We start from the raw sequence: 57671 nt of genomic DNA, 5'->3' as shown, positions 1-57671 counted from the left end.
GATCAAACTCTCCGTTGAAGGTCCGGACTTCCGTCCGGCAACGTTTCAAGAATCGATCCGGGTTCCCCGGAGCTGTATGCTCCGTCCTGGCTTATATCTCTCACTCCACAGTATCCGGTTCTCAAGGTTCCCCCGGCCCCCGGGCTCCGCCCGGGTCGGGTTCGCGTCGCAGGCTCGCTGCTGGCGCGAGGAAGTATATTACCTCGCCGCCCGCCCGGTGTCAAGAACTTTTTTCAGGAATCTGAAGATTCGTTCTCGCCGGTGCCTTTCGCCGATCGCTTTGGGCCGGCTACTGGGCTGTTGCCCTTGCGACGAGTTCGGTATTATACGCACCTATGACGACCTATGCAACGACTTTCTTCGATTCGGAGTAAATTGTTTGATTTAATGCGTTCCCATCTACCCTTCAGCACTACACCATCGCAGGTCGACGCCATAAGTATCTAGATGGCTCTTTGCATCCCTGATTGTGAAGATGCCTCCACAATGCCCCTTCTCGTGCTTGAATCCAGCAACCATGCCATGAATGCTTTCATATGAGATGCGCTGCATCCCGAAGCAGGCCGAAGGGTCAACGGTGCGATACGCTTCGATGGTCTTAATCAGTCCTCGAGGGTCTATGTCTGTCTTCTTCCCTTCATGATGTAGGAACTTTTGCACCCAAGCTGAATTAGATCTGACTTAAGAAAAGAGGCGCCCACTCGGGACGCCTCTTCATGCGCATATATATGTATATATAAAGCTTGAACTGAATCGTTCGAATGGCGGCAGGCTCTACACCAGACGGACGAATTTCTTCTTGCCCACCTGAATCTTTGCCTCCTTGAGGAAATCAGGAGCAACGTTGTAGCGCTTAGCCTCAACAGCTTCGCCATTCACCTTGACGCCGCCGCCGTCAATCAGGCGACGAGCCTCGGAAACGCTCGGAGCAACGCCCGCGTCAACGAGCAGCTTGGCAAAATACACGGTGCCATCCTCGCCCGGAGTCAAATCGGCCGCGAACGTAGGGGCGTCCTCAGGGAAACCATGCTCCTTGAACTTGAGATCGAAATCGGCCTCGGCGGCCTCGGCGGCAGCCTCGTCGTAATACGCGGCTACGATGTTGCGCGCGAGGGCACGCTTCACCTTATTGGGGTGCAGCTCGTCGGCAGCAAGACCGCGCTCGATCTCGTCGATGGCAGCGACATCCTCAGTGGAGGCAAGGCGGTAGTATTTCACCATCAGCTCGTCGGGGATGCTCATCACCTTGCCGAACATATCATTGGGCGCATCGGTGAGCCCGATGTAGTTGCCATAGCTCTTAGACATCTTCTGCACGCCATCGGTGCCCTCGAGCAGAGGAAGAGTGAGAGCGACCTGGGGCTCCATCCCCATCTTTTCCATGAGCTCGCGTCCGGCGAGCAGGTTGAACAGCTGATCGGAACCACCAATCTCCACATCGGCCTTGATGACCACCGAGTCATATGCCTGCATCACAGGATAGAGGAACTCATGCAAAGCGATGGGCAGACCGCCCGTGTAGCGCTTGTGGAAATCATCGCGCTCGAGGATGCGCGCCACGGTGAAATTGCTGATGAGCTTAAGGAGGCTTTCCATATTAAGATCCAGAATCCACTCCGAGTTGTAGCGGAGCGTGGTTTTTTCCGGATCGAGAACCTTGAACGCCTGATCGACATACGTCTGGGCATTCGCAGCAATCTGCTCGCGCGTCAGCTGAGGACGCGTCGAGTTGCGACCCGAGGGGTCGCCAATCAGCGCCGTGCCGTCGCCGATGATGAGCGTGACGCGATGGCCGAGGTCTTGGAATTGGCGCAGCTTGCGCAGCGGCACCGCGTGGCCCAAGTGGATGTCAGGTGCGGTAGGGTCGACGCCGAGCTTGATGTTGAGCTCTCCACCGCGCTTGAGCTTCTCAAGCAGCAGGCTTTCGGGAACGACGGTATCGATGCCGGACTTGATGATATGAAGTTGCTCTTCGGGGGTTATCGGACTCATCTCCTTCTGTATCCAGGGACGCGCCAAAGCGCGCAGTGTGCCTATAGTATCAGAAACGCGCCGCGCGGTCAGGCACGTCGAGCGCCGGACACGCACGGGAAACATTATGCCTGCGACTTGCCCGCGATGGCGGGCCGGGGCTACGACACCCCTCGGAACAGGTGCCCCGTGGTGCACCCCTCCATCTTGGGAAGACGATTGTCCCCCTTGAGCGCGATATCCCTCGCATGCACGGCGCGCGACACCGCTTCGGTCGCCTGCTGAACGTTCATGAGCGTGGTGTCCACCATGAACGCAGAGACGCCTGCGGCGATGAGGTCGCAGGCAAGGTGGGTGGCATCCAGGCGTACGGCATTGTAGAGATGACTCCTGCCGCACGCATCGGTCACCACCTGGAACTGATAGCCTTTGCGATCTTCGAGGAAATGGGGGCTTTTGCGTCGTGCGCACATGCTGCAGCGCTGATCGCACGGCCCTTGGCTCATAAGCAGGCAGTGCTCGGTAACCATGAGCTCCTGGTATCCCGCCACGGTAAGCCCTAGGGGGATCGGAGAAGTGCCGCCAAGCTCCTCTATCTGCTTGAGCGAAAGCTCCGGCGAAAGCCAGACGCGCGATACGCCCGCCTCGGCAAGCGCCGCAAGCGTCAGCGCATTGGTAACGGGCACGTGCGGCCCCACCTCCACTTTGTCGCCTTCGCTGAGCGCTCGATGGAGCTGGCCAAGCGATTCGACCATAACCGGGCTTTTGGCATCAACGAAACGCCACGGGTCGAAATCGGCCTCGGCGTTCATGGACGGCTTGTCAACCACGGGCAGAACGACCAGACGATCCTTGGGATACGACGTTGCGTCGGTCGCAGCGTTTACCTGCCCCGCCGAGCACGCCTCGCCAGGCACGAGATTGAGCGCGGGCACATAAACCGCATCGGCCCCCGCACGTTTCGCGGCACGGGCGCAAGCGGGATTGGCGGCAATCGCCATCACGCGGCACGAACCGAAACGCGGCTGACGCGAAAGGCGCTTCTGCTCCGCCTTGGGCAGAGGCCTTGCGCGCGTGCCCTTCAGCAGCGCATCCTGCAGCATCGAAAGCGCCTGGGCGCGAGCCTTATGGAGCGCAGAAAACCCGAGGCCCACCCCCTCATCGAGCTCGATGCGGAGAGATTCGAACCTAAACGGCGTATTGCCCAGGCGGTCTGTATGTTCACGCACCTCATCAGGGGTTATCGCCTTTGTACGCGCAGCCTCCACCGCGGCGCCTTCGAAGCGCACGCATGCGTCACGCGCCTGCACCGTAATCGACAACGGCTCGCCGATATGCAGACGCACCGCTGCCTGCACGCCAACGCGGGGTTCAAGAGGATCGTCCTGAAACGCGAGCGATGCGTCGCGCACGCGGAACACGCGGTCGCCCTTGGCCACCCTGCGGCCAGGGTCCAGGCGATACTCCCGTCCCCTCTTTGCGACCGTCGCGTCCAGGGTTACGGCAAAATGCCCCTTATTCGTCCAGAATTCGAGCACATCGCCCTCGTGAAGCTCTACCGACGACTCGATACGGGCTTCGCGGCCGTCGACGCGCACCACGCGCCCCACGAACACGCCGCGGTTGTTGGGACGGCGGTAGCTCATGATGTCATTGCCGCGATGGCGCTTGAGATAGCCCTCGGTGAAGCCGCGGCTGAACGCCTCGGCGAGGGCGCGGCGCTCCTCCTCGGTAGCGCCCTCGCCCGACCTCTTCACCGCAAGCAGCGCATCCTCCCCTGCCGCACCCGATGCCGCAACCGCGTCATACGCCGCAGCAAGACGGTCGAGCACCGAGCGGTACACACCCACTACGGTGGACACGTATTCAGGCGACTTCATGCGCCCCTCGACCTTCACGCTGTCGACGCCCGCGAGCGCGAGATCGGCCAGCATATCGATCGTGCATAGGTCTTTAGGCGACAGCAGGTGGTCGCCCTCGGAGGAAAGGGCATTTTTGACCGCGGCGTTATGGAGCGTGTAAGGCAGGCGGCACGCCTGGGCGCACATCCCGCGATTGGCGGAACGCCCGCCAATGAGCGAGCTCATGAAGCACTGCCCCGAATAGCACACGCACAGAGCGCCGTGCCCGAACGTTTCAACGGAAAGGCCGAGCGCATGCGCCTCCCGTGCCGCCTCGGCCACCTCGGCAAGCGTGAGCTCGCGAGCGAGCGTGACCCGGCGCGCACCCAGCGCCGCGGCTGCGCGGACGCCATCGACGTTATGGGTGTTCATCTGAGTGGAGATGTGAACGCGCGCCTCGGGGAGCGTGCGCACGATTTCCGCCGCAACGCCGATATCTTGAACGATGAACGCATCTACGCCGCGGCGGTATGCTTGACGCGCAAGCTCGAGCGCGCTTTTCGCCTCATCGGGCATGACGGCGATATTGAGCGTAAGGTATACGCGCACGCCCCGCAGATGGGCATAGTCGCATGCCTCCTGCAGCGTATCGAGCGTGAAGTTGTCCGCACCGCGTCGGGCGTTGAAATCCTCGCAGCCCAGATAGACGGCGTTCGCGCCGGCGCACACGGCCGCATGCAGGCATGCCATCCTGCCCGCAGGCGCAAGCAGCTCGATCGAACGAAACGGGTTGACGCCCGCCGGCTCGGAAGCATCTGAAGCGTTCATATCATTATAGGTATGTGGGTTCGCCATGAAATAATCCTATCGTCACGTAACGAAGCTTTGCGAATAATAGCGCTTTCAGGTATCGTGCCATCCATGAAAACACGGAGAAAACAGCGCGAGACGCGCGCGCACGCAGGACAGTGGACAATACTCGTCGTATTGCTGGGCCTTGGCCTGGCCATATTCGGCGGCTATCAAGGCGCTATGGCGCTCGTTAACGAATGGTGCAAAGATCTGCCCAGCGTTAACGACACCAACGCGTTCACGGTGTCCGAACAATCTACCATCTATGCCGCCGACTACAACGAGGAGACGGGCGAAGGCACGGTGCTCGCCGAGCTCTATCTCGAGCAGCGCGAGCCGCTCACCAGCCTGGACCAAATAAGCTCCTATGTGGTCAACGGCACCATCGCCACCGAGGACGTGCGCTTCTATCAGCACAACGGTGCCGACCTGCAGGGCATCATCCGCGCGGTGTTCGTGAACCTCTCGGGCGGCCAGGAGGGCGCATCCACCATCACGCAGCAGCTGGTGCGCAACACCCTGCTTTCCGACGAGGCGACCGAAATCTCCTTCAAGCGCAAGGTGCGCGAGATCGAGCTTGCCGTCGAGATGGAGAAGCAGTACTCCAAGGAAGAAATCCTGCTGATGTACCTGAACACCATCAATTACGGCGACGGATGCTACGGCATTCAGGCCGCCGCGCAGAACTACTACGGCGTGGACGCAACCGACCTGACCATCGCACAAGCCGCCACGCTCATCGGCATTCCCAACTCCCCCACGATGTACGACCCCTATCTCAACCCTGAGGCCTGCAAGGAGCGCCGCAACGTGGTGCTTTCGCGCATGCTCACCAACGGCGTCATCACGCAAGAGGAGTACGATGCCGCTATCGCCGAGGACCTCAACGTGCGCGAGAAAACCGAAGAGGAAGAAACCAATAACGGCATCTATCGCTACAAGTACTTCACCACCTATGTGCGCGATCTGCTGCTGAAGTCTCAGGACGAAGGCGGTTGGGGCCTTTCCACCTCGGAGCTTTTCGAGGGCGGCCTGACCGTCGTGACCACCATCGACCCCACGATGCAGCAATACGCCGAAGAGGCGGTGGCGAGGCAATACGAGAGCGGCGGCGTGGGCGAGAACCAGGAATTCGCGCTGACGCTCGTTGACCCCAATACCGGGTTCATCAAGGCGATGATCGGCGGACGCAGCTTCGACGAGGACCAGCTCAACATCGCCACAAGCGAGAACGGCCGTCAGATAGGCTCCACCGCCAAGGCATTCACCCTGGCGGATTCGATCGAAAAGGGCATTAATCCCAATACCATGATGAACTGCAGCGGGCCGGTGAACATCCCCAACGGCGCCGGCACCATGGACATCAACAACTACGGCAACATCGACTACGGCACGATGAGCATCGCCGACATGACCGCGGTGTCCTCCAACACCGGCTACATTCGCCTGTCGGTCACCGATTCAGCCGAATCGGGCGTGTCTCCCACCTCCATCGTCGCCATGCAAGAGCGCCTGGGCCTGACCCAGAAAGACATCAACGGAACGCCCAAACTCCCCGCCGTCAACACCACCACCCTCGGCGTCGGGCAGGCCAATACCACCGAGATGGCAAGCGCCTACGGCACCTTCGCCACGGGCGGCACCTACCGCCAAGCTACGCCCATCATCAAGATTGTCGACAAGAACGGCAACACCGTAGGTACCGACTACAGCACCGGCGTGGAGGGCGAGCAGGTTCTTTCCGCCGAGACGTCGTACGCGGTCACCCAGGTGCTTGAGGGCGTCATCTACAAGTCCATCGGCACCGCCACCGCCGCAGCGCTGCCCTCGGGTCAGATTGCCGCCGGCAAGACCGGTACCACGAACGACTGGCACGACCTGTGGTTCGTGGGCTATACCCCGCAGCTCTCCTGTGCGGTATGGACGGGCGACCGCGACAACGAGGACACTTACTATACCGATACGTGGTGCCAGGATATTTGGCGCGACCTGGTGAGCAATTGCCTGGAGGGTCAGGCGCTCGAGGACTTCCAGACCGCACCCGACCCCGAATACAACAGCACGTACAAGGGCTCCCACGGCAGCAATAGCAAGGATGACGAGGAAGAGGACGAAAAGAGCACCGAGGAAGAAGAGTCGCAGGAGCAAGAGACCAATCAGCCCGACGAGCCTGCGACCAACCCCGACGAGCCGACCGACCAGCCCACCGATCCCGGCACCGATCCAGACCAGCCCACCGAGCCGGTTGACCCCGAGCCCGAACCCGAGCCTGAACCTGAACCCGATCCGCCTACCGAGCCCACCGATCCGGTTGACCCCGGCACCGGCTCGGGAGATCCTACCGGCTAGCCGCCACGACCCATCTACTGTGACTTGAAAGGCGCGCATCGTTGAGATGCGCGCCTTTTCTTTTGCTTACGCGGAAGTATTCGCCCCCGTGAGTGCTATCATCCTTAATCGACACTAACGGTTTCTTTCGCGTATACAGAAGGGGGATTCCATGAGCGAAACGAACGAAACGCAACCCACGCCGGATACGTGCTCGCACGAGTGCGGCAGCTGTTCCGCCACCTGCGGAGAACGAACGGCACCGAGCAAGCTCACGCCTAACGCGGTCTCGAAGATCGGCAAGGTTATCGGCATCGTAAGCGGCAAAGGCGGCGTAGGCAAGACGCTCGTCACCTGCCTCATCGCGTCCGAGCTTGCACGCGCCGGCAAAAAGGTGGGCATTATGGATGCCGACGTGACCGGCCCCTCCATTCCCAAGGCGTTCGGCGTGTCCGGCCCGCTCCACGCCGATCAGAACGGCATCTTCCCCGCCGAAAGCAAAGGCGGGGTGAAGGTGATCTCCACCAACCTCCTGCTCCCCCAAGGCGATATGCCTGTTGCATGGCGCGGCCCTGTCATTTCAGGCATGGTGAGCCAGTTCTTCAACGAAGTGAATTGGGGCGAGCTTGACTACCTGCTTATCGACATGCCCCCCGGCACGAGCGACGTGCTTTTGACCGTGTTCCAGCAGATTCCCGTAGACGGCATCGTGACCGTATCGGCCCCTCAGGAACTCGTGGCGATGATCGTGGGCAAAGCGGTCAACCTCGCGCACAATATGGACGTGGAGGTTTTGGGCCTCGTCGAAAACATGGCTTACTTCCAATGCGATGAATGCGGCAAGAAGCACTATATCTTCGGCGAACCCCAGGGCGCCGAGGTTGCTAAGAAGTACGATATACCTGCCTACGCCACCCTGCCCATCGACCCCGCATTCGCGGCATCGGTCGACGCGGGAGCCATCGAGACATACGACGCCAAGGGCGCGCTTGCCCCCATTATTGAGGTGCTGTAGCCCAAGAAAAAAATTTTTAAATTTCCTCTTGACCCGTGACGTGACTCCTGTATAATACTTTCTCGCACCTCGGGAGAGGGAAGCACCTACGGGGCTTTAGCTCAGCTGGGAGAGCGCATGGCTGGCAGCCATGAGGTCAGGGGTTCGATCCCCCTAAGCTCCACCATAATCAACAGCCTGCCGGAAACGGCAGGCTTTTTTGTTGCCTTAGCTCATAGAGGATCGAACCCTCGCGGGGGTTCGACAGCCCACTGGGCTGTCGAATGAGGAGGGCGAAGCCCGACGTATCAAGACGCGACCGCAGGGAGCGGATTGTCGATCCCCCTAAGCTCCACCATAATCAACAGCCTGTCGGAAACGGCAGGCTGTTTTGTTGCCTTAATTCCGGCATTCCATCAACTATGCAAGGTTTTACGAAACCAAAACGAGAGAACCGTCCAAAACGCCTCTCGCTTTCCACAAGTTTTTGCACGAACATCGAGCGAAAACCGGCAAGATTCCGGCAAGGTTTTGCGGTGCTCTCAGACCATAGAATGGCAAGGTTTCGAGGCTAGCATGGATTCCGATATTCGAACACCGCCCCGCCAGAAAAGGCGGCGCGGGCATGCGACGCGCTGGGTCGCATGCGGCACGAACGGAGGCATCCATGATGAGCTCGACCTTTCCCGTCCCTCACGCCAACATATCGCGTCGCGCGTTCATGGGAGTCGCCGGGGGATTCGCCGCCGGGTCCTTGGCAACTTTGCCCCATGCGGCCTTTGGAATCTCCCCCGCCTCTGCCGCGCCATCACGCACCACCGTCGAGCAATATCTAGGGGCCACCCGATCCGCACTCGAAGAGCTCGAATCCCACGAAGCGGATTCGTACTATCTGGGGACCCCTTACGGAACGATCGGACCTGGCGAGTTCTCTCCCCTGCTTGCCGATTGGGATTGCTGGCACCCCAACGGAAAGCCTGCGGCTAACGGCGAGTCGTATATGAACTGCACAGGGTTCGTCGTAGCCGTGCTCGAGGCCTGCGGTGCAGATTGCGACATCATAGGCTCCTACGTCGACGCGACCGGCTACGACTTCGGCAATAAATCGAACTTGTCACGCTGGCGCCACTTCTTCGACGAGCATGCTTCCATGCGCACGCGGTATGAATCGAAGGAGGCGCTCCTCGCAAGCGGCAAACTATCGAAAGGCGACCTCATCATGGCCGAACCCAACGATTGGGGCGTGAACGGCGCCGACAACCACATCATGTTCTTTTGGGGCGATTCCCCCAATGAAGACCGAGCATGGCATTCCTCTTCGAAAGGCAATGGGGTGATTGCGGGCAAGGCGCCCGGCAATATGATTTCGCGCATCACGCCTAAAACGGCGGATTGCTATTGGCTGCATGTTCCCCTGACCAACCTGATAGAGGTATTGCTCAGCAAGAAATCGGCGGATGCGTCGGTTTCTGGTGAAAGCGGAGCCAATCCGGCCTACGCGCTCTCGGGAGCCACATTCAGCATATACCGCTCGTTCGAAGGCGGCGAGCTTTCCGGCCTTATAACCACGTTCACCACCGACAAGAACGGACATGCATCAGTGGAGCTCAGCCCCGGCGATACGGTATGGATCAACGAAGACGAGCCGCCAAAAGGATTTACCGCATGGGATGAGCCCCTATCCCTCACAGTGGGCGACTCCGGCGGCGAAGTGATTCTGAAAGACGTTCCCTGCGTCGTCGATGTCGTGGTTGTGAAAGAGGATGCCGAAACGGGACCCCTTGCACAAGGCTGGGCGACGCTCGAAGGAGCCGTATACGAAATCGAAGACACCAATGGCACGCTGCATCGCGCAGAAACCGCCTGGGTTGAATCCCTTGATGGCTGGGCCGCAGTTTTCAAAGGCCTGCCGCTTGGGACGGCACGCATTCGAGAAGTCATGCCTCCCCGGGGTTATCTGCTTGACGCCTCGGAAGAGGATGGCTGGCATGACCTACATCTCAGTTCGGAAGCCCATGAACCCGTAATCTCAATCCGGCTCGACACGCATCTCGAAACGGTGATAAGAGGCGACATCGTGGGCGGAAAGTTCGAAGAAGAGCCAAGCGACGAGGACGAATCGGCGAAATCGCCCCTTGCGGGATGCGTGTTTGACATTTGGCTCCAAGACGACGGGGGGCTCGCATCGCGCGGCTACGAGGTTAAGCCCATCGTGGACGCCCAGGGCAATCCGGTTATGGACGAGGATGGAACTGCCCTATCGGGCGCCTACATGGGCTCGATCGAATCGCATGAAGATGGTCGTTTCGACACCCGCGACCTTCTGGGTGGATGGAATCCGAGCGAGCACAACGGCGTGGCCGCACCCGAGCATGCCCTGCCGTACGGGACGTACGTCCTTATCGAAGCTGCGTGCCCCGACCCCGCCTTGCGTCTCGTCGAACCGATCTGCGGCATCGAGATTCGAGCACAAAGCCAGGAGGTGTTCCTCATGCTCGAGGACAAGCGCATCACCTCTCCGGTATGCGTTCGCAAGATAGATAAGCGCTCAGGGCTGCCAATCCTTAAGCCCGGAACGACCGTGGAGCTCCTGCGCAAGGAAGAGGACGGCACATATCAGCGCATGGAATTCGACGTTCACTACCCCGACAATACGACGGTTTCATCGTTCGTGATCGATGAGGACGGATTTATCTGGTTCCCCGCACAGCTCGACTGGGGAACCTACGCCATCCGCGAAACGAAAGCGGTTCCGCCGTACCTTGTTGCGAACGAGGCGGTTGAGTTCGTAGTGGACGAGCATCACGACTGGGGCGAAGGGGGCATCGAGATAACCCTTGCCGACGAGGCTGCCACGGGGACGATCAAGGGTCTCAAGACCGACCGAGAGAACGGACAGGGCGTGATGGGGGCCACGTATGAAGTTCGTGCAGCCTACGATGTGGTCATGCCCGATGGCGAGGCCGTCCTGACAGCAGGAGACGTGGCGGGCACTGCGATAACGGACGAGAACGGGGCCTGGAGCATCGAGGGGCTTCCCCTCGGCGAAGGGTCGGTCGTATATGAGATACGAGAAATCGCAACTCCGAGCGGATACGTGCTGGATGGGACGACGCATACGGTCACGCTGGATTATGCCGATGGAACGACGCCCGTGGTGGAGACGCAGGTGGCGTACGAAGAGGCGCCTACGGAACTCATTGTGAAAAAGACCGACGCCGAGACAGGTGAAGGCATAGAAGGCGTCGAGTTTTCCGTTTTCCTCAAAGACGAATCTCCAGAAAGCGCCGAAGGTTCCAAGGAGCCGGACGATACCGAGGAAGGCGATGAGGACGAGGAATCGAGCAAGACGCCCATCGATGGAAACGAGAAGGCATCTAAGGCGAAAGCCGCCGAAAGCGAAACCCCGTCGATAGAACACGAGCCTGTTGCAGTAACGAGCACCGACGCAAGCGGCGAAGCGCGGTTTCTCTATCTGGCAAACGATGCCACCTATCTGATTCGTGAAACCTCCGCACGAAACGACCTGGGATATGTGCTCAACGATGCCGAAACAGAGCGCTACCTTTCACCAGACGGCACATGGCACACGAGCAGGAAGGCCTACGAGGCGGAAGGGCTGGACGGTCATCTGGAAACAGCCTCGGTCATAGAGGTGACGAACGATTTCACCAAAGTCGCGATTTACAAAGCCGATGCCGACGCATGGGAACAGATGACCGGATCGTCCGATTCCGCCAAGGAAAGCGAGCGTGTTGCAGCGGAGCAATCGGCCCTACTCAACGGTGGAGCGTTTCGCCTCATCGGCGGAGACGGGGAATCTATAGCCCTCCCGGCGAGCCACGACGCGGAGGACACGTGGGCAGCTGCAGGCAAGCAGCCTCAGCTTTTTACGCATCTACCCGTTGGCGCTCGGTTCGTCGTGCAGGAGGTCGCCGCCCCTGAAGGATTCAGCCCGGGAGAGGAAGTGGAGTTCACCGTCGAAGACACGACCGAAGTCCAAACCGTGGTGGTTTTCAATCGCAAAATCGAATCGCTCCCTCGTACGTTCGATGGAAAGTGGCGCGTCGCCGCAGGATTCGGCATAGCCGCCGCAGGGGGCGCCGCGATAGCGGCCTACTCGCGCCGTCGGGTTCAAGTCGAGCGCCTCTCCAACCTCCGCCTTTCTAAATAAGGGTGCGGCAGACGCATGCCTCGCCCGCTTCGCGAGAGCCTCCTGGCGCACGATTCGCATCGATTTAGCCCTTCGTTTGCCAAGCGAACATCAGCAACGAGAAAGGAACCAGAATGAACAGGCAATCGTCCATCCCTATCCCGCACTCACCATGCAGTACAGCTACGCACTGTCCCAGATCAGCCCTCATCGCCCTTTTGCTTACTTTTGCAAGCACCCTCGCCTTGGCGGCAGCGCTCCTCGCCGCACGCCCCGCTTGGGCGGACCCGGCAACGGGAAGCATCTCGATTGCCGGAGTGGAAGATTCCGTCGAAATCACCGCATACCACGCTATCGAAGTCAATTATGACGAGAACACCCTAGCGCCCGACGACCCCATGTTCACCTGGGTACCGCAAATCCAAACATGGGTGCGCCAGAGCTTCCCGTCGTATATCGACGACGATGGCAATGTGACAGAAGCGTTCGATATAGGCATTTCCGATTCCGGCGAACTCGTGGACAGAAGGCCCGCAAGCGAGGCGAGCTCGTTTTACGGAGCGCTCGCATCCGCCCTTTCCTCGGGCGACGCAACGCTCGATGCCGCCGGCCAGTGCACAGGAAACGGAGCAATCGACGGTCTTCCGCTCGGCGGTTACGTCGTGCTCATCGACAACGGCATGAGCGTCTACCGCCCCAGCGCCGTCAATATTGTTCCCGTCTGGAGCGAAGACGAAAACGCATGGACGGCACCTGAGCCCGCATCCATAACCGTCAAAGCATCCGAAGTCCCCATCGTCAAAACCGTGGAAAACGAGGAAGCCGGCGCAGCCGCTATCGGCGACACCCTGACCTTCGACATCACCGCCGCAGTTCCGGTGTACCCCGATAGCGCCCAAGCGACTACGTACGCAATATCCGACACGCTGCCCGCAGGCTTGACCCTCAAGCAAGAGACGCTCAAGGTTTTCGGCGTGAGCGGCCAGGAAGAGACCGCGCTTGAAGAGGGAACGCATTTCAGCCTGGACGGGGATGCACACCCCGGCGCAACATTCTGCATGAATTTCGACTATGAGAGCATCTCATCCTTCGAAAGCATCCACGTGACCTACGAAGCCGAACTGAACGGGGAGGCGACAGTCGGCCCCGATGCCAATGTGAACACGGCATACGTGGGATACGCGAACGACCCCTATGAAGAATCCTCCTACACTGAGAGCCCCGATGATGCAAAGGTTATCACCTACGGCATAGAGATATTGAAAGTCGGCGATGGAGAGACGCCCCTCGGCGGCGCGGAATTCAACATCTCCCGATCGGCTGACGGGTCGGACCCTCTCACATTCGTCAAGGAGACCTCCGGCGTCTACCACCTTGCGTCGCAAGGCGAAGACGGTAGCACCACCGTGGTCGTGGCAGAAGACGGATCGCTGAAACTGGAGGGGCTGGAAATCGGCGAATATTACCTCATAGAAACTAAGGCGCCCGACGGATACCTCCGACTTGCCGCGCCACTCAAGGCGACCATAGCCGACGAGGACGGCGACGGGGCGCCCGACGGGGCATCCAAGACGCCTGGGTATGTGTTTCTCCAAGTTCAGAATACCCATGGGTTCACGCTGCCCGTCACGGGCGGCATGGGCGCCGCTATCATCGTCGTTGCAGGACTCGCGCTCGCCGGAAGCGGGGCGGTGGCCTGGGTTGCCGCCCGACAGCGCAGCAAGAACGAGAACCGTTGATCGAATTCCATGCGCGCGCGAGAGGTAGGAGAAGATGGCTTAGCGCGGCATCGATGCTGCTTATGGCGGTTGGAGCGGGCCTTCTGGCGTATCCCCCGATGAGCAACGCCCTCGCGCAACTCGCCCAAGATGCGGCCATTGAAGCAAGCGCTCAGGCGGTTGCCGCGCTGACGGACGAGAAAGCAGAGCGCCTTTGGCTCGAGGCCCGCCGATATAACCAAGAGCTCACGGGAGACCCGGTGCACGACCCTTTTGTTCCGGGAAGCGGCTATATGCTGCCCGATGGCTACGAAGCCACACTCGACGCCTCGGGCAACGGGGTCATGGCCACCCTCTCTATACCAAAAATAGACCTTCGGATGCCGGTGTACCACGGCACCTCGGAGGAAGCGCTTCGCAAGGGCGCCGGCCATCTAGAGCAAACAGCTCTACCCATCGGAGGATCGGGGCTGCGCCCCGTGATAACGGGGCACCGCGGCCTTCCGCAAGCGGAGCTGTTCACCCGGCTCGACGAGCTTGATTATGGCGATACGTTTGTCCTGCACGTGCTCAATAAGAAGCTTGCCTACCGCATTATCGAAATCAAGGTCATAGCACCCGATGACATGCAGAGCATCGCCGCCGTTCCGGGCAAAGACCTTGTAACGCTTGCCACCTGTACGCCGTACGGCGTGAACACTCACCGGCTTCTGATTACCGGGGAGCGCTGCCCCCTCGAATCTGTCGAGACGCGCACGCCGCCCGATGCGCACGCAAAGCTGTTCGCCGCCGTCATGCTTGCGGGGGCCATGGCGCTGACGGTGCGAACGATGCAAAGAAGGAGGAGGACCATGAGCGTCTCAAAGGGAAGGAGCCAACGCCGCGGCATGGGTCCCGGGGCCATCGCCCTGGCAATCATCGCGTTTGGCGCACTCGCGCTTGCTCCCCTGTGCCACATCGCCGCATGGGCCTCAAGCAACCCTAGCACCGATGCGACCGGTCAGGAGTTTTCAAGCTTGGAGGCCTCCGTGCAAGAAGATTGTCAGACGGAGACCAACCCGTCACACCCCTCAGATGCTGACGAGGCCAGTGCCGAGCCCGACGACGGCCCCCGCGCATCCCGGACGAGCAAATCGCACGCTCCCTCATCGGCCATCCTCAGCCCCTCGACCGACGTGACCGTTCCCCCGCTTCCGGCCGCCGGGAACGAGCAGAGCGTATCTATCGCATGGCGCGACACGGGCGACGACATGATGACGATAGGAGACGACGGCAGCCTGAGCATCGACCTCACCGGCTACCGAAGCGCATACGCGAGCGACCTGGTCGTAGGCGCGACCGTCGAGTGGACCTCGAGCGGCTCGGCCGACTACGAGCCAGGCGAAGTCGAGGTGCGCATTCCCGACCATCTCTTCATGGCTCGCGACGGCGAACCCTATGAAGCCGTCTACGAGCTTGTCGGCTCCGCGTACGAACCCCGCCTGAAAGCAGGGCTTAAAGTCGAGCTCGGCGTGCCCGAGGCCCCCCAGCAATCCGCCGATGGATGGCAGTATCGCCATGATGAGGACGCCCATGAGCTCGTCATCGTCAACGCCGACAGAATCGGCGCGGGCACAAAGCTCGTCTGCGAGGTGAACTACATCTATAGCGCATCGTGGCACGAAGCGTTCGGCTGCGAACGCGACGGGCTGCCCCATCCCGTTTACACCGAGCTGACGAGCGACCCCGTGCGCCTCTACGCCGAAGCGCAAGGGGCCGGAAGATCACAGACCGGCCCAGCCACGATAGCCACGCACAATGCGCTCGAATCGATGGAAGTGGAGGTTGCGGGCATATACGACTCCTGGCAGCCCTCCTGGGGCGAAGCGCCCGATGCCGACGCTAACGCCCTCTACGTGGCATGGAAGGCAACCGCAACCTTCGACCACCTCTACCAGCCGTTCTCCCTCGAGCTCGCGCCAACCGGGCTTGATCGGGGTGAAATCGTCGGCATGACCGACGCGTGGATACTCGGCTCCCCCGATGACAGCCGCGGTGACTTCGACCCCGACACCTGTACGTTCGAGGCGCCCGCCGAGGCGGACCTCGGCATTGGACACCTCGACGTATATGCTGCAGCGCACCAAGACCTCAGCTTCAACGTCGAGGGGCTCACCGCGAGCTTCGCCGCGCTCGTGCGCTACGACAAGGCGGCGCTGGACTCTGCCGAAGGAGGCACCGAGCTCGCCTTTCCCGCTCGCGCCACCCTCGAATCGCTCGACTATCGCGACATCCAGACCGCCGAAGGCGCGCATTCGTTCACCTATCAGCCCCTGGGCTTCGACGCGCCTCCCGGCAACAGGTTCGACCTAAGGATGAACCGAGGCGCACCAAAGCTCGCCGATTCCAACGCGTATTACTACCCTCAGGGCCAAGTTGAGCGGCTCGAATCGGGGCTGCGCTCGGCAACCACCCTCGACACGAGCTCGGCATACGCATCCTGCTTCGGGGAAACGCTCGGAGAGGGGCTCGACCCCTCGAAGGCGGAAAGCTACGGTAAGCGCCCCTACACCGTTGAAATCATCGACGACTTCGCGTTCATCGACGGTCGGCTTGATGCGGGGGAGCATGAAATGACGCACGTGCTCGACATCAACGCCGCCGCCGTGACGCTGTATGAGGGCGTACCCGACTACAAGTCGGGCGGCTACACAATCGAGCCCATCGAGGGCACCATCGACCCCCTTGAGGTGACCATATCGGCAAGGACGGGCGATGACGGCGCATGGATGCCCGCCGCTCGGTGGACCCAAACGACAAGCGGGCGCCTCGACCCCACCGGAATCGAGCCCCTCGCAGAGGGCGTGGAGATTCGCGCGTTCGACCCTTCCGACACACTGGACAGCTGGTACGACAGAGACCTCCTCTCGGAGTACGACGGCGAACGGCGCTACGACCTCGCCCTGCCGCCGGGCACTACGGGAGTGAAGCTGAGCTTCGAGACGCATGCTTGGGCAGCGAGCGTGGGGGACCTGGACCCCGGCCACAGCGACCCCCAATTCGGGCTGACCATCGCATCGGAGGTTCTTCCGAGCGAGCGCATACGGGAGCTTGCCGCCCAATCGGACAGCCTTTACCTCTACCGAGCTAACACGCTCGCCGCATACGACGACGCGGGCACGCTGCTCGGCTTCGAGGGCGAGCCCAAGGGCGTGTCGAAAGACAGCCCGCAGGCCAAAGCCCTCGGAGAGCGCGACCGAGCCTTCTACGGCGCGCTCATGTACCACGACACCGCGAGGGCAGACTTCGTCAGAGCGGACCCGAGCGGCTGGATGTCGGCCTACGCTCTCGATCAGAAAAACGACACGGTGGGAAAGAAGGTCGACTTCGGCACGGTTCGAGCCGAGGTGTCGTTCACGACCAGGACCAGGGAGGACGATTCGAACGGGCTGCCCGCCTCCGTGCAGCCTCCTGAAACGTCGGGGACGTTCTACCTGCTTCTGCCGGCAGGCTTCACGGCAGACACCTCGACGCTCCGGGCCGCCGAGCGCCTTTCAGGAGGGCAGGTGTATTGCGACCCCTGGAAGCTGCCCATTGACGGAGGGGCGGTGGTGGACCGCAGGCCCGTGTCGTATGTCGACGAGGAAGGCGTCCGGCACAACTCGAACGAGTACTCCCCGCTTGCGGAGGTGACCTCTGTCGAATCGTTCCCCAACTGGCGCGACTCGGGACGCGAGCTTCTCAAGGTGAGCGTGGAAGCCTCGCCCGGGAGCAAAGGCTACAGTTCGCCACACGGTCCGGGCGGATTTGACACATACGTCTCCGGCTTCCTCCTGTCGTTCGGCGGATACTACAGCTGGGACTCCATGGCCGACTATGGCTCTTCGCCGCGGTTCTGCTTCGCCTATGAATCCGGCAATGAAGACATGGGCGCCTGGAACGGCAAACCGAACTCAACACCGGACGATATCGGGAGCGGATGGACGGACGAGGAGAGGCGGCTGCTCTCCGGCCTCGACGGCGACGCCTCGTCTCAGCACCGATGGCTCTACGCGCAGAGGACGCCCACGATCAGCTTCCCCACTTCCGCCGAATACGGGCTGCAGCTTTCCGCCAAAGCGGCAGAGGATACCGCCTGGGTGTCAGCGGGCGAAACCACCGAGGAAGTGCAGGTCTACGTTGGATCCCCCTACGCCTACCGCATTAGAACGGCGCTTGAAGAGGGGTCCACGGCGACCGACAACGTCATTTTCGATGCCATAGAATGCTACGCGCCCGAGGGCGACCAGGCAGGGTGGAAGGGTACGCTGGAATACATAGACACGAGTGCGCTCGTATCGAGAGGAATCGACCCCATTGTATACTACTCCACGACACGAGGGATCGATATGGAAGACAGTGCGAGCAGAGACCTAAGCAACACCGCGCTCTGGTCAACCGTTCAACCGGATTCCCTGGGTGACGTGACCGCCGTAGCAATCGATTGCTCGCAAGCCCGAGGGGGCGGCACCTACGAACTGCAAGGAGGAGAGTCGCTCGCTGCGATACTGGGCATGAGGGCGCCCGACGGCGATGGCCCTTCCGCTCCCCAAGGCGCAACCTACAACCAGGCGTGGCTCGCTTCCACGGTCACATCCGCAACGGGAGCGTCCTCTAAGAAGGTTCTCCATCACGAAGCAACCGTGGTGCGAATCGAATCGATGTCGCTCACGCTCCTCAAAGCCGATGCCGAGGGCATACATGAAGAAGCGACAACGGGCACGGCGACGACGGATGGCGCCCATCTGCTCAACGGTGCTCGGTTTGAGCTCTACCGCTACGATGGCGAAGGCATGCCCGATGATACGCCCGTGGGGCAAAACGAGATGGAGGGGTGGACGCGCATTGGCACTGCGACCTCGGATCCATATATCGAGTTCTCCGGGCTTGCTCCCGGCATATATCGACTCGTAGAAACGCAAGCGCCCCTAGGCTACAGGCTTCCCGACGGCCAATGGTCCATCACGCTCGACCCGCTCCTTCCCCATCAGGCATACGTCGAGGCCGTGCGTGGTTCGCAGGGAGGCGAACCGCCCGCGTTCGCCATAACGAAGGAGGATGAATGGATAGTACCGAATGTCGCGCAGCCTTCGCTGCCCATCACGGGCGCCGCGGGAATCGCAGGACTCATGGGGCTGGGAGCGACTGTCCTTCTGACGGGGGTTTTCATCCATGCGCTGCAGAAGGATAGAGGCGGCTTCGTGAAGCATGCAGGCGTGAGCCGATGGCAAAAACGGGCGCACTCATGACGTCCCCCGCGCGAACGAACGTGCCACGGGTGCGCAAAGCCAACCCATGAAGCCAATTCTCACATGTTAGGGATATGAAACGAGCATGGTGCTTTGCGGCATGCGTGCCATGACCGCAATATGCGAGTCGACCCAGCAATACGAAAACGGCCGCGCACGAAGCGCGGCCGTCTATCAAACGCATATGCCGAAAGGATGCTTACTTGAGGGCAGCCTTGGAGATCTCGGCGAGCTGAGCGAAAGCATCGGGATCGGTGATGGCCATGTCGGAGAGCACCTTGCGATCGAGCTCCACGCCGGCCTTCTTGAGGCCGTTCATGAACACGGAGTAAGACATACCGTTGATGCGAGCGGCGGCGTTGATACGGGTGATCCACAGACGGCGAATCTCGCGCTTCTTGTTGCGACGATCACGGTACTGGTACTGCAGCGAGTGCTGGACCTGCTCTTTAGCCGCACGATAGGTACGGGACTTTGCGCCGTAGTAGCCCTTCGCACGATTCAGGATGGTACGACGCTTCTTGTGGGCGTTGACTGCACGCTTAACACGAGGCATTCTCTATCACTACTCCTTGATTAACGAAGGCCCAGACCACGCGCGGCGACCTTGCGGTCGGCGGAAGAAATGGTGGTCTCCTGACGGAAATTACGGATGCGCTTGGGGCTCTTCTTGGTCTTGATGTGGCTCTTGAAGGCCTTGGCGCGCATGATCTTGCCGGAACCCGTAACGCGGAAGCGCTTCTTGCTGCCGCTGTGAGTCTTCATCTTAGGCATGACGTATGTCCTTTCTACTTCCCTGCGGTTTTACGCTCTAGGCGTTTTTCTCCGCCGCCTTCTTGGAGGCCGGCAGCGGGGCGATGAGCATGTGCATGTTGCGGCCCTCCATCTTGGGGGCGTTCTCGATCACGGCAACATCCTTAAGGTCGTCGGCGAGACGCTCGAGAATGGAAAGACCCTGCTCGGGGTGGGCCATCTCACGGCCGCGGAACATGATCGTGATCTTGACCTTGGCGCCGCCCTCGAGGAAGCGCAGCACGTGCTTCTTCTTGGTGGTGTAGTCGCCCACATCGATTTTGGGGCGGAACTTCATTTCCTTGATCTCGACCTTGGTCTGGTTCTTGCGGGCCTGTTTGGCCTTGATTGCCTGCTCGTACTTGAACTTTCCGTAGTCCATAATGCGGCAGACCGGCGGCTGCGCGTTGGGTGCGATCTCCACAAGATCCATCCCCTGACCTTCAGCGATTCTGAGGGCCTCACGCGCATTGAAGATACCCATCTGGGTACCGTCGTAGCCGATCAGACGGCATTCGCGCGTACGAATATCGTCGTTGAGCCTTGGCTCCTGAGCTGCTATTGCGCCCACCTCCTTCATATCCCGCATAAGCGGTGTGTTTCGCTGCAACAAAAAAGCCCTGCGGCGCAAAGCAGCAGGGCATGAGGTTACGCAGTGCGTTTATTCTCGAAACCCATCAGCTTTCGCCGAACCAGGTGGAAGGCCACAACGCCTTCGCTTGAAACAGCTTGCCAATAATAGCACGTTATCGCGCACATGCAAGCTTTTTTCATAATTCTTGTCTTCGAATTGAAAAACGACGCAGCCCGCCGAGCATATGGGCATTAATGCTCATGAACGCCCGTCTAGGCGTTGATGTAGAGCTGCACGAGCTTGATGGTGTCGGCGAGATTGCCCGACACGTTGGCCGCCGAGTAATCGTAGGACAAACGGCATGTCCAGTCATGCTCGGAACCATCCGTGGCCGTCGAAGTGCCCGAGAAGGTATATGCCTCCTGCACGATGGTCGTGCCGTCGTCGGCGTAGGTGCGATACTCCTCCACAGCAGGCATCTCGATCGAGCCGTCGTCGGTGGGCAAGCCTGCATCCGTAAGGAGATTCTCGATGATATGACCCTCCTGCACGATATCGGCAAAGCTCATATCGGCGTAGTTCAACGAGGACACCGAGGTGGAATACCCCACGCGCGTGATGGCTCCATCCTTGTCGCAATCGAGATACAGCGTGGGGGTATTGCCGCTGTTGTCGGTTGTTTCATCCGCCAGCGCCACGGTCACGCTCGTGCCCACAACCTCGGTCTTTTTATCGTCGCCTTCGCCGGTTTCCTCCGTGATGTCCTTCTCGGAGGTGATGGTTGCGCCGCGACCCACTTCCGCAACCGCATCGTCCGTCGTCTTGCCGAGCAGGCTCGCAAGTGCGGGCACGTCGCCATGATCCTGGCCGCTCGCATCCTGCGCATCGGACGCGAGCGCCGCGGGCGATTCGGTTTGCGCGTCGCTCCTCGATGCTGTCTGATAGGCCACGTCGCTCGCCTCATTGATCAGAGTGAAGGCAAAGTAAATCAGCGCGCCGATGAGTGCCACCAACACCACGGACACGATTATGAGCGCGATACGCATGCGACGCGACTTGCGCTTGTGCATATCCGCCGCCGGCGCGACGAAATCAGGCGACTGCCCCGTAGCTAGAGAAGGGCCGTCTATGACCTCGAAGGCGTCATCCGGCTCGCCGGGCTGCACATCGGTCGGCTCGACCTCGATGATGGACTCTTCGGTTTCGATATCGGATGCCTGCTTTGCATGCTTTGCGTGCTTAGCCATGTGCTTCCGCCTTTCGTTTCCATGGGGCCGAGGCATGACCTGGCCACCTTTAGCATGATAGAGGCGTCGTTGCGATACGGCGCACGACGCGGTTCTAGATGATGCCCACGGTGACGAGAACGATATAGACCACCGCGCACGCCACGCCGATTCCCGCAATGGCGAGGATGGCCTTTTGCATGGTGCTCATCGGAGGGATGTTCTGGAGGTCCTCCTCGGTTTGCTGACGGTAGCCGTCACGATCTTCGGCCATGCGTGTCCCTTCTCGAATTGTTGTAACCGCCCTATTATACGAGCAAAGCCCGCCGAAGCGGGCCATGCCGTAGAGTTTCCATAGGTGTTAATGGCGCGAAGGCGCAGCGCGAAACCGCTGCGTCGACCGACAAGCCGACCTAGCTGAGGAAGTCGTTGAGAATCTCCTGCTCGGCCTCCTCCTCGGACATGCCGAGGGTCATGAGCTTGACGATCTGGTCACCGGCGATCTTGCCGATGGCGGCCTCGTGGATGAGCTGGGCGTCCTCGCTTGCGGCCTCGATGCCGGGAATGGCCTTCACCTTGGCGTTACCCATGATGATGGCATCGCACTGCACATGGCCGTGGCACGCCGCCTCGCCAACGACGAGCGGATTGAACACCTGATAGGAATCATCCTGCGCGACGCTTCGGGAAATGACCTGGACGTTAGACCCTTCGCCTTTGAGACGAATGTCCATATTGGAGATGGCGGTTTGCTTGCCATGGGTGAGCAGCTTCTCGGTGAGGATGAGCTTGGCGCCCGCGGCAAGCTCGCAGTTGGTCTCGCGCTCGGTGGATGAGACGCCCTTGAGCTGGGTCATTTCCATCTCGCAGAACGAATCCTCATCCATATAGACGTTGGTGGTGGGATTGAGGATGCGCTCGCCTGTGCCCTCGCCTTCGCCGTAGTGCTTTTCCACATAGCGCACGCGCGAGCCCTTGCCCAGCCAGAAGCTATGGATGCCGTCGTGCTCGGTGGCCTCGTCGCCGGAGTTGTGGATGCCGCAGCCCGCAACGATGACCACATCGGCTCCGTCGCCGATATGGAAATCGTTGTACACCACATCGGTGATGCCCGCCTTGGTCATGATCACGGGAATGTGCACCGTCTCGCCCTTGGTGCCCGGGGCGACGGTTATCTTGATGCCCTGCTTGTCGGTGAACGCCTCGATGTCGATGTTCGCGCTGGAGCTGCGCTCCACAAGCTGGCCGTCTTTGCGAATGTTGAACGCGCCGCGCGGCATGCCATGGAGGTCGGCGATCTGCGCGAGCAGCTCTTCGTCAATTGCGGTGAGTTCTGCCATGATTGTCCTATCTCTAGCAGGTGGTGGGGATCTTGGTCAGGTGCAGTTCGGTGGGCGTGGTGAGCGTGCAGCCGAACTGCGCGCGGTCGGCCAAGCCGAGTTTGGGCATGATCTCGTCGCGAGGACCGGCGTCTTCGATGCGGCCGTCACGCAGGCACACGATGTCGTCAGCCAGCTGAATGATGCGCTCCTGATGCGAGATGATCACGATGGAGCGATCGTCGCGCGCCTCGTGAATATCGCGGAACGTTTCGGTAAGACGGTCAAAGCTCCACAGGTCGATTCCCGCTTCGGGCTCGTCATAGATGGCGAGCTTCGGGTCGCGCGCCAGCATAGTGGCAATTTCGATGCGCTTCACCTCGCCGCCGGAGAGGCTTTTGTCCACTTCGCGCGTGAGATAGGCGGCCGAGCACAGGCCCACCTTGGAGAGGTACTCGTTGCATTGCAGCGCAGGAAGACGCTTGCCCGCTGCCAGCTCCAGCAGCTTCTTCACCTTCATGCCCTTGAAGCGCGCAGGCTGCTGGAAGCCGTAGCCGATGCCCAGGTTGGCGCGCTCGGTGATGGAGGCGTGCGTGACGTCCTCCCCATTGAACAGGATGGTGCCCGACGTAGGCTGCTCTATGCCCATGATGAGCTTGGCAAGCGTGGATTTGCCGCCGCCGTTCGGGCCGGTGATGACGGTGAATTTGCCGTCTTCGATGGTGAGCGAGAGGTCGTCGATGATTCGCTTCGTCTTCGAGGAGTGCTCGTCGACGGGAACCTCGAACACGATGTTCTTCAGTTCAAGCATGATTCCGCCCTTCGTAAGCTTCGCTTCTAATTGTTACCGCGATGATAGCATTTAATGCAAAGGGACGCGAGGCATATCGAAAAGCCCCGCGCCCCTTCACGAAAATCCATAATTGCGCCTATGCGGCCTGCCCCGGAACAACAGCGTTCGAGCCGGCTTCGGAGCCGTCACCCTCATCACCGCTGGCGCTCTGATCGCCCGCGGCCGCATCGCCTTCGGCATCCGTCCCGGTACCCGACTCGGCATCGGCATCCCCATCCTGAGGCGCCTCGGAATCGTTCGGCTGCGTCGTCGCGCTCTCGACGACGGGCAGCGACGAGAGATCGAGCGCGGTGCCCAGCCACTTCGTGCTGATCACATCGGCGATTCCGCCCGAGGTGATAGCCGAAAGCGCATCGGTAACCGCCTGCTGAAGATCGGTGTTTTCGGACGATACGCCGATGCAGTAGCCGCCCGGCTGCTCAAAGAGAGCGATGGGGTGCATGTCTACGTTCTGATACAGCGCGGCGTACGTGCCGATGACCGCATCGGCCGCGACGTATTGCGCCTGGCCTTCCTCAACGGAGGAGAACGCCGACATCAAATCGCCGCTCGACACCAAGCAGCTGTCGCCATAAGCGGTGCTCACGGCCCAGGCGCTGGTGGAAGAGCCCTGCGCCGCAATCAGCGGAGCGCTCTCGCGGGTGGGCACGTCGGTTACATCAGACCCGGCGAACAGGGCGATTGCCGTAGGAACGTACGGGTCGGAGAGCCACAGCGACGAAGTGCTGTCGGACACCTGGCTCATAAGGATATCGATCTCGCCGTTGGCGATAGCCGTCTCGCCATCGGATTCCACGTTGACGATCTGCAGCTTGAGGCCCATCTGGTCGGCGATGGCGGCGGCCATATCGACGTCGAGGCCCACCACTTCGCCGTTCGACGACAACGTGAACGGAGCGCTCTCCTCGCCCGTCACGCCTACGCGCAGCGTGCCGTCTTCGCCAATGACCGGCGACGACACCGTGGCGTCCTTCAGTGCGGGCGTGTATTCTTCCGACTGCCCGCTGCAGCCGGCGAGACCCATCGCAAGGCAAAACGCGCATGCGAGAGCCGCCAGAACAGAAGCGCGATGCTTCATGATGTGCTCCCTCTTCTCAAGGTTTCGGTTGTTCCTCTTCCGGCTGACCTAGTCTTTGCCCCCACACCCGCGCACCGGGGTTTTGCGGATGAGCCCGCGCCGCCCTCTCCCCCGGTGCGGCGTGGTGCCGCAAGAAATCGCCGGAGGGTGCGTCTTACTTCTAGGATACGCCATGCTCGTGCGCACGCATCCGCATGCCGCCGTGTTCCGCCACGTGACGGGGCGTACGGCATGGCGCGTGAACGCGCTTACGTGGGTCCTTTCGACCGCATCTGCCTTGGACTGAGGGGCGTCTGGCGCCCCCGCAACTACAGACCCGAAAGAAGTTCGGGGCACAGTTTAGCAGATTTGCAGGCGACGCGAATCGGATGCGCCGCGCTGACACGTCGTCGACAAACCTCGATAACGCAACCGCTTGACCGCTCCGGCAAGATTCTGGCGACAATCGGAGGGAACTTTCGCAAGGTTCGGGCAAGGTTTTGCGAAAACGCAGAGGGAGCCTCCGCATCTTTTTCCCCGTAAGCGGAGACGTTCGCGCAAGGTTACGAAAAGCGATGCAGGCGATTTCCGCATGAAGCGCGGGCAGGCGCGACGCAGCCGGCGGCAAGGGTTCGGCAAGATTTGCGACCTATACTCGAAGCAGGCATCGAAGCAAGCGCATCGCCCTCGGTGCAGCATGGTGCCGTCGCCGACTTTCGCATGCCCCATGCGCGAGGTCGGCGCCCGAAAAAGCAATACGCAGCAGTCGCCTTGCGAGGAACGCCCATGGTTGGACAGGCTTCATATACGCGCCTTGCGCTTGACGCCATCGCGGAAACGCTGTGGCCCACGCGCTGCGCGCTGTGCGACCGGCCCGGGGAGGTGCTCTGCGACAGCTGCGCCCGGACGCTCGACTTCATCGACTACTGGCAGGCGTGCCCTCTGTGCGGCGCCCCGTGGGGGCGCATCCAGTGCGACCATTGCGCCGCAGAGCGCATCCTTACCCAAACGCAGACAGGGACGGAGGATCCGTTCGCCCGTCATTCGTTCGGCGTGACCAGCCCCTTCGAAGCCCGCGAGCCTGAGCCCGAACGCCGCGATACGCGCCTGTGTATCGGGGCCCTTCGCTACACCAATCGCACCGCAACGCTCGTCAAAACGTTCAAAGACAAGGGCGAGCAGCGCCTTGCCGCGCATCTTGCCGCACTCGTCTGCCGCAGCGCTCCTCCCTCATGGCGCTCATGGGCTCAATGCGTGACCTTCGTCACCGCCACGAAAGCGGCCCGCAGGCGTCGTGGCTTTGACCACATGGAGCTTGTAGCCCGGGAGCTCGCGGCGCAATGGGGCATTCCCTGCATGCGCCTGCTTGCCGAGCCCCACGCGAAAGACCAGCGCACGCTGGGCCGCAGAGAGCGAAAGTCGAACATAGAGGGCAGATTCCGCATTGCCGCACCCCCGCCTGTGAGCCGCGCCATCGTGATAGATGACGTGCTCACCACGGGCGCCACCATGGATGACGCCTGCAGCGCCCTTGAAGCCGCCGGATGCGCCTGCAAAAGCCTCGTGGTGGCGCGCGTGTAGCGGCCATCGCCATCAAGCCCGCGGGATGCACGCCCGGTGGCTTGCGATGGCGCGCGTGTAGCGACCGCGGCACGAAGCCGCTTGTGGCGTACGTCTGCATTTTGTATCCGTTTAGCAACGAAAGCTAGCGAGCGTACCGAGGCTTTACCTATACTTGGAGCGTTTAGCCATCAACCGACCGAGAATGCCCGTAAGGAGACCACGATGTTCGACCAGCTCTTTTCGCAGCTTACGTTCGTCGACGCCTTCAACATGGGCGTTTTTCTCGCGTTTACCCTTTGCTACTGCTACCAGTTCTTCTATGTGTTCGTGGTGCTGATCAAAAAGCCTCCCAAGCAGGAGGCCAAGGCCAACCATCGCTACGCGGTCATGATTTCAGCGCGCAACGAGAACCAGGTCATTGCCGACCTCATCCACAGCATTCGCGTGCAAAACTACCCGCAGGAGCTCATCGACATCTTCGTGATCGCCGACAACTGCACCGACAATACGGCGGAAGTGGCACGCGGCGCGGGCGCTACCGACGTGTTCGTGCGCTACAACAAGGAGCTCATCGGCAAGGGGTACGCGCTCGACTACGGCTACAAGCTCATCCAGGAGCAATACGGGCACAACGGTTACGAGGCATACTTCGTGTTCGACGCCGACAACGTGCTCGACGTGAATTACTTCCGCGAGATGAACAAAGTGTTCGACGGCGGCGCCATCGCCTCCACCAGCTACCGCAACTCCAAAAACTACGGCAGCAACTGGATTTCCGCCGGCTATGCCGTATGGTTTTTGCGCGAGGCCAAATACCTGAGCCAGGCGCGCCTCACGCTCAACACCAGCTGCGCGGTTTCCGGCACGGGATTCTTCATCAGCGCCGAGGTGCTCGCCAAACACGGCGGCTGGAAATGGCACCTGCTCACCGAAGACATCGAATTCTCCACCCAGACCATCATCGACGGAGGACGCATCGCCTACTGCCCCACCGCCATGCTCTACGACGAGCAGCCCATCACGTTCAAAGACTCGTGGAATCAGCGCTTCCGCTGGGCAAAGGGCTTCTACCAGGTATTTTGGCATTATTCATTCAAGCTGCTCAAGGGCATCTTCAAAAACCCCAAAGGCGCGAAGTTCGCCTGCTACGACATGCTTATGACCGTATCGCCCGCGATGCTGCTCACCATCATTTCCATCGGGTTCAACGCCACCATCGTGGTGCTCGCCTCGCTGGGCTACATGTCGCTCGGATCCGGCATTACAAGCTCGCTTTCGTCGCTGTTCTTCTGCATGTTCAATTACTGCCTATTCATGTTCGTGTTCGGCGTACTCACCACGTTCACCGAGTGGGACAACATCCATTCCACTACGGGCAAGAAGATCAAATATATGTTCACGTTCCCGTTCTTCATGCTCACCTACATCCCCATCGCGCTGGTGGCGCTGGTGAAGAAGGCCAAGTGGAAGCCCATCAGCCACACCATCTCGGTCGACGTCGAAGAGATGAGCAAGGCCTCCCAGAAGACGAAGTAATCCCGCAAACAAGATAGGCACAAGCCAAGGCGGGCACAAATCAAAACCACTCGCATAGCGGGTGGTTTTCTGTCTCGCGCTACGCGCGCCCAGCTGGGTTGATGACCCGTGAACAAGATGGGGGGGGCGAAAAGGCCCCCCATCGACGTTTCGGACATTATGCCCGCCCTATTGGCGGCGCAGCCTCCTTGACGCGAACGCCCCTGCTGCGATGGATGCTGCGGCGAGCGCGCAAAGCACCATCGCCGGGAGCATTAATCCGTCGCCCGTCTCGCCGAGCGATCTCTTGTCTCCATCGACGTTGCCTGCGGCGGAAGAATCCTTTTGGCCGTCGCCGTCCGCCTGGTCGGACGGATTCGAATCGTTATCGCCATCGTCGCCGGACTGGTCGGACGGATCGGTATCGCCGTCGCCGTCATCGCCGGGATCGGGAGCGAAGTCGGGGTCCAGCGCGCCGCACACCGTGCAGCGGCCGTCCTCGCCCCAAACGTGCCCGATGGAGGGAATCACGAAGTCCTCGAGCTTGATTTCCTCCACACCGTCGGCGTCGCCGAAGACCTTGTCGCAGGCCTCGCAGGCCCAATACTCATCGTAACCGTCATCAGTACAGGTCGCGGGCTTCGCCTCGACCTTGGCCAGGTCATGCACCACGGAAGCGGAGAGCTCGAGGGCCGCGGTGGCGGTGCTTTGTCCGTTGACGCCGGAGATGACGACCCTCTCGCTGTATGCGCCCGCATCAAGGCCGTCCTTGGGCACGATCGAAATCTCGACCGCATCGCCGGGATCCAGCTGGCCCGATGACGCCTCGAGCTCAAGTTCGAACGCCTCCGACTGAGGCACCTGGATCTCAAGAGGCCGGTTGCCCGTATTGGAAATCGTGACCGTCACAGGCTGGACCTGCCCCTGGAGCGAGCCCTCGACAATCTTGCCGAAATCCACGTCAACCGGATCGAGGGAAATCTTGAAGACGGGTTTGGCGATAACGGTCAGGGTCGCGGGATCGCTCGCGGCTATGCCGAGCCCGCCCGTGACGACACAGCGGAATTGCATGCCGTCCATGTCCGCCGTCGTCGCGGGCGTGGTATATGACGCGCCGTTCGCGCCCTCGATATCCGTCCACTCCCCATCAGCGCCCGAGCGCTGCTGCCACCGATAGGAGAGCGTGCCCGTCCCGCTAGCGGAAACCTCAAAGGTAGCGGCGCTCCCTTCATCGACCGTCGCGCCCTTGGGCTGCGCAGAGATGCGCGTGACGTCATCGATGCCACCGCTCGCGCAGCGGAAGTACGACGCGCTCTGAACCAGGTCGACGATCTGCTGCTCGGCAGTAAACGGGGAGCCGTCGACCGACGCGGCGCCCTTCTCGTCCGCGCCCGCGACGACCGCGATAACCTGGCCCTGAGCAGGCGAGATTTTGAGAGTACCCGGATCGGTCTTGCCGGTAGACGCCAAACTCCTACCAGCCCCGACGGCGCTTACCCCTTCGTACGTTTGAGCGATGACGGTGCCGCCGGTGATGGTGACGTCAGCGCCGTTTCCCGCCGCGAGTCCATCGGTATTGCCCCCACCGCCGATTGCGGCGGCATCGCTGACGCTGTCCGAGCCATAGACGGTGGTCGCAGTGACGACGCCGCCCTCGACCAAGACGGTTCCGCCGTCGCCTCCCTCTCCGCCTCCGATCGCCGCGCCGAAGAACTTGCCACCCGTCACGTTGACGACACCGCCGGTGACGGCGAGACTTCCGCCGTCGCTTTGCTGGCCGCCGCCGATGCCCGCGGCGTTCCATCCGCCGAACGCCGTGACGACGCCGCCGGTGACGGTGACCGTGCCGCCCTTTCCGACGTCGGCCTTGTCGGCGCTGCCGTCGGGGTTCCAAAAACCTCCGCCGATGCCCGCCGCTCGCGAGTATCCCCCCGCATTGTCGGCCGTGACCGCCCCGCCGTGAATCGCGATCGTTCCCGCATCCGCGGTGTCCTCCGCAGCGCTTCCGCCGATAGCGGCGCAGTCGGCGAAGCCCGAGTTCCTCGTCGTGGCTGTCAGCGAGCCCATCGTGGCTTCATCCGTGGATTGGGCGTAGATGGTGAGGCTGTTGCCCTTTGCCACCTCGATGCCGCCCTTGACGTTCAACGCCTTTCCGTCGGTTAAAATCAGGTTCACATCGCCATCGACGACGATGCGCCTCTCGACGCTCACGTTTGAATCGACCGCATACCAGCCGTCTTTCCATTGCTCGTCGCCCGCAACAACCGGCAAGCAATCGGTCCTGGTCCGCTCGACGCCGTTCTCGTCGAGATGGGAAACGGACAGAAGCTTTGTGGTGCTGCAGGAGAAATATTTCCTTCCCATCTCATCGATCGGCACCTGGACAGATGTGCCCGACATGAAGGGAGAGCCGGCAAGCGCCCTAGCGTGCTCCGCGTCGTCGCCCGAGCTCGCGAAAATTGCCCTGCTTTTTTTCGGAGCGATCGTGAGCGTGCCGTGGTCGGAATTGCCCTCGCCGCCGCCGATGGCGGCACCTTTGGCGCTGATTGCGGTGACGCTGCCGCCGGCGATCTCCACCGTACCGCCTCTGCCGTAGCCGTACGCATTCGAACCTCCGCCGATGGCGGCACCGTCGCCAGTTGCGTACGCACTGACAACGCCATCGTTAATGGCCACAGGGCCGCCCGGGGCGTTCCATCCGCCGCCGATGGCAGATCCGGAGCCGGAGGATCGAGCTTCGATCCTTCCTCCGTTGATGGTGATGGGGCCGTTGGTGTGAGAATATAAATTGAAATCCCCTCCGATGGCGGCGTCACTACTGGAACTGCTCGCATAGAGCTTCCCCATCGTGCCCTCGTCCTCGGACTGTCCGTAGATAAAGAGGCTGGCCCCCTCTTCCACCCCGATACCCTTGCTTGCAGTAAGGGTGCACCCGTCCGCCAAAATCAGGCTCACATAGCACGTTGTGGGATCGTCGCCCGTAACTTCAATGCGCTCGGAAATAGTGACATCGCCATACACCACATACCAGCCTTGGGTCAACTGGGTGTGCTCGCTCGTGATTTCCGTAGCCTCGAAAATCGTTTTGGAGTTCCCGTCCCCATCGATATATGGAACGCTTTTCGCTGCCAGCGCCGGAGCGGGCAGCGCGCACAGGCACACGGCCAGCGCAAAAAACAAACCTGCTATCCGCCATTTCATGAAGGGCCTCCTCGTCTCTTGAGCAAATCGGTGTCCTTCGACGTCCTTCGATATTCTTCCTTGCTTTCAAAGTTGCATTATCCCATGAAACAGAGGCTTTCTTCGCGCACAATCGTAGCGGAACGAAGCGCAATCCAGCGCATCCGGGGACATCCGATCGCACCCGGGACGCCAGGACACATCCGCCCTACAGATTCGAATCCATCGTGTAGGAGAGCGGAGACGCCTGCGCCAAGGCTTTCATGAGCCGGCCGAGCTGCGCGCGGGCATCCGACATCGCGTCCTCCAGAAGCCGCTCGTTGGCGCGGCCGAGGTAGATCTCGCGCTCCTCCTTCAGGCTCAGGGACGACTCGAGCGCACGCGCCTTCGAAAGATGGGCGTGCATCTTCCTGCGCTGCTCGGAGCAATACGCCTGGACGATGCGCTCGGTCACCCCGTAGCGGGCGTCGGAGAGCGCCTGGAGCGAACGGAAAAGCCAGTAGGCGTTCTCGAAATCGGGCTCGGTGCAATGGGCCCCGTCGAGGCACGCCGGCAGGCTGCCCACGTCGGTGAAAAGCGGCAGGTAGGGCGAGAAGCCGGGCGTGCCCACCGCCGTCCAGCATACGGGGGACGGGCCCTCCCCCGCCGCATCCCCTTCGGAAAGCGGCGGCATCTGGATGATGTGGGACTCCTGCGTCCGGGACAGGGCGATGGCGCGGTAGCGGGCGCGGCTTTTCGCGTCGCCCCGCCGTCCGATGGGGTCGAATTCCGTGAGGTCGAAATGGCTCGACAGCACGCGCGCCACGTCCTCCACCCCGATCTTGAAATCGGCGCGGCGGATGAACGGCAAATCGAAGTCCTCGGGGCTTTGGACGGCGCTCGGCGTGAGGACCTTCTGCCCATACCACACGCGCGGGGTGTTGTAATGGAGGTCCTGTTCGGTGGCGGTGCCGAAGATCCTGCGGAAGTCGAACGACCCGGGACGCGGGTTGAGGGCGTTGCCGTCCACGAACTCGCGAATCCCCTGCGACCACATGAATCCATCGCTTTCGAAGTCCACCTCCTGGATGGAAATCTGGTTGGCCACGACGGCGTAGCAGTCGTCCGGTATGCGCTGGGCGACCCAGTGGTGCCCCGTCGCGATTTCCATGTACCACGCCTCGGAGCGGTCGGCGAACAGCACCCCGTTCGCCTCGGCGGAGCCCCGCTCTTCCACGATGTCCCCCAGGCGGCGCACGCCCTCGCGCGCCGAACGCACATAGGGAAGCACCGCGGTGAGCATCGCGTCCTCCGCCAGACCGTCTTCGACGAACGGGTCGAATGCCAGCACGAGGTCGTTCGCGTAGGCGCTTTCGGTGGCCGACATGGCAACATGTGCCGAATTGACGCCCGCCTCCTCGTAGAGGCCGCCCGACGTGTCGGCATCGGGCATGGCGGTATAGCGCATGCCGCCTTCCGACATGGTGAACGTAAAGCCCGTTTCGGGCGATTCGAGCGTTTGCCCATCGCGCTCGCCCGCCGCCACCACACGAAAGTTTTTAGCGAGATTCGGCGTGGTGTTGTCCTCGTTGCGCGCGATTATCACTGATCCGTCGCGCGTGGCGGCTCGCCCCACCAGAACCGACGTGCACGACCGCTTGCCTTCGATGCCCATGTAAACCGCCTTTCCGCATACGCATGCGCCATAAAACCCGCTGCGCCTCTGATTCGAATAATTGCGGCGATTATATCGCGTCATACGCATCGTTTCTCACCGATACGCCTTTCGCGCAAAACGCCGCATTGCGCTATGATGAGCAAAAGCTCGAAACCGGTCGGAAGGATTCCCTATGCCGGCATTCATAGTCGCACGTCTCTATCGCGCCTTGCCTCTCGTGGTGATTCTCGCCGTCATCGCCGTGGCCATCTACGTTATCGTCTCGTGGCGCTATACGCCCGCCAAGGCCAAAGAAGTGCTCATCAAGTGCTTCATTGTCCTTAATGCGGCGCTCTCTATCCTCTTCGTGCTTGCCACGTTATACGCGTGGCTCGAGGGCAACGCGTTCGTGGCAGACTTCTTCATCACCCTGCTCGTCACCACGCTCATATGCCTTGGCATTACGTTCGTTTGCCGCTGGCGCTTCCTCAAGCACAACCCCAATTATCGGTGGAAGCTCACCGGGCGCGCAACGAAGGGACCGCGAAAGAAATAGCGCCGCGCCGGGAAAAGCGTGAATCCCCTTTGATGCGAGAGCCTGAGGGAATCGCACTTCGCAAAAAGCGAATCGATACCGCATACAGACGCATCGGGACAAAGAAACGTGGAAGCCCGCCCCGCACGGGACAGCTGAGCCTCAGCAATAAAACGTCGCGAGCGTGCTGAGATACGCCAAGAAATCCTCGTCCCAAGAACTAAGCTCCCTGTCGCGGCGATACGCGACAGAGCACCCTCGCGTGATGTCTCTGATCGGAACGCCAACATATCCGTTGCCGAGAAAGGCTAAAACGTGAGGCCGTGGCACGATTCCATACGCGCCACGGCACATGGAAATCTCGAGCACTTCGATCATTTCGTCAACGAAGTACAGATTGCACGAATAAGGCGGCTCGCGGAGCATATCCGCATACGCTTCCGTTGAGACATACTCGCTTCGTTCCAGGCATACGAGATCGGCTCCTGCAAAATCAGCGCACTCCACCTCCTCTTTGGCGGCAAGCGGAGAGTCTTCAGGCACCCAGAGAAACTGCATGTCTTTATGCAACGGAATGGACAGGAACGAAGCGTTTGTGACCGGGCTGTTGAGCAGCGCGAAATCGCACGCTTTGTTCAGTAGCGCCTCTTCGCAAAAATGGTCCGGCTGCGTTCTGCCAAGTTCGACTTTCGCGCCCGTTTTGGAGCAGTCGTTAAAACCCAGAATGTCTTCTCGAGAGAAATCGTTGAACAGCCCCGTGGAGACAGAGAGCGAAATGGTTTTCGACTCCGTCTTTTTGAGCTTATCGATTTCATCCATCATCAGGCGAAACTCGCGCTCGTAGCCCTTCGCGAACTCACATACCACACGTCCGTACTGCGTTAACGCCACGCCTTCTCGGCCGGCCTTGAACAGCGGCACACCCACGGATGTCTCCAGGCGCTTGATCGAATTCGCGAGACCCTGCGGCGTGATGTAGAGCTCTTTAGCCGCCTGCGAATAACTGCTCGTTTCCGCCAGAGCGACCACATATCTGAACACCTTCGAATCCATGTTCCCCTCCTGAACACGGCTTTTGCGCGCGGCCCCTCACTCCTGCGCATTACGCGCGCACAATACCAGACCGTCCCCCGCGCCTGCAACCTTCCGGCATTTCACAGTATGTTGATGCACCACAACATTCCGTTTATTCCACCCGCATGCGAAAGAGGAGAACAATACAGCGCAGAAGAAGCCCGCTCAAGGGAGGCGGGCGACGTGCAAATCCGAGGAGGGAACATGGAACTTACCCGTCGTAACTTTTTGCGTTTCGGCGCCGCGGGTGCCGCAGTGGCAGGCGTTTCCGCACTTGCGGGATGCAGTCCGAAGGCCGAGGCCCCGGCCGAAAGCACCACCGACTCCGCCGCTACCGGCGACGACTGGCTGGGTTCGGCGCCCGAGCTGACCGTTGACGACTGCACTCAGACCGTAGAGACCGAGGTCCTCGTGGTGGGCTCCGCGCTCGCCGGCTCGATGGCCGCATACGGCGCGCTCAAGAACGGCGCCAAGGTTACCGTCATCGAGCGCAACTGCTGCCCCCACATCGGCGGCATGACCATCTCGGTGTTCAATTCCAAAATGCAAAAGGACGCCGGCCTTCCGATGTACGATGAGGTCGAGATCGCGAACAAGATGTACAAGAACTGCCAGTATCGCGGCGACATGACGCTGTACTCGGCATGGATCAATCGCTCGGGAGAAATCTTCGACCAGCTGAAGGAAGACTTCATCGACCCCTATGAGCAGTACTGCGTGCCCGCGAGCCTCGAGGGCATCTTCCCCGACCCCACGCAGGAAGTGTCCGAATACATCTCCACCGGCATCGCGTTCGACAAGACCGACATTCTGACCGAGTTCACCCATAAGTTCCACCAGTTCCTGGAGGACCAGGGCGTCGAGACCCACTATGACACCTGCGCCGAAGTCCTCATCAAAGACGACAGTGGCCGCGTGACCGGACTCATCGCCACCAACAAAGACGGCGAGAAGGTGCACTATGTCGCATCGAAGGGCGTCGTCATGTGCACGGGATCCTTCGGCTCCAATGAGAAGATGATGTATCGCTTCTACCCCTCGAAGTATGCGAAGTGGGCGCTTGAAAACAACTCCTACTGGGCATATATGGGCGAGGACCCTGTATCGGTATTGGAATGCGACGACGGCCTTGGGCACCGCATGCTGTGCTGGGCAGGCGCCGAGATGGAAGACATCTGCGGCTGGGCCGCCTGGCAGAGCACGGGCTGGAGGTCGTTCCCCTATCTGATGGTGAACACCAAGGGCAAGCGCTTCATGAACGAGTGCACCTCGCTGCTCACGAGCTCGCACATCATTGCCGACCAGCCCGGCGGCGTCAACTACCTCTGGCAGATTATCCCCAGCAATGATTTTGAGATGCCTTCTTCGTTTGGCTACACCAAGGAAGCCGCAGAAGAGATGTTCAAGATGAGCGAAGCCGAGCATTACGAGGCCGACACCCTGGAGGAGCTTGCCGAGATGATCGACGTGCCGGCAGAAAACCTTGTTGCCACCGTCGAGCGCTACAACGAGATGTGCAACGAGGGGCACGACCTCGACTACCACAAGGCTCTGCGCTACCTGGATGCCATCGACGACCCGCCGTATCAGGCGTGGAAGATGCAGTACTTCTTCTACTGCACGCTTTCCGGCGTCCGCTGCAACGACAAGCTTCAGGTGCTCGACGCCGAGCATGAGCCGATTCCCGGCCTGTATGCCGGCGGCAACACGGTAGGCTACCGCTTTGGCTCCGGCTACGAGTCGCTGCTGCACGGCGGCTCCAACGGCCTCGCCGCGACGCACGGCTACATCGCCGGCGAAAGCGCTGCCCTGGGCATCTAGCGTTTAGCCCCGAAGAACCGACACACTTCCGATTGCGACCCGCCCCTCCCCTCCGGCGGGTCGCTTTTTCTTTGAAGGCCGACTCCGATCAGTCGATCCAGCCGAAATGACGGCAGGCAAGCAGTATGCCGTCTTTGTCCACGTCGGCCGTCACGTAGTTCGCGCGCTCTTTGAGTTGTGGGCGGGCGTTTCCCATGGCGATGCAGGTCCAGTCTGGAAGAAACATGCTCAGGTCGTTCATACCGTCGCCGAACACCACCGCATCGGAGAGCGAAGCTCCGTAGTGCTCCATCATGCGCTTCACGCCGCGCCCCTTGTCAACGGGCTCCACGAACAGCACGTACGGGCTAAACCGGGCCGTGGGCACGTTGGCAAGCGAGGCTAGGCGCGACTCCTCTTCCACCGTGCAAGGAATGAACAGCTTGTAGAAAAGCGGAAGGTCGTGGAAATCGAGCGTCGGATCGACCGTGGTGTTCATATATGTGTCATGCACCGCATCTGCGAAGCGAGCGTCGCGCGTGAGGCGCTCCTGCGTATCGGTGATGGAGACGCCCCAGAGCATGCCCTTGCGATCGCATTCTTCCAGCACGCGAATGCAGGCATCGCGATCGAGCGGCTCAAGTGCCACCAGGCTGCCGTCGATGACAATGCCGTTGCCGCCGTCGCACACCATGTCGGCGAGCCCCAGCTGCTCCATGTACGGACGCGCCATCGCATGAGCGCGTCCGGTGCAGATGGCAACCCCGTGCCCTGCGCGCCGGAGCTCGGCCAGGGCGTACTTCGTGCTTTCGGGCACATAGCGCCCGTCCACGGGCCCGGCGGCGAGCGTACCATCTATGTCGAAGAAGAAATAGCGTTTGCGCATACGGCCTCCCCGTCTTTATCGAGCCATCGACGCCCATCGTGCGTTCCGACGAGCACTGTGAATGATAGAGCGACGAGAACGAAAACCGGATGATTATTTGGACAGTATTGCAACCTAGCCGGCAAATGTCGCCCCCGAGAAAAGTTTCCCGAAGTATTGTACTGGCATTTTCAAGCCATAGCGGTTAACGCCCTTCGTCTTTTGCCCCCAAGACGCAAGAGAGCCACAATTTGACGCCCTTCCGGCGAGATGGAGCCCGGCTGAATTGAAATGTTGTCCAAATTCCCGGACCTTCTCCGTTATGGCATGACTCCAGGGCGAATCAACACGAACGAGGTCCAAATAAGCCCAGCTGCGACCAGAGGGATTCTCCGACGAAGCGACCCCACGCGAAGAGGGCGCGAACGAAGCGCGCCGAGCATTGAAAGCCGAAAAACAAAAGAGGTCACCGAGCAGAAACGCCCGGTGACCTGCTGTTTACCATGGAGCCAGTGACAGGAATCGAACCTGCAACCCACTGATTACAAATCAGTTGCGCTACCGTTGCGCCACACTGGCACGCCTAGACGGCTGGGCTATTTTAGCACAAGCTTGCCGAAAGCCGACGAATTGTTTGAATTGCAGGAGCCCTGCCCGATGCACTCGCATACGCGAAACCACTCCTCTAAGCCTCCCGTGCCGAACGGCATCACGACGCGCTCCCTCGCACGCATCTTCTGACCTCGCCAAAGTAGCAAATGCCCCGAGAGAGAATCTCGGGGCATTCGAAGATATGGAGCCGGTGTATATGCGACGCACAGGACGCGCCTTGTGCCGGGTCGCGCGCAACCCGCGCGTTACCGCGCAAGCTCGTCTTTGAGCGCGGCGATGAATTCGCCCACGTGCTCGGATGGCTCGGGGGCGTACATGACGCCGTAAGAGACCGTAATCCCCCAATCAGTCGGGATGGTTTTGAGCATGGGGTGGACATCCTTCCACACCGCAAGCGAAACCAGCGCAAGGCCTTCGCTGGCGCACTGGTTGAACACCTCGGCACGATACTGCGGAAAGTCCACGATGGAAATGGACGGGTGGTTGGTGCGCACCTCGTCGCGCAACCGATCGATCTCCGCGTTCCAGCCGCGCTGGATGAGCATGAGCGAATCGCCCTCGAGGTCATCCAGCGAGATGAGATCCTTATGCGCGAGGTCGCTCTCGAGCGGCACGGCGCAATGCAGGGGCTCACGAGAAAGCTCCACGCCCGCGCAGCCGTATTCGCGCAAGAAGGCGTCGTCGTACACGCCCACTACGATGTCTATCTCGCCGCCGAAATTGCGCAGCATGTTGCGCGCCGCCTGCGTGTTCTCAAACGTAACCACCTGCATGCTCATACCGGGGCATTTCTCGCGCATGCGCGGCCAAAGCCGAGCCAAATACGAGCAAGCGTGGTGGTGCCCATCGACAAGCTGAGCATTGTGGTAACCGTGGCGTTCTCGTATTTCGTGTTCAAAGAAAAACTCACGCGGAAGTCGGGCGCAGGCCTCGTCCTTATCGTGGCGGGCACGCTGCTCATGACCCTCCCGGCGGCGTAGGGCGTAGCATCCCCTACGAAGCCCTACGCTCGAAAAGCTGCTCGGGCTGGCAGCAGAGCGCTTGCGAAAGCGCCATGATAGAGACGAACTGCGCCTTATTCACGTCTTTGCGTCGTTGCTCGTATTGCTGGATGGTGCGAACGGGCACGCCGGAAAGCTCCGCGAGCTCGCCCTGGGTAAGCCCAACCGAAAGGCGCAATCGCCGCAGATTCGTCTCGGGGTGCGCACTGCGGTATAGCTCATCCATGCGCGCGACAAAGCTTCGCACGTCCATCTCGTGGTATGCGTAATACAGGTCTTCCATCACGTCCATGGGCACCGCATCTGCGATCTCCTTGAACGTCAGGCCCGTTTCCCACTGGTAGTATGCGAGCGACCATCCAATCCAATACTCTTTGCTGCCCCGGTCCCTAAAACGCAGCCTTAAAGGGCGATGAATGCCTACCGTCTCCTCCATCACGCGAAGGGCAAGCTCGATGCCGCTGAGCCCCATCACTATCGCCGGGTCGCCCGAACCGAAACGCCTTGCCAGACCCGACTCAATGAACATCCCAAGGAAATCTTGGGGCAAATACTCCGCCTCTGCGGCAGAAAACCCGAACGCCGTGCCCAACGTAGCCTGCGCTTTGCTGCGCATGTTCTCATCGTAAGCGTGGATCATTGGGCCCGACCTCCTCGTTGAGAATTTGCAGAACGTACAAGTCGTCAGGCTCGCGACGGAAGCGCTCAACATCAAAATAGTCACGCCTCGCGCGACTGTCGCGCGCCTTATAGCGCGGATACCACTCGTCCTTCGACACGAATTCAGCACCCCGGAAGCCCAAGCGGCCAAAGGCCGCCTCGCTCATCACCGCCACTTGCTCGCCAAGCTTTCCCAGGCGCATTGCACGTGAGAGCTGCCTCAGGGAGATTAGACCATTCAGAAAGTCTTGAGCAAAAGAGAAATATGCGTCATCGGCGCGATAGCCCCGAATGACATCCGCCTCTTCAAGCGGCACGCGAAAACGCCCAACAATGTAGTCGCGCGCTTCAAGAGGAAGAGCGGCGGGCAGATCAAACACGCGATTTTGCAGCAGAACCGCAAGCCAATGCAAAATCGTGTATCCGTCACCATTCAAGTTCAAAACCGAAAGGCCGTCATCACAAAACGCGTAGCAATTTGCGTAGCCGTCGCGCTTGCCGGATACCGCCCATTCCTTCGCCATTTCGAGATGCTCGGTGCAATAAAAGCCCCTGCCGTAGTCGTTATGCTCCCGATCCCCGCCGAACACAGGAGCCTCAATAACATGGTCGGAACCGTGATACAGAGTAAATGAACTCATAGCACCCCACCCTTCTCATTGCACTCAGTGTATCACAGGTACTCCTGTGGGCGTAGTTATGGAGCAATCGTTTTAGAACGCAACTTCTTGATAGTCGACGCCCTGCTCTTCGCGCAGCCAGTCGAAAAACTCCCGTGCCGTCATCGCCCGCACGAGCGAGCTCTCGAAATCCTTCGCATTGCGCGTAATGATGGCATCGGCCTTCAGGCTGAGCGCCGATTCGAACATCAGCGCATCTTCGGGATCCTTCCAGGCGGATGACAGCATGCGGTCAACCTCCGCCTCGCCCACGGCGAACACCTCAACAAACGTTCGCAGGCCTCGCAGGCGCTCCAAGACGGAAGGCATGAGCGCTTGCCTGCCGCCATCGGACAGGACGTAAATCAGGTCGGTCACCTGGGATGACGTCATCCAAAGCTCGAATTCCCCCACGCGGCCGGCGATCATAAGCAGGCGCGCTTCATCATAGAACGGCCTGCGCACCGAAAGAAAGTCGATGAGCACGTTGGTGTCCACCAGCAGCTTAGCGCGCGCCATACTACATCAGCCCCCGGCTCTTCAGGCGGTCGACACGGATTTGCGCCTTGGACATACCGTCGAAACGCGTCGCCCGCTCGACGGAAAGGGAATCGACGAATCGAGCCGCATTCTCCCATGCCGCATTGTCGCGAGGGCTCCCATCCAGCAAGAATTCCGCATTGCCCTCGCGAATGATCCGGTCGTAAAGGAGGTTGATGACCTGAGAGGCGCTCAGCCCGCTCTTCTGCAGGATGCGCCCGCCGCGCGCTTTTTTATCGGCCCCCATGCGCCCCGTGACCATTGCCTCGTTCATGACGCCTCCCTTGTACATGTACAACATTATGTGTACAACATTTTACACCATAACGGACGAAAATCGCCCTCAGGGAACATCCGACGCAGGAATTCGACATCCAACCACATGCTGGCATCAAGGTCAAACGCATCAAAACGCAGCACACTTCCCGCCCTCAAGCAGCAGCATACAAAAAGCCGCGCCAACCCGGAATGCACGGGGTTGACGCGGCTGGCGCGATGGGTCCGACCTGCCCTAGCAACCAAACAGCTCCTGAGCCTTTGCCATCTTGCTCGCAATCTTCACGCCAAAGGGGCAACGCTCCTCGCAGGCCTCGCATGCGGTGCATTCCGATGCCGTCACATCAAGCGCCCGGTAGTGCTCGCGAAGCGAATCGGGCACCTCGTCATGCATGACCGCCAGATCGTAATACTTGTTCACCATGGCGATGTTGATGCCCACCGTGCACGGCGCGCAATGCCCGCAGTAGGTGCATTGGCCGAAGTACGCGTTCTTCGGTGCCGAGGCCAGCACGCTCGCGTAGTCTCGCTCGTCGGCGCTGGAATCTTCGTACACAACCGCATCGGCCACGTGCTGCGGCGTCGAGAACCCGGGCAACACGCTCGCCACCGCGGGACGCGTAAGCGCGTAGTGGATGCACTGCACGGGCGTAAGCGCCACGCCGAAGGGCGACGTTGCGGCGTCAAAGAGGCGTCCGCCCGCATAAGGCTTCATAACGGTGAGGCCCGTGTTCGTCTGCTCGCACAGGGCATACAGCTCGGCGCGGTCGGCGTTGATGCCGTCGAGCCCTTCGGCGGCGTAGTCGCCGAAGAGGTCCTCTATGTTGTCGCTTGCCGGCAGCATGTCAAAAGCCGGGTTCAGGCTGAACATAATCATCTCAATCTGGGGCTCGGCCGCCGCGAGCTTCGCAACTTCGGGGTTGTGCGTCGAAAGGCCCACATGGCGAACGGTTCCCGCAGCGCGCAGCTCGCGCACGTATTCCATGAACGGCCCTTCCATGATCTGGCGGTATTCGTCGGTTTTATCCACGAAGTGAATCATGCCTAGGTCGATGTAATCGGTGTGAAAGCGGTCGAGAAGGTCCTGGAACGCCGCCTTCACCGGCTCAAGCTCGCGTGTGCGCACGTACTGTCCGTCTTGCCAGGTGGATCCCAAATGCCCCTGGATAATCCACTTGTCGCGTCGGCCGACAAGCGCATCGCCCAGGTTGGAGCGACGCGTGGGGTCGGGCATCCACACGTCGAGCAGGTTGATGCCCGCCTCCTCGCATGCGTCCACCACGGCGCGCGCCTCCTCCGGCGTGCCGTCCATCCACTCGCCGCCAAACCCAATCTCGCTCACCTTAAGGCCGGTTTTGCCGAGCGTGCGATACTGCATACATCCCCCTTTTCGTTGCGTAGGTTTTCACATGGATAATCATAGCCGTTCCGCGCGAGCCTTTCTGACGAACCCCGCTTTATGCGGTTCGCTACCATGCGGGAAGCCTCACTCGGTAGCGACAGGCATTAAACTGGGGTTGAAAGAGCAGACAAGGCGGAACCGAATCAAAAGCAGGCGCGCCGGAAGCTTTCCTGCAGAAAGGCCGCCGCTTGACGGGCGGGGGATGACGTTGGGCACAGCATGTCAAACCCGTGAAAACAGCCGGGAAGTTCTAGAAGGTCCATGTTTATACCCGCCGCGCGCAAGCGCTCAACGTAGGCGACCGTTTCATCGTGAAACGGCTCGATATCCCCCACGTATGTGCATCCCGGCGGCATTCCGGAAAGATCGAGCGCACGGGCGGGCGCGGCGTAGGCAGGCACATCGTCCGCGCCGTAGAGCTCCCCCAGATACATGCGCCACGCCGCCTCGTTAGACGCCGAGTTCCACACGGGGGCGTCGTTTTCCCGCGAGGACGGCGTGACCATGCGGTCGTCGAGCATCGGATAAAGCGGCATATGGAACGAAACCGGCACCGAGCCCTCGTCGCGGGCGCGAAGGCACACCGCCGCACAAAGGCTTCCACCCGCCGAGTCGCCTCCCACGGCGAGCGGACGGACGCATTCGGCTCCTTCGCAAAACGTTTCGTACGCCCATAGAAGTGTCCGATAGCAATCGTCGAATGCCGCAGGATACGGGACCTGCGTGGACAGGCGATAGCTGGGCGCCACCACCGTACAGCCCATTCCCACGAATTGGTCTATGAAGTAAAAGTCCTGCAGGGGAGCCCCGAGCGCGAAACCGCCCCCGTGAATCCACACTACAACGGGCGTCCCCGGTTCGGCACCGCCCTTGGGGTCGAACACGCTCACGATGAGCCGCGTGCCATCGGGCCTCGCAAGATGCGCGCGGCGCGGACGAGGGCTCTTTCCGGGCCATACGCCCATGCGATCCGCGGCGTTCATCACACACGCCACAGTTCTGAGCGCACGCGGCGTGAAAGAAGGAAAACGCCGCACCGCATGCCCGACGCGTCGCAGCTCGGAATGGATGCTCTCGTCTGGAATATGGGGCATGCGTCACCTCTTTCGCCCGTGAGAAAACGTCATCGATACACGCCCATGATACCCTATGAAAACCTGCGGCAGAGCGGCCCGATCCACCTGCCTCGCCCTTACTTTGCCACCTCGTTCGCGGCGATCATCGCGCGGGTGTTGTCGATGATGCAGCGCATGTTGGCGAGCGCGATGCGGTCGGAGAGGTTGTTGTCGTAGGGCTTGCCGAAGTAGGTCTCCATGCTGTGGCTGAGCATGTCGAACGCGCCGGAGAGCGCCTGCTTCATGGGAGCCGAGAGCGTATAGGCGGGGTCGAGCACGGCGAAGCCATGGAACGAGCCTCCCATGCCGTTCTTCTGCTTGGTCTCCTCGTTGGTGATGACCGCGCCGTTGTTCATTTCGGCACCGGTGCCGAAGATCGTGACCACCGCGCCCATGGGGATGCCCTCCACGGGGAACTCATGGTCGACGAACTCCATGGTCCACACGTCGCGGTCGGTCTTGGCCTGCACCGACACAATTTTGCAGCAGTCGATCACGCTGCCGCCGCCCACTGAGAGGATGAAGTCGACGCCCTTTTCGCGCGCGAGTTTGGCGCCCTCCTGGACCTTGGCGTAGGTGGGGTTGGGCATGATGCCGGAGAATTCGACGACATCCTTGCCGGCTGCCTTGAGCTTCTCCATAACGGCATCGTACACGCCGTTCTTCTTGATAGAACCCCCGCCGTAGGCGAGCATCACCGTCTCGCCAACGCGGGCAAGCTCCTCCGGCAGCGCGCCCTCAAGCGCACCCTCGCCGAAATAGACCTTGGTGGGATAGGAAAACGTAAAGTTCTGCATGATAAGCCTTTCCCTTTGCGCGCCGCTTCCCCAATCCGGTCCCATCCCGCTGCTCGCTGGCAAGCGATACGGAAACGCCGAATCCCTTCAAACAGACAGCTTCTTTTATCTACGTTCTAGATGATACGCGCGCCAGCTCTTTCCAAGAACTCTCTGTGCGTACACCAGAGCACACCTGCGGGTTATAAGCCTTCTTAAAGATCATCGCGAACGGTAAAAAGAAGTGAGTGTCAACTCGTTCGCGGGCATGAGGCGCATCACCAGTAACGAAATATGGCAATATGCCGGAATTGCCCTTTCACGCAGCCCGATAGGCCGATACACCTAAGGCCTCTCCACGGTGCCGCGCTCGCTCCCATAAACCTACTCAACTTGGTTGCGCTACCACTGCACATCATTGGTACGCCCCGATGACTGAGACTGCATTGCTCATGCATGACAATCTGACGGAAACAGTTCGAGCGGCAAAGGCGGCCAATCTTACCACCATTCCCGCAGCACTGCATCCATCCCCCTCTGCGTCCTCAACCGTTGAGACCTCGTCGCAAGCATCCCTAGGTGTCCTCTTGAACAGCTTTCGTCCCAATCACCTCTTCGACGCGATCAATCAAATCTTGCTTAGTGTGCACACCTGCTTTTTGATAGATGCCTTTGATATGCGTTTTTACAGTTTCCTCGGTAACGACAAGACTCCTGGCAATATATGCCCTCGACCTTCCTCGAAGAAGCAAATAAAACACCTCCGTCTCTCGAGGAGAAAGCCCAAAAACCAATGCCGCAGGTTCGTAGCTCTGCGACACAAACACTCGATCGTCGCCCTGCTCCGAAACGGGACGAACCTCCTCCCAGCTTTTTGCCTCAATTCGGTCCTCACGAGCAAAAAGGGAGAAAAGTACAATCGCAAATAATGCCACCGCCGAGACGAGCGACAGATCCCAGCCTTGTCCCGATACAACCGGCACATCCACCGCAATAAGAAACCCTAATAACTTACTCATCTGGACTGATGCCAAACCGCACGCGATCACCCAAACCGAAGTGGTCTCAGAACGCCTTGAGAAAAATACCCAAAGCACCCAAAGGATCACATACACATACTGATAACCGATGCGATATGCTGCCACTCCCACAACCGTCCACATTTCAGAAAACGGCAAAAGTAGGAAGCCGCAGGCAACAAATGGCAGGGCAATCTGATACGTAAGCCTTCCAAAAGCTTGCTTGGAAATCACAGAAACAAAGTAGGTTAGGGCGCAAGCGACCATAACGAACGCCATACTCACCGCATCAGTCGGTCCGCGCAGGCCAACTTGCTCTAAAAGAAATATAAATCCCCTCATCGCACCAAAAGAAAAGCCAAAAAACACACCAAGGATAATTACCGCAGAAGGCAAGCCCTGTGGGTTATCTGATTGCTTATTTCCTTTGGACATGGCAAGTCTATTGTCGGAGACATAAGAGCGATACAACATTAGTTCAAAAATCGGCGCTACAGATACTACGCCCTGGATGAAAACCTCCGGCAATTGGCTGAGTAGAATATGCGCAAAAGCAGCGATAAAACTTGATGCGGCAAAATAGACCAGACATCCTCGAGTTCCAAACGAAACAAGCACCTCACCCCAAACCATAAGAAACGTGCCCGTCCCGAGACCCGTAATAATCCCCGCAAAAACCTCCACCCATACCGTAGGAGCTCCGAATAGAAGAAGAACAAGATCGGAGGCAAAAAATGTACCGACGCTCATGCAGATTGCCGCAGCAATAGCAACCCACTCTCGTCGAAAAAGCGGTCCTGCGTATCTCCCCAATAAGGCGAATAGAGACAGCGTGAGAGCATTTGCTCCGAGAGACAGCATATAAAGGGGGTCAGACAAGAAGGGCGAATCGATTAAGTCGCCTCCAGGAGCTGCAAAAAGCGACCCCGTGAACATAAGCCATCCCCATCCAACATGAATCGCGTGCCCAAACAGCACGCGCCATTCGGTCGATGCAATCGACTCCCATTTCATGCCAGCATTCATCCGACCCTCCCTGTCGTGATGCCTGTATCTCCAACAACGGAACAGCACCATATGCAGCCATTGTACGAGCGAGCCCGCTCACAGCCCCTCCCCCATTACGGGGGAACCTCTTGCAAAAGGGAAATTCCCTCCCTTTTAAGGGGAAGCAAAATCGCTATGAAAATCATACTCTGAACTCATCAGGGCACTGAAGGAATGCCCTGAAAGGGGAGCAAGGAGGAACCAACAATGACGCACACAATGCATCACCCAACGCTAAGCCGTCGCAATTTTCTCAAAGGAGCGGTAATCGGCGGCGCAGGCATAGCGACGACCGGATTGCTTGCAGCTTGCTCTGCCGACACTCAATCCAATAATACGGAGCCAGAAGAAAGCGCCCCGCAAACAGAGAGCACATACAATCCTGAAGCACGCGAGGTAGCCAATGTCGAATACGAACAAGATGTCGCACAAAAGGCATCGGAAACCGAGGAATGCGATATCGTTGTCCTAGGGTCTGGCGCAGGCGGCCTCGGCGCTGCGGTCAGAGCCGCTGAACAGGGAGCTCATGTCGTCCTTTTGGAAAAGGCAGGAGAGCTCGGCGGCTCAACGAGTGGTACTGAAGGAATGTTTGGATGGGGCAGCTCCCTCCAAGAAGAAAGCGACGTCGAGCTTCCACTGGTCGCTGAGCTTATCGAAGAGGAACTCATCTATTCGAACTATCGCATCGATGCTGCCTTGTGGAAACGGTTCATCGAGGCTTCCGGAAAATCCGTCGATTGGCTGCGCGAGCAGGGATATGTTTTCGATCGCGTAGACGTATACAAGGGCCAGATTAGCGCATTCAAATGCTATCACTGGTGGGCCGATGAAAAAGGCTCCACGATGATTTCCTGTCTGGAAGAGAAGGCGAAGGAACTTGGCGTTGACATCCGGACGTTGACGCTCGGCGTATCTCTCATGACAGACAATGGAAACGTAGTAGGAGTATACGCCCGAGACGACTCGAACGACACGTACTACGGCATCAAAGCAAAAGCCGTCATAGTTGGAACAGGTGGATTTGGCCTCAACAATGCGCTTATCGAACAGCTAACAACATGGGATATGACCTACGGAACAACTCGCTCCACGGGAACCGGCGACGGCGTAATCATGTCCGAGGATGTCGGGGCAGGTACGTATATGACTTCCATCTTGCCAAGAACCGCTGTTGAGGGGTATACGGTATACGACGAAATCGCCATCGGATGCTGCGATAATCCGCTGCTTTTCCTAAATGAAAACGGCGACCGTTTTATGAATGAAGGGACGTACGTCACAAGCTATATGGCCCTCTATGTTAACTCCATCATCAGCCAAAAGAAGGCTTATACAATTCTCGATCAGGCAATGGTCGATCGCTTTGTCAGCGGGGAAGGAATCTTTAGTGGATGGCGCACGTACAAGACGGGAATGAACCTCCCCGAATTTCAAACCCAACTTGACGAGTGTATTTCGTCCAACCGCGGCAATGTATTCAGAGGTGAAACAATCGAAGAGCTCGCAGAGGCCATGGGGGTTGACCCCGATAACATGAAAGCCAATGTTGATCGTTATAACGAAATGTGCGCCAACGGCTTCGACGAAGATTTTCTCAAGGGCAAAGAATATCTCACTCCTGTCGAAACGGGACCGTTCTACGCAGTTCGCCAAGACCCCTCCGTCACCAACACAATTGGAGGCCTTGATGTCAATTACAACAACGAGGTTGTCAATAAAGACGGTGCAGTCATTCCCGGCCTGTATTGTGTAGGAGTTGATGCCTGCAAACTCTACAAGGAGACGTACAACTATGCAATGTCGGGCGGACTAGTTAGCTATTGCCTGTACTCTGGTCTCAATGCCGCAGACCACGCCGTTGCTACATATTGCGCATAAACCATTTCGTCTCCCTCCCAGGAAAGACCCGCTCCTGTCGGGTCTTTCCGTTTGTGTTCACAACATGCGATTCGCAACCGAAGCTATTAAGATGGAAAACTCCGTAACTTGCACAACTTACGCACCTGTAGGCACCAATGTCGCGCAAGGACAATCCAGTAGCTCTCGACAGCTCCGATTCGATCGCTGCATCAAGAGTGCCCCCTGGTACTCCCCGGGGAGATGCTGCTTCCTTTGGCAGAAGCCGCATTCCGCTTGAACGCTCGACCAAGCGCCTCGTCTGAATATTTAAGCTCTGCAAAACAAAAAACAACCCTCTGCGATTGGCAGAGGGTCGCAAAACGAATGTCGCTCTTAGGCGAAATCTAAGCGTATCGTTTAACCGAAGTAGCGCTTCAGCAGACCGGCGAACGCGCGGCCGTGACGTGCTTCGTCGCGAGCCATCTCGTGCACAGTATCATGAATGGCATCCAGGCCGGCGGCCTTGGCACGCTTGGCGAGGTCGGTCTTGCCGGCGGTGGCGCCGTTCTCGGCCTCGACGCGCATCTCAAGGTTCTTCTTGGTGGAGTCGGTCACAACCTCGCCCAGCAGCTCGGCGAACTTAGCGGCATGCTCGGCCTCCTCGTAAGCGGCCTTCTCCCAGTACAGACCGATCTCGGGATAGCCCTCGCGGTGAGCGACGCGGGCCATGGCGAGGTACATGCCCACCTCGGAGCACTCGCCCTCGAAGTTGGCGCGGAGGTCGGCCACGATGTCCTCGGGAACCTCTGGAAGCTTGCCGACGCCCACAACGTGCTCGGCGGCCCAGCTCATCTCACCTTCCATCTTGGTGAAGCGGGAGCCGTCAACGCCGCACTGGGGGCACTTGAAGCCCTCGGGCAGCTCGTCGCCGTCGAACTCTTCCACATAGCCGCACACGGGACATACGAATTTCATGCTGCTCTCCTTTGAAAATTCGCCTTCGTTGCCGGCCGCAAGGCGTTCCCCCTCTGCGTCGACATCCTGTTGTGCATACGGTATCACAAATTTATGATACCAATAAAGTAGCATTTAAGAAAACGAATATGACCTTCTGGTCGCTCTTCGCATGTCGAATGCGCTTCGACCACTAATCCAAAGCGCATTCAAGCTGGCTATCTAACGGCCCCTTGTAAACGTGACCTTAATCGCCTTCCAAAGCTTCGACGCACCCCATGGACTTATAAAACGCCTGCGTTTCAACCGCCGAGTGCGCCGATATATACCCCTGGGGCGATTTCCCGCATTACCCTTGCGCGACCAAAAGCTTGGCGATCTGCACGGCGTTGGTGGCCGCACCCTTTCGAATCTGGTCGCCGCAGCACCACAGCGCAAGGCCGTGGGATCCAGGAGCGGCGGAAATATCCTCGCGCACGCGGCCCACATAGATCAGGTCCTGGTCGGTGGTGTCAAGCGGCATAGGGTACGCCAGGTTGGCGGGGTCGTCCACCAGCTTGACGCCGGGAGCGGCAGCCAGGGCTTCACGCGCCGCCTCTACGCTTACCTCACGCTCGAACTCGAGCGTGATGCTCTCGGAATGGGAGCGCATCACCGGCACGCGCACGCAGGTGCAGTTCACGCGCAGCTCTGGCAGATGCATGATTTTGCGGCCCTCGTTTTGCAGCTTCATCTCCTCGGAGGTGTAGCCCGCCGCATCGAATCCACCGATCTGCGGGATGAGGTTGCACGCCAGCTGGTACGCGAACGCTTTGGGGTCGCCCACGGGCTGCCCCGCGCCGATGGCCGCCATCTGCGCCTCAAGCTCGCGCAAGCCGCCGATGCCCGCGCCCGATGCCGCCTGATAGGTGGATACGATCATGCGCTTGATGCCGCCCACCTTGTGCAGCGGGTTCACCGCAACAAGCGCGATGATGGTGGCGCAGTTGGGGTTGGCGATGATGCCGTTGTGCCTGGCGACGTCTTCGGGGTTTACCTCGGGCACCACCAGCGGCACATCGGGATCGAGGCGGTACGCGCTGGAGTTGTCCACGGTCACGCAGCCCTTCTCGCGCGCCACGGGAACGAAGCGCTTCGCGATATCGTTCTCGGCGGCGCCCAAAACGATGTCTACGCCGTCGAACGCTTCGTCACGCGCCTCCTCCACCACCACGTCTTCACCGGCGAACGACACGCGCTTGCCGGCGCTGCGCGCCGATGCCAGAAGCTTCAGATTGGCGATGGGAAACTCTTGCTCCTCAAGGCATTGGAGCATCTGCTGGCCCACGGCACCCGTGGCACCCAGGATGGCTACGTTGTACTGCTTCATACCGCTCTCCTCCCTCACGCGAAGCGCGGTGCGCACCCGTCGCACGCCGCACGTCGCAGAATGGCCTTTACTCGACGGAATCTTCGCCCGGTTTGCCGGCTTCCAGCTCGTCGATGGTGATCACGTTATCCTCGGAATCCACGAACGCGTCGTAGATGACGCGGATGGCGTGCTCGAAATCCTTGTCCTCCACGCCCACGATGATGTCCAACTCCTCGGAGCCCTGTGAAATCATGCGAATGTTGATGCCCGCACGACCCAGCTCGCCGAACAGGCGGCCCGAAATGCCCGGGCGGCGCGCCATGTTGCGACCCACCGTGGCGATAAGCGCCAGGTGCTCCACCACGTTGATCTCATCGGGCTCAAGCTCGCGCTGGATATCGCCCACCACCGAGTACAGGCAATCCTTGACGTCGGAACCCTGAACCACCACGGCGAACGAATCGATGCCCGAAGGCATGTGCTCGATGCTCACGCGGTAGCGCTCGAAGATCGAAAGCACGCGACGCAGATAGCCCACCTGGTTGGACATGTGGTTTTGCTTGATGTGAACGGACACGAAGTCGCGCTTGCCCGCGATGCCGGTGATGATGGGCTCGGCGAGGCCGGGCTCGGTCTCTTCGCTGATGATGGTGCCGGGGTCATCCGGACGGTTGGTGTTTTTGATGACCAGCGGGATGCCCGCATCGCGCACGGGGAAGATGGCCTCCTCGTGCAGCACGCTCGCGCCCATGTAAGAAAGCTCGCGCAGCTCAGCGTAGGTGATGCGCGAGATGGACTTGGGGTTGTTGACGATGCGCGGGTCGGCCGTGAGGAATCCCGAAACATCGGTCCAGTTCTCATAGAGGTCGGCGCCCACGCATTGCGCAAGAATCGCGCCCGAGATGTCGCCGCCGCCGCGGTCGAGCAGCTTGATCTGGCCGTCAACCGTGGCGCCGTAGAAGCCCGGCATCACAAAGCGCTCGTGCTGCTCGATGGCGTCATGCAGCTGCGCGTTGGTGCGCTCCATGTCAAGCGTGCCATCGAAGTTGAACGCCACCACATCGGCTGCGTCCACGAACGGAAACCCCAGGTACTCCGCCATCAGACGAGCGGTGAAGTACTCGCCGCGGCTCACGATGAACTCGGGGGTGAAATCGCCCCGTTTGGCCCTCTCGCGAAAGATGCCGAATTCCTGGCCTATGGGATATTCGAGCCCGAGCTCTTTTCCTATCTCGCAGAAGCGTTGGCCGATGGTGCCCAACAGGTCGTCGCAGCTCACGTGATACTGCAGATGCGCGTTCACCAGATACAGAAGATCGGTGATCTTGCTATCGCGGCTGTCGCGCTTGCCCACCGCCGACACCACCACGAACCGGCGCGACTCGTCGGCCTCGATGATGGATTTGACCTTTTGGAACTGGACGGCAGAGCTGACGCTCGAGCCGCCGAATTTCGTAATCTTTATCATGCCTCGTGCTTCCTTCTCCATCTTCGCGTGAGACGCCCGGCGCCTTAGCGCCGTCGCATCTCCGTGCAGGTGCGCCGCATGATAGCGCATGCCCTTTCACGCGCGCTCCGAACCGCTGCCAGTTTCCGAATATGTAACCATTGAGCGCCGTTAGCCGTGCGCGGCTGGCGCCCTGGGCAGAGTTTGATACACTTTAGCAGAATGGAGCGTTCAGAGGGAACGCGAACGGCCTTAAACGTCGAGGAGTGGACGAATGGCATCGAACTATCACAGCACGCGCTCACGCGAGCACGCCGTTACGGCGAAGCGCGCGATTTTGGACGGATTGGCGCCCGATGGGGGGCTCTACGTGACCGATGCGCTCGACGAGTCGCGCATCAATCTGGGCGAGCTGATTGCGGCGCGGCGCGAGGGCACCTATCTAGACGTGGCATGCACCGTGCTGGGCGCGCTCTTGGACGACTACACGCCTGAAGAGATGCGCGCGTGCGTGCAGGGAGCCTACGGCAGCTGGCCGAGCGGCACCGCAAACGTGACCCCCGTGGTGGGGCTTGGCGGCGGCGAATGGGTCCTCGAGCTCTTCCGCGGGCCCACGAGCGCCTTCAAGGATGTGGCGCTGCAGATGCTTCCCCGCCTCATGAGCTGCGCCGCCGCCGGAAGTGACGAGCGCATCATGATCCTTACCGCCACAAGCGGCGACACCGGCAAGGCCGCGCTCGACGGCTTCGCCGACGTGCCGGGCATCGGCATCTGCGTGTTCTACCCTCAAGGCGGCACGAGCGAGATCCAACGCCTGCAGATGGTCACACAGGCTGGCCGCAACGTGGCCGTAGCGGCCGTGCGCGGCAATTTCGACGATGCCCAAAGCACCGTGAAGCGCATCTTCGGCAATAAGGAGCTGGCCGAGCGGCTGGCCACGCGCGGCATCACGCTCTCCAGCGCCAACTCCATCAACGTGGGGCGTCTGGCGCCGCAGGTCGCATACTACTTTGACGCATACGCCCAGCTGGTGATCGCAGACTCCATCGCCCTGGGCGACGAGCTCGACTTCTGCGTACCCACGGGCAATTTCGGCGACGTGCTTGCCGGCTACTATGCCAAGCGCATGGGGCTGCCGGTGCGCAAGCTCATCGTTGCGAGCAACGCCAACAACGTGCTCACCGATTTCCTCACCACGGGGGTCTACGACCGCAACCGCCCCTTCCACAAAACCATCTCGCCCAGCATGGACATCCTTATCTCGTCCAACCTGGAGCGCCTGCTGTATTACGAAAGCGACGGAGACTGCGAGTTAGTGGCACGCCTCATGGCCGACCTGGCAAACGAGGGCCGCTATCAGGTTCCGCCCGAGCTGCTCGCCCGCATCCAGGAGACATTCGCCTGCGGCTGCGCGACCGACGACGAGGCACGCGACGCCATCAACGGCGTGCTGCACGAGCGAAACTACCTGATGGATCCGCACACCGCCGTGGCATGGCACGTGTCGCAGAGCACCTCGCGCGCGGAAGGCGTCCAGCGCGTGGTGCTTTCCACCGCAAGCCCGTATAAGTTCTGCCGCGACGTGTGCGAGGCGGTGGGAACCATCGATACGCCGCAGGGCAGCGATTTCGCGTGCATGCATGCGATCGAAGACGAGATGCGCCGCCTCGGCGTGGGCATGAATCTCGAGGAGGCGCCCGCCCCGCTGGCCGAGCTAGAAGGCGCAGCCGTGCGCTTCACCGACGTGTTGGACGCGGGTCAGATGATCGATTACGTTGAGCGAAAGACGGGTGAGCTGCTGTGAGCGTGAAAATCACCGTGCCTGCCACCTCGGCGAACATCGGCATCGGGTACGACTGCCTGGGCATGGCCGTGACCCTATACTCCCATTTCACCTTCGACCGCGCCGACGAGCTCACCATCACCGGCTGCCCGGAGGAGTTCCAGAACGCCGACAACCTGGTGTACCAATCGTTTTGCGCGGCGCTTTACCATTGGGGCGAAAAGCCCTTCCCCGTGAGCATCCACATCGATTCGCACATCCCCGTCGCACGCGGTCTGGGGTCTTCTTCCACCTGCACAGTGGCAGGCATCATGGGCGCGGCGGCGCTTACCGGGCGCATCGTGGGACGTGCGGAGGCCGTGAGCATCGCCACCATGATGGAAGGCCACCCCGACAACGTTGCGCCCGCCATCATGGGGTCGCTCGTGTGCTCTTTCACGCCGGAGGGCGAGCTGCCGCGCTGCATTCGCTACGAGGTGGAACGCGGGCTCCATTTTGTCACCGTGATTCCGCCGTACGAGGTGAAAACCGAAGATGCCCGCAAAGTGGTGCCGCAGGAGGTGTCGCTGCATGATGCCGTGTGGCAGATGGGACGCATCTCGGGGCTCACGCGCGGGCTGGAAACGGGCGACGCCGAACTTATCGCGGCAGCATGCGAGGACCGCATCCAGGAGCCCTATCGCCGTGCGTTGATCCCCGACTATGACGAGGTGCGGCGCATTTGCCTTCAGGGCGGCGCGCTCACCATGTGGATCTCGGGGTCGGGTTCCACGCTCATGGCCGTGACCAACGACGGCCTTATTGCCGAAAGCCTGCGCGCACGCATCGCGCAGAGCTTCCCCGCCTTCGACGTGCACGTGTTGGACTGCGACCCCCGCGGTGTGCGGATTCAGCTGCTGTAAGAGCGGAAAGCGGCAGGGGGCGAAAGCCGAGGATGGGCGCCGACCGATGACGCACGCCGGCCGAGAACGCAACTCCCCTGGTAGCCATCGCGAAATCGGCGGCCACCGTTGCTCCTGCCATTAAGGGCGCCTTTGCGGCGCCCTTATCGTTTATGCCCAGCCGTCATCCCTGAAAAGCTCAATCCTCCTGGAGGAGCTTGAGCGAGGCGTCGCGCACTATGTCATAGATGGTCAGGCCGGGCGGCGTGATGCCGGCGGCCTCCATGGCTGCGAGCTGCTTTTCCGAGTGAAACGCATACGGATACACGCCGTGCAGCAGCGGCATGAACGCGAACACGAAACGATTCATGCGCTCCTCGCTCCACTGCGGCTTAGACGCGGCAATAAGGCGACACAGCTCTCCCATGGCATCGCCATACACGTGCTTGAACTCTACGAGATTGTCCAGACGGCTATTCTGCTCGATGTCATAGAGGTTCATGGCCAGAAGCTTGAGCATCTGAGTGCGCTCATCCACGCTTTGCGCGAGCCCCTCCGCAAGATCGACGTCATCAAGGGGCCCACGCTTTTCAAGCCGGCGAAGCGATGCCGCCCACAGCTCATGCTCTCGCTGCAGAAGCGCCAGAAGGATCTCGTCTTTGCACTGGAAGTAGTTGTACACGTTCGCGCGGCCGAACGACACCCTAGACGCCACCTGCGTCATCGTGATGTCGTGGTAGCTCTCCGCCCGATACAATTCCTCGCACGCATCTATGATCTCGTTGCGACGCGCCAACGCCTCTTCCTTTGAAATCTTGGGCATTACGACACCTCACTGACACACTGACACTTACCTAGCTGCCATCTTACCACCGAATGGGTCATACGCGCTTCGCAATCGACGCAGCGTCCAAACCGCCCCGCATGCACCAGCCCCAGCCGAAAGAAATCGCTTTCAGGCAAAGGAGCCATCCTCCGACAAAGACGTCATTCTCAGGCAAAGGAGCCATCCTTCGACAAAGACGTCATTTTACGGCGAGACGGACCGCAACGCTCCGCACCAGCGTCATTCGGACGCCCTTTGTCTCAATGCGCGGCTCGCAAACGCCAACGAGGTGGATGCACCTTGCGCAGCAGACGAAAGAGGAGGCGGAAGCATGGCGTCTGGCGGACAATCGATCCATTTAGGGATACAATGCCGCTCATGCGACACAACGATCCACACACCCAAAACGAGTCCATCGCTAGGCAACTGCTGCTGCTCGCCATCCCCACCTTCGGCCAGCTGGTGGCTGAGCCTGTCTTCGTTCTCATCGATACCGCCATCATCGGGCACGTAAGCGACGCCGCGCTCGCAGGGCTGTCGATCGGCTCTACCGTTCTTTTGACGGCCGTGGGCTTGTGCGTGTTTCTCGCCTACTCCACCACATCGCAGGTGGCTCATCTGTTCGGAGCCGGCAAGCGACGCGAGGGCTTTCAGTCGGGCTTTGGCAGCATCTGGCTTTCGCTTTGCATAGGAATCGCGCTTTTGCTCGTGCTGTTTCTGGGAGCCCTACCCATCTGCGCCGCACTCGGCGGCCAAGGCGAGGTGCTCGAGCAGGCAGCCACCTACACGCGCATGGTGGCGCTGGGCGTGCCGGGCATGCTGCTGGTGTATGCCGCAAATGGAATCTTCCGAGGGCTGCAAAAAATGGGCATCACGCTTGCCGCCGCAGTGGGAGGAGCCGCGCTCAACGCCGCGCTTGCCGTATTCTTCGTTGTCGTATGCGGATGGGGCATCGCGGGATCGGGCCTGGCCACCTGCATCGCGCAGTGGTTCATGGGGCTTTCGCTTCTCGCAACGGCAATCGCCCACGCCAAACGTGAGGGGGCGAGCATCCGACCGCGCATGAGCGGCATCGCGGCAGCGGGAGGAGACGGATTCCCCCTCTTCCTGCGTACGCTCGCCCTGCGCGCGGCGCTCGTGGCCACCGTGATGGCGGCAACCGCAATGGGCACGAACGTCCTTGCGGGATATCAGATCGTCTATGCATCGTGGTCATTCGCGCTCAACATCCTCGATGCCGTCGCCATTGCCGGACAGACCCTCGTGGGCGCCGAAATCGGAGCGCGTCGCTTTGACCGCGCTCGCTCCCTCACGCGCGCAACCGCTCGATTCGGCCTGGTCATGGGCGTTATTGTGGGGATAGCGTTCGCGCTTGCGGGCCTCGTGGCGGGACAGCTTTTCTCCCCCAATCCCGAAATCCAGATGCTCGCCGCCGTAGGCATGCTCGTCGTGGGCGCAGCGTTTCCGCTGCAGGGATGGATGTGGGCGCTCGACGGCATCCTGATTGGCGCGGGAGATTTTCGCTACCTCTCAGCCACCATGGCCCTGGTGGCCGCAGCACACATTGTTGCACTTGCCGTCCTCGTATTCGTGGCGACGCCCCTCTTGTCGAGCGACGCATTGCGCACCGCGGCGCTCTGGGCATGTTTCTGCCTGGTGCTCATGGGCGGCCGCGGCATAGCGAACGGTCTACGCGCCAAAAGCGACGTATGGATGGGGCGATAGGGCATCTCCCGCGCCCGCTTTCGAGCGGCGCGAATCTGAGCGTTTCTGTGAGCGCAACGCTGCGGTTCGTGCCCGTTGACGGGCGGCTCGGACAAGCGCGCCGGCGAGCGACCTGATGAGCGCGTCGAGGAGCTCAGGAGGAAGCGCGACTCCACGCCCATTGGCGAGCGGCGCGAAATCGAGCGCCGAACACGTCAGACAGCAAAAGAACGCGATTTGCTGCAGCATAAACGTCGTTTGCAGCCGCGTAGAAGTCGCCCCGCAAACAAACGGCGATTTGCTGCATTGCAACCGTTGCTCCGAAACGAACGCCGATTTGCTGCAGTTTTCGCGCGCCTCCCGAAGTAGCCCAGTCGGCGCGAGGCTGTGACCTGGGGAAACGCGAATCCCAACGGCGGTGTACTCGGGGAACCCCTCGAAAACTGCAGCAAATCGGCGTCTGTTTGCGAGGGCGACCTTTACGCGGTTGCAGAGCGACGTCCATACTGCAGCAAATCGCGGTTTGTTTCACCGCCTATCGGTAGTGTGCCGATTGTTGGTGTCAAGATCCCGTTCGGGAGGCGCGGGCCGCAGGCCCGCCCGAGCGAACGGGACATCGCCCAGGATCGCCTGCATTCTACACCATCACGCTGCCCTCTTCGCCTC

41 protein-coding genes, 2 tRNA genes and 1 rRNA gene (1 of these 44 running past the window's edge) are annotated in these 57671 nt (G+C 60.3%); 15 read left to right on the top strand and 29 right to left on the bottom strand.

Going from position 1 to position 57671, the window contains the following annotated elements; all coding sequences use genetic code 11:
• From DMP06_RS09970 to DMP06_RS09960, 3 genes are all read right to left on the bottom strand, one after another.
• A 16S ribosomal RNA gene (locus DMP06_RS09970) occupies window positions 1–18 on the bottom strand (its annotated part extends 356 nt beyond the left edge of the window); the annotation flags it as partial.
• A gap of 756 nt (window positions 19–774) precedes the next feature.
• Window positions 775–1992, bottom strand: coding sequence for a tyrosine--tRNA ligase (gene tyrS, locus DMP06_RS09965; protein ID WP_123209590.1), 1218 nt, complete (start codon window positions 1990–1992; stop codon window positions 775–777).
• 140 nt (window positions 1993–2132) lie between these two features.
• Window positions 2133–4667, bottom strand: a complete 2535-nt coding sequence (locus tag DMP06_RS09960) for a U32 family peptidase (RefSeq protein WP_245962478.1) — start codon at window positions 4665–4667, stop codon at window positions 2133–2135.
• A 177-nt stretch (window positions 4668–4844) separates the two neighbouring features.
• Between DMP06_RS09960 and DMP06_RS09955 the strand changes: the two genes are divergently transcribed.
• From DMP06_RS09955 to DMP06_RS09930, 6 genes are all read left to right on the top strand, one after another.
• The gene (locus DMP06_RS09955) at window positions 4845–7013 is read left to right on the top strand and encodes a transglycosylase domain-containing protein (protein WP_245962477.1); all 2169 of its coding nucleotides are present in this window, start codon (window positions 4845–4847) and stop codon (window positions 7011–7013) included.
• A gap of 151 nt (window positions 7014–7164) precedes the next feature.
• Window positions 7165–8007, top strand: coding sequence for an Mrp/NBP35 family ATP-binding protein (locus tag DMP06_RS09950; RefSeq protein WP_123209588.1), 843 nt, complete (start codon window positions 7165–7167; stop codon window positions 8005–8007).
• A 90-nt stretch (window positions 8008–8097) separates the two neighbouring features.
• Window positions 8098–8173: transfer RNA gene (locus tag DMP06_RS09945), tRNA-Ala, on the top strand.
• A 480-nt stretch (window positions 8174–8653) separates the two neighbouring features.
• Window positions 8654–12160, top strand: a complete 3507-nt coding sequence (locus tag DMP06_RS09940) for a SpaA isopeptide-forming pilin-related protein (protein WP_123209587.1) — start codon at window positions 8654–8656, stop codon at window positions 12158–12160.
• 224 nt (window positions 12161–12384) lie between these two features.
• Window positions 12385–13878 (top strand): SpaH/EbpB family LPXTG-anchored major pilin, encoded by a 1494-nt coding sequence (locus DMP06_RS09935; protein WP_161957902.1) that lies wholly within the window; start codon window positions 12385–12387, stop codon window positions 13876–13878.
• Between the two features lie 62 nt (window positions 13879–13940).
• Window positions 13941–19124, top strand: a complete 5184-nt coding sequence (locus tag DMP06_RS09930) for a class C sortase (RefSeq protein ID WP_220092563.1) — start codon at window positions 13941–13943, stop codon at window positions 19122–19124.
• A gap of 199 nt (window positions 19125–19323) precedes the next feature.
• On the opposite strand, the gene rplT is transcribed toward DMP06_RS09930, so the two are convergent.
• The 8 genes from rplT to DMP06_RS09895 all read right to left on the bottom strand — a co-directional run bounded on the left by rplT (window position 19324) and on the right by DMP06_RS09895 (window position 24966).
• Entirely contained in the window at window positions 19324–19680 is a 357-nt protein-coding gene (rplT, locus tag DMP06_RS09925) for a 50S ribosomal protein L20 (protein WP_123209584.1), read from the bottom strand.
• Window positions 19681–19700: 20 nt separating this feature from the next.
• Window positions 19701–19898: a 50S ribosomal protein L35 gene (rpmI, locus tag DMP06_RS09920; protein ID WP_123209583.1), complete on the bottom strand. Its 198-nt coding sequence runs from the start codon at window positions 19896–19898 to the stop codon at window positions 19701–19703.
• A gap of 37 nt (window positions 19899–19935) precedes the next feature.
• Window positions 19936–20505, bottom strand: a complete 570-nt coding sequence (gene infC / locus DMP06_RS09915) for a translation initiation factor IF-3 (RefSeq protein WP_245962476.1) — start codon at window positions 20503–20505, stop codon at window positions 19936–19938.
• Window positions 20506–20762: 257 nt separating this feature from the next.
• The gene (locus tag DMP06_RS09910) at window positions 20763–21737 is read right to left on the bottom strand and encodes a hypothetical protein (RefSeq protein WP_123209582.1); all 975 of its coding nucleotides are present in this window, start codon (window positions 21735–21737) and stop codon (window positions 20763–20765) included.
• 94 nt (window positions 21738–21831) lie between these two features.
• Window positions 21832–21990, bottom strand: a complete 159-nt coding sequence (locus DMP06_RS11465; protein WP_161957901.1) for a hypothetical protein — start codon at window positions 21988–21990, stop codon at window positions 21832–21834.
• 139 nt (window positions 21991–22129) lie between these two features.
• Window positions 22130–23056 carry a SufB/SufD family protein gene (locus DMP06_RS09905; RefSeq protein WP_123209581.1) on the bottom strand — a complete coding sequence of 309 codons (927 nt, stop codon included), beginning with the start codon at window positions 23054–23056 and terminating at the stop codon, window positions 22130–22132.
• A 13-nt stretch (window positions 23057–23069) separates the two neighbouring features.
• Complete coding sequence (locus DMP06_RS09900) at window positions 23070–23846, bottom strand: ABC transporter ATP-binding protein (protein WP_123209580.1); 777 nt, start codon at window positions 23844–23846, stop codon at window positions 23070–23072.
• Window positions 23847–23964: 118 nt separating this feature from the next.
• Window positions 23965–24966 (bottom strand): substrate-binding periplasmic protein, encoded by a 1002-nt coding sequence (locus tag DMP06_RS09895; RefSeq protein WP_123209579.1) that lies wholly within the window; start codon window positions 24964–24966, stop codon window positions 23965–23967.
• A 765-nt stretch (window positions 24967–25731) separates the two neighbouring features.
• Between DMP06_RS09895 and DMP06_RS09890 the strand changes: the two genes are divergently transcribed.
• Both DMP06_RS09890 and DMP06_RS09885 read left to right on the top strand, forming a co-directional pair.
• Window positions 25732–26526, top strand: coding sequence for a ComF family protein (locus DMP06_RS09890; RefSeq protein ID WP_161957900.1), 795 nt, complete (start codon window positions 25732–25734; stop codon window positions 26524–26526).
• A 204-nt stretch (window positions 26527–26730) separates the two neighbouring features.
• Window positions 26731–28044 (top strand): glycosyltransferase family 2 protein, encoded by a 1314-nt coding sequence (locus DMP06_RS09885; protein WP_123209577.1) that lies wholly within the window; start codon window positions 26731–26733, stop codon window positions 28042–28044.
• A 168-nt stretch (window positions 28045–28212) separates the two neighbouring features.
• Here DMP06_RS09885 and DMP06_RS09880 read toward each other — a convergent pair whose 3' ends face one another.
• Both DMP06_RS09880 and DMP06_RS09875 read right to left on the bottom strand, forming a co-directional pair.
• Window positions 28213–31224 carry a hypothetical protein gene (locus DMP06_RS09880; RefSeq protein ID WP_123209576.1) on the bottom strand — a complete coding sequence of 1004 codons (3012 nt, stop codon included), beginning with the start codon at window positions 31222–31224 and terminating at the stop codon, window positions 28213–28215.
• Between the two features lie 187 nt (window positions 31225–31411).
• Window positions 31412–32857 carry a C69 family dipeptidase gene (locus DMP06_RS09875; protein WP_161957899.1) on the bottom strand — a complete coding sequence of 482 codons (1446 nt, stop codon included), beginning with the start codon at window positions 32855–32857 and terminating at the stop codon, window positions 31412–31414.
• A gap of 175 nt (window positions 32858–33032) precedes the next feature.
• Between DMP06_RS09875 and DMP06_RS09870 the strand changes: the two genes are divergently transcribed.
• Window positions 33033–33395: a hypothetical protein gene (locus tag DMP06_RS09870; protein ID WP_123209574.1), complete on the top strand. Its 363-nt coding sequence runs from the start codon at window positions 33033–33035 to the stop codon at window positions 33393–33395.
• Window positions 33396–33536: 141 nt separating this feature from the next.
• Here the strand turns inward: DMP06_RS09870 and DMP06_RS09865 are convergent, their stop codons facing one another.
• Window positions 33537–34427 (bottom strand): LysR family transcriptional regulator, encoded by an 891-nt coding sequence (locus DMP06_RS09865; protein WP_123209573.1) that lies wholly within the window; start codon window positions 34425–34427, stop codon window positions 33537–33539.
• Window positions 34428–34652: 225 nt separating this feature from the next.
• Between DMP06_RS09865 and DMP06_RS09860 the strand changes: the two genes are divergently transcribed.
• Window positions 34653–36269, top strand: a complete 1617-nt coding sequence (locus DMP06_RS09860; protein WP_161957903.1) for an FAD-dependent oxidoreductase — start codon at window positions 34653–34655, stop codon at window positions 36267–36269.
• Between the two features lie 88 nt (window positions 36270–36357).
• Here the strand turns inward: DMP06_RS09860 and DMP06_RS09855 are convergent, their stop codons facing one another.
• The 3 genes from DMP06_RS09855 to DMP06_RS11610 form a co-directional block, all read right to left on the bottom strand.
• On the bottom strand, window positions 36358–37134 hold the full coding sequence (locus tag DMP06_RS09855) for an HAD hydrolase family protein (RefSeq protein WP_123209571.1): 777 nt from the start codon (window positions 37132–37134) through the stop codon (window positions 36358–36360).
• A 483-nt stretch (window positions 37135–37617) separates the two neighbouring features.
• Window positions 37618–37692, bottom strand: a tRNA-Thr gene (locus DMP06_RS09850).
• 278 nt (window positions 37693–37970) lie between these two features.
• Entirely contained in the window at window positions 37971–38546 is a 576-nt protein-coding gene (locus DMP06_RS11610) for a LysR substrate-binding domain-containing protein (RefSeq protein ID WP_274542725.1), read from the bottom strand.
• 12 nt (window positions 38547–38558) lie between these two features.
• Between DMP06_RS11610 and DMP06_RS11605 the strand changes: the two genes are divergently transcribed.
• Window positions 38559–38705 carry an EamA family transporter gene (locus DMP06_RS11605; RefSeq protein ID WP_220092561.1) on the top strand — a complete coding sequence of 49 codons (147 nt, stop codon included), beginning with the start codon at window positions 38559–38561 and terminating at the stop codon, window positions 38703–38705.
• Window positions 38706–38718: 13 nt separating this feature from the next.
• Here the strand turns inward: DMP06_RS11605 and DMP06_RS09840 are convergent, their stop codons facing one another.
• The 8 genes from DMP06_RS09840 to DMP06_RS09805 form a co-directional block, all read right to left on the bottom strand.
• Entirely contained in the window at window positions 38719–39366 is a 648-nt protein-coding gene (locus DMP06_RS09840) for a helix-turn-helix domain-containing protein (protein ID WP_161957898.1), read from the bottom strand.
• Window positions 39347–40027 carry a DUF3990 domain-containing protein gene (locus DMP06_RS09835; RefSeq protein ID WP_123209568.1) on the bottom strand — a complete coding sequence of 227 codons (681 nt, stop codon included), beginning with the start codon at window positions 40025–40027 and terminating at the stop codon, window positions 39347–39349. The genes DMP06_RS09840 and DMP06_RS09835 overlap by 20 nt, the downstream gene beginning before the upstream one ends.
• A 72-nt stretch (window positions 40028–40099) precedes the next feature.
• A complete protein-coding gene (locus tag DMP06_RS09830; RefSeq protein WP_123209567.1) occupies window positions 40100–40564 on the bottom strand; it encodes a PIN domain-containing protein in 465 nt (154 codons plus the stop codon).
• 1 nt (window position 40565) lies between these two features.
• The gene (locus DMP06_RS09825; protein WP_123209566.1) at window positions 40566–40859 is read right to left on the bottom strand and encodes a type II toxin-antitoxin system RelB/DinJ family antitoxin; all 294 of its coding nucleotides are present in this window, start codon (window positions 40857–40859) and stop codon (window positions 40566–40568) included.
• A 237-nt stretch (window positions 40860–41096) separates the two neighbouring features.
• Window positions 41097–42239 carry an aldo/keto reductase gene (locus tag DMP06_RS09820; protein ID WP_123209565.1) on the bottom strand — a complete coding sequence of 381 codons (1143 nt, stop codon included), beginning with the start codon at window positions 42237–42239 and terminating at the stop codon, window positions 41097–41099.
• A gap of 167 nt (window positions 42240–42406) precedes the next feature.
• Window positions 42407–43357 (bottom strand): alpha/beta hydrolase, encoded by a 951-nt coding sequence (locus tag DMP06_RS09815; RefSeq protein ID WP_123209564.1) that lies wholly within the window; start codon window positions 43355–43357, stop codon window positions 42407–42409.
• Between the two features lie 98 nt (window positions 43358–43455).
• Window positions 43456–44175 (bottom strand): iron-containing alcohol dehydrogenase, encoded by a 720-nt coding sequence (locus tag DMP06_RS09810; RefSeq protein ID WP_123209563.1) that lies wholly within the window; start codon window positions 44173–44175, stop codon window positions 43456–43458.
• A gap of 554 nt (window positions 44176–44729) precedes the next feature.
• Window positions 44730–46199 carry a helix-turn-helix transcriptional regulator gene (locus tag DMP06_RS09805; RefSeq protein ID WP_161957897.1) on the bottom strand — a complete coding sequence of 490 codons (1470 nt, stop codon included), beginning with the start codon at window positions 46197–46199 and terminating at the stop codon, window positions 44730–44732.
• A 228-nt stretch (window positions 46200–46427) separates the two neighbouring features.
• On the opposite strand from DMP06_RS09805, the gene DMP06_RS09800 reads away from it, so the two are divergent.
• On the top strand, window positions 46428–48098 hold the full coding sequence (locus DMP06_RS09800; RefSeq protein ID WP_123209561.1) for an FAD-dependent oxidoreductase: 1671 nt from the start codon (window positions 46428–46430) through the stop codon (window positions 48096–48098).
• A 378-nt stretch (window positions 48099–48476) separates the two neighbouring features.
• On the opposite strand, the gene DMP06_RS09795 is transcribed toward DMP06_RS09800, so the two are convergent.
• The 3 genes from DMP06_RS09795 to DMP06_RS09780 all read right to left on the bottom strand — a co-directional run bounded on the left by DMP06_RS09795 (window position 48477) and on the right by DMP06_RS09780 (window position 51832).
• Window positions 48477–49034: a ferritin family protein gene (locus DMP06_RS09795; RefSeq protein ID WP_123209591.1), complete on the bottom strand. Its 558-nt coding sequence runs from the start codon at window positions 49032–49034 to the stop codon at window positions 48477–48479.
• Window positions 49035–49362: 328 nt separating this feature from the next.
• Entirely contained in the window at window positions 49363–50382 is a 1020-nt protein-coding gene (locus DMP06_RS09785; protein ID WP_123209560.1) for an aspartate-semialdehyde dehydrogenase, read from the bottom strand.
• A gap of 67 nt (window positions 50383–50449) precedes the next feature.
• The gene (locus DMP06_RS09780; protein WP_123209559.1) at window positions 50450–51832 is read right to left on the bottom strand and encodes an aspartate kinase; all 1383 of its coding nucleotides are present in this window, start codon (window positions 51830–51832) and stop codon (window positions 50450–50452) included.
• Between the two features lie 253 nt (window positions 51833–52085).
• Between DMP06_RS09780 and thrC the strand changes: the two genes are divergently transcribed.
• The gene (thrC, locus tag DMP06_RS09775; protein WP_123209558.1) at window positions 52086–53615 is read left to right on the top strand and encodes a threonine synthase; all 1530 of its coding nucleotides are present in this window, start codon (window positions 52086–52088) and stop codon (window positions 53613–53615) included.
• Complete coding sequence (gene thrB / locus DMP06_RS09770) at window positions 53612–54496, top strand: homoserine kinase (protein ID WP_123209557.1); 885 nt, start codon at window positions 53612–53614, stop codon at window positions 54494–54496. The genes thrC and thrB overlap by 4 nt, the downstream gene beginning before the upstream one ends.
• Before the next feature lie 178 nt (window positions 54497–54674).
• On the opposite strand, the gene DMP06_RS09765 is transcribed toward thrB, so the two are convergent.
• On the bottom strand, window positions 54675–55298 hold the full coding sequence (locus DMP06_RS09765) for a TetR/AcrR family transcriptional regulator (RefSeq protein ID WP_123209556.1): 624 nt from the start codon (window positions 55296–55298) through the stop codon (window positions 54675–54677).
• 381 nt (window positions 55299–55679) lie between these two features.
• On the opposite strand from DMP06_RS09765, the gene DMP06_RS09760 reads away from it, so the two are divergent.
• Window positions 55680–57026 (top strand): MATE family efflux transporter, encoded by a 1347-nt coding sequence (locus DMP06_RS09760; protein ID WP_220092559.1) that lies wholly within the window; start codon window positions 55680–55682, stop codon window positions 57024–57026.
• The last annotated feature ends 645 nt before the right edge of the window (window positions 57027–57671 follow it).

It is taken from the genome of Slackia equolifaciens (genome assembly GCF_003725995.1).
Taxonomy (GTDB): Bacteria; Actinomycetota; Coriobacteriia; order Coriobacteriales; family Eggerthellaceae; genus Slackia; species Slackia equolifaciens.
The sequence above is the reverse complement of the archived record's forward strand: the minus strand, read 5'-3'. Positions and strand labels throughout refer to the sequence as shown.

Coding starts and splice junctions, on each gene's coding strand:
- DMP06_RS09760 (WP_220092559.1), top strand. CDS start 55,680: ATGCGACACAACGATCCACACACCCAAAACGAGTCCATCGCTAGGCAA.
- DMP06_RS09830 (WP_123209567.1), bottom strand. CDS start 40,564: ATGGCGCGCGCTAAGCTGCTGGTGGACACCAACGTGCTCATCGACTTT.
- DMP06_RS09875 (WP_161957899.1), bottom strand. CDS start 32,857: ATGGGCATCGAAGGCAAGCGGTCGTGCACGTCGGTTCTGGTGGGGCGA.
- DMP06_RS09805 (WP_161957897.1), bottom strand. CDS start 46,199: ATGAATGCTGGCATGAAATGGGAGTCGATTGCATCGACCGAATGGCGC.
- DMP06_RS09795 (WP_123209591.1), bottom strand. CDS start 49,034: ATGAAATTCGTATGTCCCGTGTGCGGCTATGTGGAAGAGTTCGACGGC.
- DMP06_RS09810 (WP_123209563.1), bottom strand. CDS start 44,175: ATGCAGAACTTTACGTTTTCCTATCCCACCAAGGTCTATTTCGGCGAG.
- DMP06_RS09820 (WP_123209565.1), bottom strand. CDS start 42,239: ATGCAGTATCGCACGCTCGGCAAAACCGGCCTTAAGGTGAGCGAGATT.
- DMP06_RS09825 (WP_123209566.1), bottom strand. CDS start 40,859: ATGAACGAGGCAATGGTCACGGGGCGCATGGGGGCCGATAAAAAAGCG.
- DMP06_RS09840 (WP_161957898.1), bottom strand. CDS start 39,366: ATGATCCACGCTTACGATGAGAACATGCGCAGCAAAGCGCAGGCTACG.
- DMP06_RS09895 (WP_123209579.1), bottom strand. CDS start 24,966: ATGAAGCATCGCGCTTCTGTTCTGGCGGCTCTCGCATGCGCGTTTTGC.
- DMP06_RS09855 (WP_123209571.1), bottom strand. CDS start 37,134: ATGCGCAAACGCTATTTCTTCTTCGACATAGATGGTACGCTCGCCGCC.
- DMP06_RS09870 (WP_123209574.1), top strand. CDS start 33,033: ATGCCGGCATTCATAGTCGCACGTCTCTATCGCGCCTTGCCTCTCGTG.
- DMP06_RS09780 (WP_123209559.1), bottom strand. CDS start 51,832: ATGATAAAGATTACGAAATTCGGCGGCTCGAGCGTCAGCTCTGCCGTC.
- DMP06_RS09950 (WP_123209588.1), top strand. CDS start 7,165: ATGAGCGAAACGAACGAAACGCAACCCACGCCGGATACGTGCTCGCAC.
- DMP06_RS09860 (WP_161957903.1), top strand. CDS start 34,653: ATGGAACTTACCCGTCGTAACTTTTTGCGTTTCGGCGCCGCGGGTGCC.
- DMP06_RS09800 (WP_123209561.1), top strand. CDS start 46,428: ATGACGCACACAATGCATCACCCAACGCTAAGCCGTCGCAATTTTCTC.
- DMP06_RS09930 (WP_220092563.1), top strand. CDS start 13,941: ATGGCGGTTGGAGCGGGCCTTCTGGCGTATCCCCCGATGAGCAACGCC.
- DMP06_RS09865 (WP_123209573.1), bottom strand. CDS start 34,427: ATGGATTCGAAGGTGTTCAGATATGTGGTCGCTCTGGCGGAAACGAGC.
- DMP06_RS09890 (WP_161957900.1), top strand. CDS start 25,732: ATGGTTGGACAGGCTTCATATACGCGCCTTGCGCTTGACGCCATCGCG.
- DMP06_RS09955 (WP_245962477.1), top strand. CDS start 4,845: ATGGCGCTCGTTAACGAATGGTGCAAAGATCTGCCCAGCGTTAACGAC.
- tyrS (WP_123209590.1), bottom strand. CDS start 1,992: ATGAGTCCGATAACCCCCGAAGAGCAACTTCATATCATCAAGTCCGGC.
- DMP06_RS11465 (WP_161957901.1), bottom strand. CDS start 21,990: ATGGCCGAAGATCGTGACGGCTACCGTCAGCAAACCGAGGAGGACCTC.
- thrC (WP_123209558.1), top strand. CDS start 52,086: ATGGCATCGAACTATCACAGCACGCGCTCACGCGAGCACGCCGTTACG.
- rplT (WP_123209584.1), bottom strand. CDS start 19,680: ATGCCTCGTGTTAAGCGTGCAGTCAACGCCCACAAGAAGCGTCGTACC.
- DMP06_RS09910 (WP_123209582.1), bottom strand. CDS start 21,737: ATGGCTAAGCACGCAAAGCATGCAAAGCAGGCATCCGATATCGAAACC.
- DMP06_RS09835 (WP_123209568.1), bottom strand. CDS start 40,027: ATGAGTTCATTTACTCTGTATCACGGTTCCGACCATGTTATTGAGGCT.
- DMP06_RS09905 (WP_123209581.1), bottom strand. CDS start 23,056: ATGGCAGAACTCACCGCAATTGACGAAGAGCTGCTCGCGCAGATCGCC.
- DMP06_RS09765 (WP_123209556.1), bottom strand. CDS start 55,298: ATGCCCAAGATTTCAAAGGAAGAGGCGTTGGCGCGTCGCAACGAGATC.
- infC (WP_245962476.1), bottom strand. CDS start 20,505: ATGCGGGATATGAAGGAGGTGGGCGCAATAGCAGCTCAGGAGCCAAGG.
- DMP06_RS09815 (WP_123209564.1), bottom strand. CDS start 43,357: ATGCCCCATATTCCAGACGAGAGCATCCATTCCGAGCTGCGACGCGTC.
- DMP06_RS09900 (WP_123209580.1), bottom strand. CDS start 23,846: ATGCTTGAACTGAAGAACATCGTGTTCGAGGTTCCCGTCGACGAGCAC.
- DMP06_RS09880 (WP_123209576.1), bottom strand. CDS start 31,224: ATGAAATGGCGGATAGCAGGTTTGTTTTTTGCGCTGGCCGTGTGCCTG.
- DMP06_RS09885 (WP_123209577.1), top strand. CDS start 26,731: ATGTTCGACCAGCTCTTTTCGCAGCTTACGTTCGTCGACGCCTTCAAC.
- DMP06_RS09785 (WP_123209560.1), bottom strand. CDS start 50,382: ATGAAGCAGTACAACGTAGCCATCCTGGGTGCCACGGGTGCCGTGGGC.
- DMP06_RS09940 (WP_123209587.1), top strand. CDS start 8,654: ATGATGAGCTCGACCTTTCCCGTCCCTCACGCCAACATATCGCGTCGC.
- DMP06_RS09960 (WP_245962478.1), bottom strand. CDS start 4,667: ATGGCGAACCCACATACCTATAATGATATGAACGCTTCAGATGCTTCC.
- rpmI (WP_123209583.1), bottom strand. CDS start 19,898: ATGCCTAAGATGAAGACTCACAGCGGCAGCAAGAAGCGCTTCCGCGTT.